Origin of the sequence: Novipirellula aureliae, assembly GCF_007860185.1 — a bacterium.
Lineage (GTDB): Bacteria > Planctomycetota > Planctomycetia > Pirellulales > Pirellulaceae > Novipirellula_A > Novipirellula_A aureliae.
On record NZ_SJPY01000002.1, the window covers coordinates 288,357 to 346,027 of the forward strand.

Sequence of the window (57,671 nt, forward strand, 5' to 3'; positions counted from 1 at the left end):
GCTAATACCCAAACCCAGGTTGCGGAAGCCGCAATAATCAATTCGACATAGATGCCAGCCAACATGACTGCCGCACGCCGCACCGGGTTCGCAATTCGCCAAACATCGGTCACGTCGCAATAGGGGCATGGAACGCCGCAAAACAGATAGACACCTACCGATTTACTCTCCGCACCCATCCGTCGACACATGACCGCATGCGCCAATTCGTGGAGGACTTTTGTGATCAAAAAAGTGATGCCGATCCCAAACGCATTTGCACTGCGAAGGTACACAGGCAACAAGCGAAGAGACGCGACCCACGCTTCCGATCGACTTACCAGTACCGCTATCGAAGCGACAATGATTGACATCCAAAATAGAATCGCGACCGGTGAGAAAAGGAATCCGCTAACCGGAGCGAGTCGTCTTGCGATGCCGTCAATACTGCCTAGCGGAATCTGAATCGCTAAAAAGTTAAACGGCTTGGATGGATTGGATGGAGACTCGAGTCGCTCGCAGGTCCAATCCGCCACTTTGGCTTGAGTCGACAAGGACGGGTCGACGCGGTCACCGTGAAGTTGTTGCCATGCGTGCTCGCTTATCCTGGAAAATTTCCCGCTAACGTCATCGATTACCATTCGATAAGCTCGGGCGTAGCCTTGAACGGATACGCTACGCAGATCCCTTCGAATGAGAACGGAGGGAACGGAGCGAATCTCGTTTGGTAAAATCGAATCGGCCATCGTTTATCGCCAATCGGTCATTCGAATTTTCGCCGACTTGATCGCCGCATCACTGGCGTCAATCCTCATACGAACACTTGTTCCTGGCACCAACATCCATTGTGTCATCGGCGAATCGGCGTTCCCATCGATTTGATTGATGACCTCCGCGTGTAATCGATACCGGCCACCCGGTAACCGCTGTGGATCGGAAGACAGAACGTTGCCCCGGAGCACTTTTTCGTTTCCATTGCTTGAATCGGTAAAGTGGACACTGACGGGCAATCCAGCACAATGTTTGGGCGACAATTGGTCTTCGCGAACGAGGGCATGAACATGCAATCGATCCATTTTGGCGACCGTCGCAATCGGCTGCCCCTTTTCGATCCATTCACCACTCGACCGAGCGATTTCGACGACGGTGCCCGCGAGGGGTGAGCTGATTCCAAGATTCTCGATTTGGTCGTCAAGCATGGCCAGATCCGCTTCGCGGAGTTGGACTTCGACAAACAATTCACGTCGACGTTTTTCGGCTTGGGCAACCTCAAGTTCGCCACGTTCGACCGCCAATCGCAAACGGCGAAGGTGGCTCATAGGAACCGCACCATTCACATCGTTATAAATCGAGCGGTTGGAGTCGAGCTCCGCCTTGGCTTCGGCGAGTGCCGTTTCGGCATACTTTTGTTCAACGTCGTCACCGGCAGCTTGGCGAGCATGCTCGAGACGCAATGACGAAGCACGGCGACGAATTTTAAGTGTTCGATCGTCAAGTCGTGCAAGTGTCTCATTTTCATTGACTCGCTGGTTAAGTTTCACTGCGATTTCGGCAATGCGACCCGACTCCAAACTCGGCACTTCAACCTCATCCGCAAAACGCACCACACAATCGGTTACTTCGACGATGCTGCTTTGGGCGCAGAGGATCGTTGGTGATGCGGCGAGCACGAGCGAAACGATCAAGCGAACTCGCAGAGCTTGTCTTGTTAGCAGCAGTCTGTTCATATTTGGATTTCTGGTTCAATTTGATCGTAGCTTAGGTTTCCAGCCTGGACTCCAATTTTTCCCAGGCTGGAAGCCTAGGCTACGTGAATCGGTTAATGCCTGAACGCCAATTTCCCCCAGGCTGGAAGCCTAGGCTACGTGAATCGGTTAATGCCTGGACTCCAATTTTCCCAGGCTGGAAGCCTAGGCTACGTGAATCGGTTATTGCCTGGACTCTAACGGTCTAAAAATACATCTTCAAGTTTGCTCGAATCATTTCGATGGCATCGTAAAACACCACGTTAACCAGTGGCAGATCCTCACATTGGAACATGACCCGAATTGGAGTCCCGTTCACGGAACCACGGTTTTGAAGCGAGCGGCATAGCTCCATCGACTTCTCGGATGATTCGATTTGCAGCACGACTGCTTTTGCATCGGTTCCGTCCTTGGTGTTGCGGATCACCGGACCGATCGATTGCATCGTCAATGGCAACGGTTGGTCTTTTGCATCGTTCATCGTTGCGACTGCGGACAGGACGCCTTTTTGGTTTGCATGATGGACGGGATCGATTCGGGACAGTGGCACACGCGCGTCAACGAACCATCGAGTCTCATTGCCAATAACTTCCAATAAAGCATCTCCGCGATTGACGGGTCGACCTTGTAAACGCTGCTCGATTTGCCACGCATCCACGACACCATCGTTTGTCGCTCGTATGACCAGCGATTGTTTCACTTCTTCGAGATCGGCTAATTGTTGATCAATGGTTTGCAGCTCTTCCGCCAACAAACTTCGCTCACTTTGCAATTGTTCGCTACGGTCGGTTCGGTTGGAAGCCGTATCGACGAGAGCGGTCATGAAAGCTGATTGCTTCTGAATCAGAATCGATCGCCGGCCGATCAACGCGGTCATTTGTTGCTCAAGCGTAGGATCGCTCATCGACAACAGTTTCTGACCGCTTGTAACCGATTCCCCATTTGCGACATGGATCGATTCGATGACGGCCGACCTTGGCGCAAAAACTCGTTGCACGTCTGCTGGCCGAAGTACCGCCGGTGCAGTCACTCGCATCGGAACGGGGTAGAGTGCTGCAACCGCCACAAGAGCCATGAAGAGGATGCCAACGACGGGGTTGAACCACTTCGCACGACGTCGCGAATGGATTTGGTTCGCCAATGCCCCGATCACGCGCCCCATGGGAATCGCTTCGAGCATTCGACGATGCCGAATCGCTAACCCCGTGTGCAATGCGATGCGGCAGAGCGGTTCGCTTAGCAAATCGTCGAGCGGTTCCGAACCGCTGCGGACGAATCCTACCAAGCAAACGGCATCGCATTCTTCTGAACTGGCAACGAAACGAACTTCTAAATCGGAAGATCCTCCCTCTTGTTCGTCCGGAAGCATAATACACGAGGTTGCGGGACAATAGTACTCGTTGGCGACCGCTTCGATCTGTTTCGCTGCACTGCCGTTCCGGTCGATCGTACCAACATGACTCACCGCAACCAATTTGCAATCGTTTGCTTCGACGTAGCACAATGCAACCCGGTCAAGGGGAAAAATCTTGGCGACCGAGTCGACCGCGAGCATTTCGATAGAACGGCTGTTGGTTTGGGCATGAAGCGAAGCAATGATCGCATCGACTTGGTCGTTTACACGTGCTTTGTGATCGAGACAGCGAAGTTGATCGTTGCGCAAAAACTCGCCAGCTAAATCTGCCATTTGAGCGACGAAACGCAGGTAGCCACGCTGGGTCGCGATCCCGCAATCGGGTTCAAGAAAGACTTCGAGGACATACGAAGGATGCGGCGAGATCGGATTGGACTCGATCGGTACGACCGCCGCAGCCACATGGGTTGGATTGGCTGGAAGAGCGGAATCGGTAGCCCCGGGAGTTGCCGGAACAACGACCGGCTGTCCCGAGGCAATCACTTCCGCAATCATTTGCAGGTGAGTGTTTGCCGATTCAGACGGAATCGTTTGGTCTGTCACCTTGCCAATCCGATGAGCAACCGAAAACGTCCATTCATCAGTAGATCCGTCTCTCCGAGACGGACAGCCCGGCACCGTGGTTTCGTCTCTCCGAGACGGACAGCCCGGCACCGTAGGTTCGTCTCTCCGAGACGGACAGCCCGGCACCGTAGGTTCGTCTCTCCGAGACGGACAGCCCGGCACCGTAGGAGCGTCTCTCCGAGACGGACACTCCCTCGTATCAACATTCCAAATCACAACGCCTTCTGCTGCCATAGCCACCAGAATACGGTTGGCTAGCATTCCTAGAAATTGGTGACGCGAGGCATGACTGCGAGCCGCCAGTGCCACTTCGCGAACAATGTCGGCGATTTCACGCCGCGTTTCTTGGACGAGTGGGTTATTTTCGCCCGTCGACCGCTGCGGATGCGGCGCAGCGTTACCACCTGGAGCAGGTCCAGAAGGAGAAAAGACGAACGGTTGGTCGTGAACATCCGCTTGCACGAATTGGTTGGCCTAAGCGAAACAGAAGAGAACAGGAAAACAACTCACGTTTTCCATAGCAAAACGGTCTGCTCACTCGCAACCCTCAAATACGCGGGAATTTAGGGACTCCCGGACGAACGCGACCACGGGGGCGTCTACAGAGAAATTTGCTCGAAGACGAGAAGAATGGTGGGTGAAAGCTGAATGTGCAGCCCTTGTTCGCTCATGAACGCGAATCGGCGGTTTGAGACCGGCTTGCCGCACATGCTCTGGCAATCTTCATTGACTAAGCTGGTAATCTGATGAAGCGTGCCGGTTATGCGGCGTGTTCCATCAAAGCGGGGTGCTAGCAATTCGGGTTTTGCTGATTTTGCTAGGTAGGAATCTCGGCTACGCCGATCATTTTAAGAGTAGCCGATTGGTAGGCACTTACGCTTTAGACACCTAGAATCTCGAAACGAATTTCGAAACCGTGGCAAACGCTCGCGAACGACCGACGCTATTTCGCTGGTTCTTTTTGATCGGTCCAGCGCGGACGAGTGAGTTTTTGGGTGAGCAATTCCTAAGCCGACTTGGCACGATCGTTTCGATCTTGGCAATGCTTTGGGCAACGGTTCGATTGGCGATTCGCCCCGCTTCCTGGACTCCCCCGATCCGCAGTATTTTTGCCCGTCAACTCTTGTTTAGCAGCGTTGACGGGGTCATCGTCGCGGTGCGGTTCGGAGCCGCGGTCGGTGTATTGATTATTGTCCAAGCTGCGCTTTGGGTCGACGCGTTCGGCGTCACGACGGACGCGATTGCCCCGATTCTATGGCGTGCAATCGTTCGCGAATTGGCACCATTACTAGCGTGTCTGGTTGTGATCGGGCGCAGCGGGATCGCGATTTCGACCGAACTGGCCACGATGCTCGTCAACCACGAAGTCGACGTCCTCGACGCACAGGGGATCGATCCGATGACAGCGTTAGTGATGCCGCGGATTCTCAGTATGGTGATCAGTGTCTTTTGTTTGGCAATCATCACTGCCACATCGATGATTGTGACGGGCTATGTGATTGGTTGGTCTGTGGGTGCGATCCATATCCCCTGGACCACCTTTCTCGATGGTATCTTTCGTGAATTCAATTCACTCGACTTGCTATTTTTCGTCTCCAAAACGATCATTGCTGGCGGCTTTGCTGGAGCCATTTGTTGCATCGATGGACTGAGTGTTGGCAGTAGTGTCACCGACGTTCCGCGGGTGTCGAGCCGGAGTGGAATCCGGGCGTTAACGGCCGTCTTTGTTGTCTCTGCCGTGTTGTCCATATTGATTTATGGACGCATCCTCGTATTCAAAGTATTGTAACGAGCCGCACAGCATGACAACCATCCAAACAACGATTCCAAACGAAAAGCCGATCGTACTGAGGTTATCGGATGTTTCTTTTCGTGCAAGTCGCGAAAGCGACATTCATTTCAATCGATTGACGATGACGGTACGTCAAGGCGACTTGGCAATGATCCATCTTGACCGCTCCCAAAAGGTCCGCGAAACGGTTTCCGTTTTAGAGGGATTGATTCAGCCCCATGAAGGCACGGTGCTATTCGAGCAAAACGATTGGCTTGGTGACGATTACGACCGCCATTTTAGAATGAGAAGTCGGATTGGCCGCGTCTTTGAGAATAATGCATGGATCCAAAATCTGAACATTGCCGAAAACGTCACACTGGCGCGGCGTCATCACCAAATGGAGCCGAAATCGATTGATACCGATCTGACCGTTTGGCGAACACGGTTCGACGTGGCAAACGTTCTGAATCAGCGTCCCGCCTTTGTTGAGCCATCGACACTACAAGTCTACCAGTGGATTCGTTCTCTGATATCAAAGCCTCGACTACTCTTGCTCGAACGCCCAATGCAATCGGTTTCACCATCCCGATTGACGGCACTTGTTAACGTATTGAATGAGGTTCGAATGGCGGGAACTGCCGTGGTCTGGTTCACGAGTAATCCGGAGGACGCAAGCGGCAAATTCGCTGATCCGCAGAGTCACTACACGCTAGCGGATGGAAAACTTGTGCAAACCGAAGGAGCATCGAGTCCATGAATGAACCTTTGCGTTTGCGATACACCAACCAAATCGTTGGCGTATTCTTGCTGATCTTGCTGCTATTCGTGATCGGTCTGTCCGTGCTACTGTTGCAGGCGACCGACTATTTCGTAGAGCAGGATTTGTACTGGATTGAAATCGCGCAAGAGGACGTCGACGATCTCTATAAGGGAGCGGATGTGATGATTCTCGGCGAACGAGCTGGTGCGGTCGACAGTATTCGCTACATCGACGGCAGCGACCGAATTCGGGTAAACCTAAGAATCGATCCGACGAAAAGCGCTGATATCTTTACCGATTCGGTCGTCTTGCTACAGCGGAGGTTTGGACTGGGAAACCCGATACTTGTCATCCGCCGCGCTCATCGCGATGGGGCTAGCGAAGCACAATCGCTACCTGCGGGAAGCCGACTAGAAAACTTTCATGGTGAGGACGACCGAATCGACCAAATGGCTCGCGAGGTCGCGACGGTCAGCGATTCGGTTAGAAAAATCCAACAAAAACTCGACCCCACATTGACAGGGATTGAACAGTCAGCGAAGCGTTTCACAAGCTCGCTTGACGATTCCGTGGATCCCGCTCTAGCCAGTACTCGTCGTGCATCCGATTCCGTTCGAGTAACGAGCGAAGCGGTTCGCCCAGAGGTGGTCGACACGATGCAAACGGTCCGCACGGCCACCGAAAATCTAGAATCACGCATCGAAACTCTAACGGGAAAAATTGAACAACTGGTCGAAAAGGATGTACGCCGAACGCTCGCCGATGTTCGTGAATCAACCGACGACATTAGCGAGGCCGCTAAAGGTGTCAACCAGAGCACTGAAACCGTTAGCGAAGATATCGCCGAGACGCTCGCCGCACTGCGAGTTGCCGCCGAACAGGTGCAACAGCTTGCTACCGAGACACGCGAAGTGGTACGAATGGTTCGAAAGGAAGCGAACGATCTACCGGGTACAACACAGCGAGTTAACGATACCGTCAGCGACACACAAGAATTGGTCGGCGAAGTTCGTAGCCACTGGCTGCTACGTCGATACCGAGATCAATCGACTGCGTCAGAGCAATTGTCACCATCGAGTGTGCGCGGAGGTTCCGCCAGATGAATGCAGCTACAAGGGTCCATGCCGTTGCCGTCTCGGTTGTATTGGCCATCTTGCTTGTGCAGTCGGGATGCCGCACCCCCTCGCTCTCACCGATCAAGGAGGTTGACAGCACACTCGTGCGACATTCAAAGTCAGCCAAGGAAGCCTATGCGGAAGGCGATATCGACGCTGCAATTCGCGAATACCGAAAAGCAATCCGGCGAGCCTGGGCGATCGACAATCCCTATGAATCGGGCACCGCTGCATACAATTTGGCCGCTTGCATGACCAGCCTCGACAAGAATGCAGAAGCAAAGGACTGGTTGGTCGATGCCAGGATTGAGTTGTGTCGTGCAGGAAGTTCGACAGGCAACACGTGGCTGCTCGAAGCTAAAATCGCCTTGCAAGAATGCCGCTTTGATGAGGCTCAGCAAATGCTGGATCGCGCTGCGTGTTGCACCCCGCCCTGTAGCCAAAATGGACACGATTCCTGTTGCCGTCCACACGATCCTTGTCAAGGATCTTGCGTGACACAAATTCCTTGCGTGGGGAAAAAGCTCAAACAAAAGAAACAAACCGAACAGTGTGAGGATGATTACCAGGCTCAAATCCATTTGGCACGCGCACGATTGGCTGCCGAGAAGTACGACATTCTCTGCGCCGAACAATCGTTCGAAAGTGCTTGCAAATTGGCGGCCGACGTTTGTAGTGAAGAACTACAAGCCGAACTGCAAAACGTCGCGGCGATGATCCATTTAGCGAAAGGCGAATATTTCCAAGCCGCATGCCATTTCGACAAAGAAGCCGAACATCTACGTTTGGCAGGCAATTTCCGAGAAGTACCGATCGCACTTGAATTTGCATCGGCGGCCTACGAACAGTCGGGGCGAATGGATTTGGCCACCACTCGGATGTGCCGGGTTGCCAGAATCTGGTTCGGTCGCGGAGAGACGAAGAAGTCATGGGACTACGTCCAAACCGCTTCCGAGTTGGCCGAGTTCTGCGAGTCGCAAACCGCCCGCATCCGACTGGCACTTTTAGTCAACGAAATTGAACGAGCACTCGCTGATGGAGAGGTGGTGGCTACTCGCTAATGCTTCGGCACAATTGGATGTTCGACTTGGCAATAGAGTGGCTGGGGCCTCTTGCCCCAGCAAGCTGCGTTTGGAAGCCACAGCGACGAAAGAAACTTACCCTCATTCCTCGTTGTGACAACGCACTAGAATCCGATTGTTTGGAACAATCGTTAAAGTCCTGTTTCGAGTCGTGAGCGGACTCGTAGGAGACGATAGATCGTTAGGAAGAGACGTTGGGGAGCCGAACTCTCTGCGCGTCGTGCTGCGCTGTCGCGACGATCCGTGATTTGATCACTTTCATTGACGCGAAAACCGTGTCCGAATTCCTCGGTTTTGAAGGCCATACGGCATGAACTTTCCTCTACTATCCGTCTTTGCGGTTGTGACGGTAGTGTGCCTGTTCGGTTTCCCGAAAGCAGGTGTGTATTTGGGTGACATCCCGATCACGTTCGGCTACCTTCTGCTCGGCGTGACGGGTGGAATCCAACTGATTCGTTTGGCGGCGAACTCAAAGCGGCGAATACGCCCCGAGTACGCTGCGTTGGGTCTGCTATTTTTCCTGCTCTCTACCGTCGAGTTGGCTGGTTTTTCCCAGTACGGCTACGCATCCAAAGGCGCATTGATTTCGATCGTTGTCAGTACCATTATCGTGCCGGTTTTGTCATTGCTAAGCATCCACTACTTCATCGACATTCTCGGCACACCACGATTCTTGAAGCTGCTACGAATTTCATTGCTGATCGTCTTCGGCTTTGGGGTACTGTCATTCGTTGTTTACAATACAACTCACATCGTCATCGGCATACCGTTTCTAACGACGACGGGCGCAGACATCCATTTGGTAGCCGAGCGTCACAATCTTCGCGGCAGCATGATTAAGATGTTTTCCACGTACAACAATGGAAACATTCTAGGAGTCAACTTACTGATTTGGGGGCCGATCGCAGCGATTGGCGCAGCGGGAGCCCGATTTCAGTTTCGTTCCATTTGCATACTCACTCTTTCGAGAAGCGTTTGGATAGGCTTTGCCGCCTATGAATTTGTTAACGCGGTCGTCCAGAGAAAGATTGCCAGGATTTTCTACGCGGGCGCCTTTGTCCTTGTACTGTTCGCCATTTTTGTCGGGGCTTCTTACGTAATGGGCCGCGAGCCGTTCGCATTTCTCCTCGACTCAAACCTCGGAGGCCGCGTCTCGAACTTTCGAGATGAGCTGCATGGAATGGGCACGCAAAAGCTGGCCTGGACAAGTGAAAGTCTATACCTAGCCGCCTACTTAACATTCGGCTGGATGGGCGTCGCGCTCATCACCCTGATCTGGCTGCTCCCAATCGTCTTTGGCGGTCGCAGCCCGATCGAAATCCAAAGTCGGATCGTTCTGGCAATCTATTTGTTTATTGCCAGTTCTGAAGCTGCTTTTAACCTGATTCCCACGCAGGCGGTTTATTGGATGGTTGCTGGATTGGCGCTTGGTGCGGCTGGGACAAAGCCGGATGAAATTGACGACGAATGGACTAATCTGCCAAACATTCCGCATAGAGACCCAAGTGCTGATCGACCACACGTTTTCGAGTAAACTCGGACGCAACTCGCTCTTTGCCGCTTTCGATCATTTGCTGAGTCTTACTTGGCTCCGCAACAACCGCCCTTAGTGCCGCTACAAAAGCAGCTCGATTCTCGCTTGGTGCAACACGCCCATCCACTTGATCACGGACCACTTCGGTGCATCCGTTCACGTCACTGATGACAACGGCCAATCCCATCGCCATCGCTTCGACCGGTGCGATCGGTAGCCCTTCCCACAAGCTCGCCATCAAAAAGGTGCCACACTCAGACATTCGAAAAAGTCCATCGCGACGTGATTGGTCACCATGAAAGATCACGTTGTGAATCTGCTGCGTTTGCGCTCTTGATCGAATTTCGGCCTCCATGTCGCCACCGCCTATGAAGTGAAACACAAAACCTTCGTTGGCCAAATCGGCGGCGATATCGAGAACGAGATGCGGGTTTTTCTGAATGGTCAGTCGCCCGAGAACAGCAACATTTAACCGGCGAGCTTCGTCATCGGCGCTTGATCGATTTGGAGATGGGATGTCCGCCAAACGAATGCCGTTGCGAATAACGACGCTGTCGTGATTGTCGACAACAAAGCGGCGGTCAATTGCAACCTGTTGATCACTTTGGCTGACATGAACCGTTCGGAAAATGGATTGGCTAATTTTCCGTTCGACTCGTTCAGCCAAAAAACGCATCAAAAACGTCTTTCGCCAAAAATGGTAACCCCGTACGGTATAAAGCATCTTTTGCAACTGTGGTGGCGTAGCCCCGCGAACCATCGCAAACGCAGCCCGCCCGCCATGCGCATGCACGATGTCTGCAGATGCCTCTTTAACGGCTGCACGTAGCTCATTTACGATCCGCGTATCAATTCGACTGCGGAAAAAGTGAAGTCCATCATATACTTCGGCACCAAGTTTCCGAGCTTCCTCGGTCGCATACGAATGCCCTTCACTGCAAAAGACAACCTCGACACCTTGATCGATTAAGTCTTCCGTCAAAGCCAATACATTGGTGGTTCCGCCGCCTGGGCTTCCGTCGGCAACAATTTGCATTACTCTCATGATCGTGGCTTCACACCTCTCTCGATGCAATCGATTGATCTTGGCAAGGCTCAACCATCCGATCAATGAATCGTTGCCATGTGAATTGCCTTCCATGTTGGCGAATACGATCGCTATCAAAGATCCGTCGATGGTTGAGAATTTCTTCAATGGTATTGGTCAATGGACCGATATCCGCATTATTTAGTAAAACACCAGAAACACCGTCTGCGATCGCCTCCCCGACGCCGCCATTGTCAACACCGATGCTGGCAACACCTCTCGTCGCGGCTTCGGCAAATGAAATACCAAATCCTTCGACGGTATTGTTTTTTAATAGCCGATTGGGCATCACATATAGATTCAACAGGTCGTAGTGACAGACATGTTCACTCTCCGAAACACGACCAGCGAATACAACGTGATCGGAGACACCGAGTTCCTTGACTCTATTTTCCAAGAAAGCACGTTGCGGTCCCGTGCCACCGATCAAGTACTTAAGATTCGGATACTTGGTTGCTAGTGCTGCAACCGCGTCGATGACGAGATCGTTTCCTTTACGCTCATCAAGTCGGCTGATCGTTCCAATAACAAAATCATTGGCATCAAAACCGTAGCGACTTCGGAGCTCGCGTTGTTTTTCAGGATCTGCGTGATTTTGAATGAAGTTGTCGCCAACACCGCAGGAGGTTCGAATACTATCGTGACCGTACTTTGACTTTAGTTGAGATTCAACAAAACGCGTCGTACTAAAAATACGTTTGGCGTTTCCGAGCGCCAAACGCATGAGACGGTCCGTCGTTGCGTTGCGTGAATAGCGAATCAATTCCGAGCCATGAAGCAAAACCTCGTACTCGATCGCTCCCATCTTTGTCATGATTGGAAATGGAAGGGCATTCGATGCATCGATGACAAGTATTCGGTCAAATCGCTGTCGACGAATCCAGCGCCCGTTCACCATTGGCCAGAGAGAGCATAGATATACTTTTCCTAATGCCGCATTCCGAGGCCGATGATAGTATTCCATTTTGGCTTTTTCATCGCCAAAATCGTTGATCGCTTTTCGTGATCCGTTGGTCAAAACCGTCACATCGTGGTTGCGTTCGACTAAGCCATCGGCCAATGCGCAGGCAACACGGGCGATTCCGCCGATCGTGGGTCGATATTCGTCGCTAATCAGCAAATATTTCATGGGCTGAACGTTTCGGGTTCCGGATTCACTTTCGTTGCTTCCTTGCGGATCAAGAAGTCAGGAGAGAACGAAAGGTAAACGCAAACAATTGCAAACAGTATGGCTAGCAACGCTTCGCACGCTAAACTCGTCCAGATCGCTCCATACCATGAATAGAGTGGAATAAACACAATCCCTGCGATAACATAGGTTACAAGGACAACAATTTGAAGAAAAGTGCGGATCCATTGATAGCCAGTAGCCGTTAAAAAATTACCACATGTGTAGTGGATCGCTTGGATAACCGGTAACAGAAATCCAATGCGAAGGATTGCGATGGAGCCTTCGAACTCGGCTCCGAACAAGTAGATTGCATACGGAGCGAGGACATAGAGCGTCAAGGCTATCAGACCGCCTAACACGACATTCACTAACAACACGGCACCCGAAAACCGAACGCAGGCAGATCGATCTTTATCAGCCAATTCGACCGTGCGTGGAAAGGTCGCTTCTAAAATGGCCCGCATCGGCATGAACGACAAGGCTAGAATTTTGTAGCCTGCCGAATAGGTTCCGACAATCGCAGCGTTGGACCATCGTGTCAAGAACAGCTTGTCAAGATCGGTGTACACCACCTTGCACATGACGCTCAAACCAAATGAAATTGACAGCCGAAAATTCTCCCTTAGTTCAAACCATGATACTCGGGAGATTCGAACGAGACGAGCAAACGAGGAAAGAAAGAGGAACAGCGTAATCGACAGACCGAGATTCAAGAACAAGACCAGAAGCAGAATCGAGCGATAACCGGCCATGAACAAGATAAACGCAACCAATGCCTTTGTCGCAGCGACAAGCGTATTGATGGCCGCCGTTCGCGTGATGTCACGTCGAGCTTGATGAATGCGTCCAATCGCCAAACAGCATCGCACCAGAACCAACTCACTGATCGCCAAGCCAAATATCAAATGCCAAGGCAGCCAGCGGTCCGTACCGATGGCTGCAGAAGCGAGCGCTAAGAGAACCGCGAAAACACCCCCCATGGCGAATGTTGTCGCCATCGTGTTGGCGACCCAAATCCCCGTTGTTTTTCGATCGCTGCTGACTCGCAATAAGGCGACTTCGGCGTAGCCAATTCCGGATAACGGTGCAAGCATTGCAATGGCAGCCAAGGCAGCAGCGAATTGACCAAACCGTTCAACGCCCAACATCCGTGTCAACAGAACAAAGTAGCCCATTTGAAAAGCGAGTTGAGCGACATATCCGATCCCCAACGTGGCAGATGCCGTCAGATGGGTCCGTGCATGACGAACCTTTTCAACCGAAAAAGCCACGCTACGAATAAGCAACGATGCTAGACTAGGAGCTGTTCCTCGATGCTTGCTCACACTATCGCTTTTTCATGGCGGGTCACTTGGTTGCTTCGATTCGCATATCTCGTCCCGGATAATGCGTTTCGGTGCGATGGGTAATTCTCACCTTCGAAAACCCGATGGAACGCAACTCTCGCTTGATCTCTCGTGCGGACCAAACGTAGCGATGCGTTTCGAATTCAATGCGGTCCCATTGGTTTCCATAAAACTGGTTTTTCGCGACTTGGCGTCGCCTTGCAAGCGGATGAAACAACCACAACACACAACGAGTGAAGTCAGCCACTTCGATTACTAATCGCCCGCCGTTTCGAAGCATGCGATGCCAATCGGTAAACATGTCGAGCCCAGCCCATCGAGTGAAATGATCAATGGTGTGATAGGTTTGAATCTCGTCGACGGTGCAATCGTCGAGCCCCAACTTAGTCATGTCCGCAAACACATCCGCATCACATCCATCACGCGAGGAATCTTGGATCTCAGGATCATGGGGATGCAGATCCACATTGAGAAACCCTTCAAGACGGACACCGCCGCAACCAAGATGCAAGCGGATCGGTTGCCCTGAAAGCTGCGCAATGCGTGTCTTCAGATCGGACGATTCAGAGGATTGCGTGGGGGTTTGCATGGGATAATCTGGTCGAAAGCAAGGTTCCGCGTCAACTCAGCAGCAGACGGACAAAAGACAACGGACTGATGGTTACCGTCATGACCATACGATAGATTACTCATTCTCGGAAAGTGCAATTTCACGACTCCTGCGACCTGCGACCTGGGGTGCATGCCTGAATTTGCAGTGATCCCCCACCGCTGCCGTGAATGGACACTGCCCCACGACCATCATTAGAGGTCCTGCAAGCAACGCAACTCTTTTCTTAAACCACCTTTTCTGATTTCGTGCAAAAATGAAGATTAATCGTTTTCCAGCGACGATTAGGACTAGCTGAAATTGGCCAGGTATCGTAAGAACGTCTACGCGAAGTCGAAATCGCCTCTCCTCGAAATCGCTCGCCTTCGCTGGTACAAATCCGAAACAATTGTTGCCTCCGATCGTTTTGTCCGCCAAGCTGCCAAGGCAAAACTCGGTCTCTGGCCCATCCCTAAGAAATGTCCAAAGCCATGAATCGTCAATCCAAATTCGCAAGCATTTACGACGAACACGAATGGGGAAGCACGTCTCGCAGCGGCCCTGGATCGGAGCTTTTCCGATTGAAAGAATACGTTGACTGCTTAGAAAAAGTGATTGCACGCGATGACATCCAATCGGTTGTCGACATTGGCTGCGGCGACTGGAGTTTTTCAAAAAACCTGGATTGGTCTCAAGTGGACTACACCGGCGTCGACATCGTTCCGTCGCTATCGGAGCAACTCAATCGCGAACACGGAAGCGAAAACATGAGATTCGCTTGTGCGGATCTGACCAGCGATGAACTGCCAACCGCTGATCTGTGCATCTGCAAAGACGTGCTACAGCACCTCTCGAACCACTCTGTGCAAAAGTTTTTGTCCGGCAATCTGAAACGTTATCGTTATGCCTTACTAACCAATGATTGGCGGAAGACGAAACGAAACCGTTTTAGCATTTTTGGAAAGATGCGAGAATTTCAAGTGCCAAACTCAGAGACAGTTGACGGCGGGTCCAGACCAATCCGACTGACCGAGCCACCGTTCAATTTACCAGCAGAACAGTTGGCCCTTTTTGATATGCGAATTGGACGAACTCTATTCACGAAAGAAACGCTGCTTTGGACGCGTACTTGATACCAACCATCGATTTGCCGAAAAAACATTAGCGTGGCTGAATCCCCCAGGCTTACCCAACCTGTCACTTCGTTGTGTCGACGACTTCCTCTTCGGCTGGCTGCTCTTCTTCCGCTGGCAATCGCCCGCCGTTTTCTCGTGCTTGGATGATGTCAGCATCAATCTCGCGTAGTCTTGCGGGACTGATATGCTTCGACAACAATCGCCTTGTCATCGTGAACATTTCATCGATCTTTTTCCGCTGACGTAAATTTTGGGGGCCAGCCAATGCTTTTAAAAACGCCGCTTGCTTTCGCCCCATGTCATCGCTAAGTCGCTCACTGGTTGGTTGTTTCGAAAGTGCATTGAACAGTTCTTCCGCTCGGTCCAACTCACCACTTTGAAGATGATTTTTAATACGCGCGGCGAACAATTCGCGAATGGCAACGAGATCAACAATCGCATTTTGGACGCCGCGAATATAGGCCTCCGCTTGTAGCCGCATATCGTCACCACTTAAGTCGGCTACCTCTCGCTCGGTTAACCCAGGCACCATCGGCAAACGGGCTAGAATAGCACCGCCGTTCTTGACATACATCAATCGCAGTGGACTTCGATCGATGCGGCCAACTTCCAAACGCCCGTTCCAATCCGTTCGTCCGACAAACGTCATGTCGCCGGTCTCGAGATTTTTATCGTGAATTTCGTAGCCAATGAGCGGAAAGTCCTTGTCGCCTTGGGCGTGCAACCGCAGCATCGTCGATTCGTTGACGGGCCGAACCCGAAGTGCCATGCGGAAGGTGCGATTGTTTTTGCGGCCCTGTAACCCACCCGCTCGGCCAGCGTGGTAGTCCATTTCGACCTTAGAGCCGTCCTTTTCTTTTACGACCAAGAATGCCCACTCCAGTGGCCCAATCGTGGTGGGATTCCCGTTGCGATCATTCTTGCGAATCATCGGTTCAAGCACGTCGCCAACGTTGATCATCGCTGGTGATTTTGGGTCCAAGGCCAAACCACCGGCGCGGATAAGCGCTTTCGCACTGCGGACGCCTGACTCTTCGATTCGGACCATTGGAGCAAACGAATCGGTGACTGCCAAACCTATCGTACTGGGAATCTCGGACAAATTCAGGCAGGATTCCTCCGCAACGGTTCCAAAATGTCGCATCAAAGAATCGAGTTCGATGGAACTAACATGCGTCAGCAACGAACGGCGATCGACGCGAACAATAAAAATCTTGTCGTAATTTCTGGCTGCATCAATGATCAATCCGTTTTGTGGGACGGTAATGATTTTGGCAGCCGGCTCAAGCGTATCCGCCATGCCCCGAGCAACCAAAATCGCCTCGGTATCCTTTTTCTTCCAGTGCTCAAGCAGCGATAACGTATCACCTTCAATCGCTTTGAGCTTCGGTTTGACACCATCGATTGTTTCGTTATCGATTTCGGCGGCGGCTTGCTCGACTTGCTCGATCAATGCAGTTGTTCCATAAACGGTCGAAACGTATTGACCGACATTCTCGGCAACTCGAAGTCGAACGGAATCGGGATGATCCCGCTTGACGGCTACCACCGGGTCAGTCGATGCGATTTCTTCAAAACTGATATCGGCCAGATGACGCTGAGCTGCCGTCGCAACCGCAGGCGGTGCATCGGCGATGTCGACTTTCCAAAGTGCGGCAAAATCGCGGTCCAAATAAGTTCTCAACTCATCTTCGACGTCGGCGGCATCTACCAATGGATCGTTCGACGCGATCCAAATCAGCACACGGTAAGGTGCGAAATCCCAAGGCTGGTCAATTTGCAATGGGTCTTCGACCGATGCCCACGTTGAAGCTTTCTCGGAACCAGACTCGGAATCTTGAGCCGCCGAAAAGCGGGTGAAACAAACGCACAATACGAGCAGCAAAGATCCTACAAGCGATTGATATGTCATGGAACGATTCACTATTGCCACCGCCATTTGTCTGCGTCCTGATAAAGCGAAACGATATCGCGACCGACTCCGCGAAGACTACGCCGGTATGCATAGGAATCGACCATCTGCCATAGCGGGATGACCGGTAGTTCATGGTGCGTGATACCGTGCAGAACCAATAACTGATCGCGAACTTCGCGCCAATTCCGAGCCTCTTCCAACCGCCGCAGGCCCAGCCCGACGAGTTGATCGGTACTGCCCGCCAATCCGCTCGGGCCAAGCAAGCGGCGGGCATCAATGATCGGTTCCCAAATCGCGGCTGCTACATAAACGAGATCGGCGGTGTCAGCGTCGGGGAAGGTACGACCGACGGGAAGTTCGACCAGTTCAACTTCCAATCCAACGAGTTTCCACTGAGTCGAAATTGCTTCACATGCGACTCGTGACAAGTTATCCGATGGAAACGCCAACCGAATCGGTTTCATCTCAGGCACCTCGTCCTTCTTGCGTTCCGCTTCCGACTTCATTTGATTTTCGTTCATCGTCATCAAAAGCTGGGACAACCTCGGTTCGTAACCACGGGCTAAAATCTCTTGATCGTAGGCGTAGCCGAGTGGATCGTTTGGGTCCATCCCAGCTGGAAATGGTCCCGATACGACTTGGCAGCCCGGGAACTCCATCCCTTGAAGCAACTCACCCTGCAAAATATCTTGCCGGTTGATTGCATACAGCAGTGCTCGCCGGAACGTACTTTCGGCCACAAAGGGATGATCCGAACAAGGGATCAACATATGCACCGTCGGCAAGGGATACTTTTCGACTCGGATATCGTCGCTACGACTAAGTTGGATCGCATCGGCTGGGAACAATTGATCGAGCATATCAAGTTCACCCTTTAGCAACATGGTCACCCCATCGCTAGCCGATTCCGTTCGCACCTCGACAATTTCCTTGATCTGTTGGGGGCTGTCGGGCTCGCGGGCCAACACATAGCGAACGGTATCATCGGTGACGACGTCGCGCCGATAGGTCCCCGTCGGCTCGCCAGGTTTTCCACCGAACCATTCTCCGTCGATCGGTACTTGCAATAGGCAAGTCGGCAACACGTGCGGACGCCGCAGTAGACATTCGATCCGCTGAGGACCACTCAGTCCGATCGCATCCACGGCTGCAGCCCAGGCAGGAAAATAGGTTGGCGATGTACGTTGAGCACGCGCCGCCAAGACATCCGCCAGGTAAAAGCCACGAACTTGATCGAGCGGAGGCGGCAATTTCTCGGGTTGTAGATCGAGATCCAATTGCATGCGATCCGGAGTCATCTCGGTATCGCCGAAGACGAAGTCGTACTCGCCACCTTCGGGACCCGCTCCCTTCATTTCGAACAGTGTTCGGTAGACCAACCGTCCCGATCGACGTGACGCCCAATTATCGATACGTGTCGGATCAAGCACCGTTGCCGTTTGCAGAACACCAACACGCACGAGTGGATAGATGGTATCGATTTCGCGAACAAGTAGCTGGCCCCCCTCAATTCCCGGGCTCAACTCCACGCTCTCACGAGCGAGCAAACGGGCGGCCCGATAATCCTCTCGATCTTTGGCTGCCAACGCCTCTTTGCGTTTTTCCATCGCCATTGCCAAAAAGCTGTCGTTCCATTTCGTGATCGATGTTAATTGCCGTGCACCATATTCCTTTTCCAACCGCGCCAACATTTGCTGAGCTAACGTGAATTGTTCATCGTCCACCAACTTTTTCATCAACCGATCCGTCACGCCACTGAGTGCGCGAAGGACAACGTCCTTCTTGTACTCTGGTGCAAACCGATGCAACTCTTCGAGTGTCGCCAGCGTCGCTTTGAAATCTCCTTGGCGAGCGCGGTACACCGAATCTTGAAGCAAATACTCGGCCCGTAGCTCTTTTATCCCAGGTCGCTCAGGGTAGTCGCGAATCAAGACAGCCAGAAACGGGTAGGCTCCCTTAAAGTCTTGTTTCGCAATCAGATCGGCCGTTTCACGCTCAAGTCGCTTTTCCCAAAAATCGATTCGTTCGATGTCTTCCCATTTCGCGGTGAGTTTTTGGGTTTCAATCCCCAGCACCTCAAAGAGAAGTCCACCCTCGGGGTTCGACGGCATCCGTCGGCCGGGCAGATCGAGTAGCGGCGTTTTGACCCAACCACCGCCTGACTCTTCGGTAAAGAAGATCAAGTCGTGCGGCTCTTCTTGCAAAAGCTCTAAACCAACCGGATCCGGCACACCCGAATCGGCGTAGTTGACGATTTGAGCCTGAAGCGGCGTCGTAAAAAGGGCCAGACAAAAGAGCGACCATGCATTCGCGGCGATCCACTTCTTCCTGGTGGGCAAACCAGAAACGCGGATCGGTCGAGCATCGAAAATTAACTGCATAAGTAAAACCATGATTATGCCCAAGGGGCGTCGATTGTATTTTTTGGAGGCAGCGGAAGTCGTCAAGACTTTCGTTTTCCAGCATGGACGAAAGTTTTAACGATTTCCGCTACGACCAAAGGCGACTCTGTTTCAAGCCGCTAACGGGTTGCCGGAACGTCGGTGATGTAAATCAAACCTTCAGCGCCGGGGACAAGCAAACGATTACCAACCGCAACCGGGGCGGCTGACAACGGCTGACCGATATCGGATTGCCCTATCAATTCACCACTTGCCGGGTCGTAAGCGATGATCCATCCCGGTTTGCCGGCCAACACCATCACGTCACCTACCCGAACCGGAGCCGCAACGGGATCGCCCGCGGGAGCGTCAAGTTCAAAGCGTTGTTTACCCTTGGAATCGTAGGCACGAAGTTTGCCATCACTTGTGCGGAGCAAACATTCATCGCCCGCCTGGACAGGCCCCCAAACGGCTCGGCCATCCAACAGGATTCGGAACGCTTCGTTTAGACTACTCAGATCATAACCGACCAAAAAGTCAGCCGCTGGGCCGCTCGTCGTCCCGACGTACACGCCACCGACAACAGCGGCAGGCCCCAGTAACGGCGTTTGTATGTCTTTACTGGCCAATTCGTTGACCTGTTCGCCAGCCCGTAACCGATAAATCTTTTTGCGGCTATCGGCAATCACGACCTGGTCCGGATCATTTGGCAATGTCACCGGAACGGACCATACCACGGTCGATTCGGGGGCTGCGGCTGGTTGGAACGGACTGCCTAACATGATGCCGGTTTCATAATCCATCAACACAACGCGGCCGGTACTCAGTGGAACGAGTAATCCGCCCCCTGATATGATGGCGCCACCACCGACATCCTTCCCGCCGGGATCACTTCCGCCTACGTGTGCGGTCGGTTTGCCGGCACCGAGCCCGAGTTGCAAACGTCTTAGCTTCTCTCTTCTACGGTCAGGATCGTAGACAATGATCTCGCCCGAACCGTTCTGATTCAGCATCACGTAGACGTTCTCGTCAACCTTGATCGGGTTTTCAAATCGCATTGCAACGCCCGAACCGCCTGGATTTTCGATCGGCCCCTTGGTCGAACCGGTTTGCAACGATTCACGATTGATTTCGAACAATGTCGCTTGAGTCGTGATCGCATGATAACTCTGGTTCGCCGGATAAGGCGTAATCATCGCAACCGGGACACCGACATCGGTTTGCCAAATCTCTTTTCCCGTTTTCGCATCAGCGGCGGTCATACGGATTGCCGACGTTCCACGAAGCACACGAGCGTGTACGAGCGTATCATCGCTAGCGAACGGTTCGCCGATAAAGTTATCGGCTTCATGCTTGAACCAATCTTGCACAACGCGCCCTGTATTGATCTGCAGCTCATAGCGTCCGATGCGAGTTCCGGTCACCCACATTTGACTCTTGCTGACGGCCATTTGAGTATTTGTCGGACGATCATACGTGGCAACCTGTTCCGCCACGATACTGACCTTTTCACGTTCAGCCGTGGGCTCGACTTCGATGACGACCACCTGACCAAGGTCGGTCAAGACGATCACACGGCGACCTTGAACGAGTGGTTTGATTTTCACATTTCCGGTCAAACGAATGGGTGCCTGTGCCGGCTTGAGCGATTCGCCACTTTCGTCCAGCGCAAGGATATGCACGCGAGCGAAGTCGGTCCCCGCGTTTTCAAAGACAAACAGATGCTCCATCAGTGGCACGGGTGCAACCGCAATCGCGCCTTCGGCATGTCCCACGTAGTAGCTTTCCAAGCAAGAACCATCACGTGTGTTGAGCACATACAAGTTGCTGTGGTTCCCCGGTTGGTAAGCGCGTGCGGTTCGAGGATCGACACCAGGGCCTGCGTCGAGCGGTTGTGGGATCATGGTCGCCCAATTGGTTTCACCCGAATCGGCATCAAGAACCGCCAACCGCCCCGAAACGCTGGCAACATAGACATCATCACGAACCGCATTGGGTTCACTGAATGGCTCACCGATTCTCGTACGCCACCGGAGAACGCCATCTTCGCCATTAAAACGTTGGACTTCGAGTTTCTTTGATTCGCTAAGCAGCACTCCTGATCCGCCTTCAACACGCACCGGTAAATGACCTTGACCATAGCCAACGAATTTCCGCCACTTCAAATTGCCGGTTTCGCCATCGAACGCTAACACGGCACCGCCTGCGTCGAGATACAGAATCTGATCGGACAAGTCGAGTGCTTTGCCCCCAGTGACGGTCGTCAGCACGATCGACTCGGTCGAATCATCGACCTCCGACGCATCGACGACTTGCGGCAAATCGGTTGCTGGCTTGACCAAGGTTTTCTGGATTTGGCTCGCCGATTGAATCAATTGACTGAGCCGCTTGTCATCACCGAGTTCGGGGAATTCGCGTAGCAGTTCAAACCGGACATCGTAGGCTTCCTTGGTGTTCTTGGCATCGAGAGCGGATTGCATCGCAGCGACCGATTCGTCGAGCCGGACGTTGCGGTTGATGTCACGGCGAACACGGTCGCGAGTTTCTTCGACCGTCTGAATCCTCGCTGCCAAGCTCGTTCTCAAACTGCCGGTAATGTAGTTCGGGTTGTCCATCAACTCCATCTGCTCCGCCAATCGTCCGAGCAATTGTTCCTTCTCGGGGGTATCCTCTGCTTCGCTTGCAGCGTTCGCGATATTCTCGGCAATGTCGACAAGCAATGCGGCCAAGTTAGCTCGCTCGTCGTTCAAGCCAAGTTCATTCTCAATCGTTGGCAATTTTTCTTTTGCCAAATCAAGTGCCACGGTCGGATCCGTCATCGTCTCAGCACGATACAGTTCGATCATTACCAAGCGGGTTTTCGCAATCGATGAAAATTGGTGCGTATCGCCATAGGCTTCCAAGAATCCGTTGTAACGCTCTTGTGCAGGCACGAAGTTCTGTTGATCGTACAACGTGTTCGCTTCGCCGATGTATTCGTCGGCACTTTGACGCGTCAGTAGCGAATACAGACCATAGCCGGAAAGCAGCAAAAGAATGATGATGCCGGCAAAACCGTAGATTTTAAACGAGTCCCAAACCGATTTGTGTTCGGGTGGCTTTGGCCGCGAACGAACCGGACGCGAACCGCCCGATCCAACGCCGTCACCAACCGCTTCGACCGGGACCGCTTCGACCGGCTCCGCGTCGACGGCAACCGCTTCGACCGGAACCGCTTCGGCAAACGGCTCAGCCTCGACCGCTTCGGCTTCGGCAAACACATCGTCACCACTACCGTCAGAGGCGATCGCTAGATCGTCCATACCACCTGCAACGGCCACCGCCCCGTCCGCTTCCTCGTATTCACCTTCGCGAATTTCGCTGATCAGTTTCGTAGCTTGAAAACGTGTCAATTGACCATTGTCGACCAACAACTTGGCAACCGCCTCGGGGGTCACGCGAGTTCCTTGGTCCAACTGCTCTCGAAGAGCTTCGATAATTTCCTGATCGAGCAACCCACGGCGTTCGAGCCGATCGATCAATTCGTTAGCAAGCATGTTTTGTATTAGTTAGTATTGGATGAAAAGGTGTAGTAGGCGAGTCTCTCCGAGACTCGTAATGTATCGTAGTAGGCGAGTCTCTCCGAGACTCGCAATTTCAGCGTCTCAATTTCAGCGTCTCAGTTTCAGCGTCTCAATTTCAGCGTCTCAATTTCAGCGTCTCAATTTCAGCGTCTCGGAGAGACGCTGCTACTGTTCAGCGTCTCGATTTCAGCGTCTCGGAGAGACGCTGCTACTGTTCAGCGTCTTGGAGGGACGCTGCGACGGATTGGCTAATCAAAACCGTCGACTTGGGTGACGGAGATGTCGACAAACCCGGCGATCGTGCCCGCGTCCATCGCGTCCACGAGGAATTGCAGCTTGGCCATTTCGTGAACCTTAATGGCCAACTTCATGCCCTCCGAGCCATTGGTCATCGCCTGTTTCAGGGCAATCGTCAAATTCTGTTTTCCTGGTGTCTCCCTTTCCCAATCATTTGCCATAACCAAGAAGGAACCTCGTTCATCGATTTGCACATCGACCTTGTCAAGATCTTCGTCTTCATTGGAAACGTTAAAGCTTGCCTCATCACTTTGTTGACGCGGCACTTCGATCGACTTTTGCAAACTAAAACTGGCCGTCACCATAAAGAAGATCAATAACAAGAACGTCACGTCGACCATCGGTGTCATGTCGAGTTCATCGTCATCGCGAGGCTTCCGCTTGGGAATCGCATCGCTATCGTCGTCTTCCCAGACCGCTGGGGAGATGGGTTCTGGCATGATCTCGGCTTTTCCCGATGCCGAGCCCGATGAGGACATTGAAGCTTGCTCAAGCGGAACGGCTTCGACTGCGATTGCTTCGGCGGGCATGACATCGACAGGCAAAGCTTCAAAGTACTCCGTTTCGATCATATCGTCACTCGAGTCGACTTCGATGACGGCATCGTCCGCTTCGGGGACGTGGATCGCTGTTTCACAATTCGAGCATCGGACACGCCGACCAGCCAAGCGGGCATTGACACGAAGTAGGCTTCCGCACTGAATACATTTGACTTCGATCGCCGACATCGTTATTGCTCCTTGACTGCCACGTAGGTGGATTCAATATCTTCAAAGGAATCGCCGATTATTTTCTGCACTCGTGTTACCTGGCCAACTTTCACATCTTTGTCTCCCATAATCATCACATGGTTTTTATTACGTCCTTGAGACTTCTCGAGTTCACTGGTGACGTATTCGACGATCTCGGACGCTTGCGTTGCTTCGTCGCGACTGAATTCGGTCCCATCGAGCCGTTCGACAATCGCGTCCTCACCCGCCCCTGGCTTGATGAAGATTACGGCCGAGTCTTTTGCTGAAATGGCCAATGCGTTATCCGCTTCAGGAATCGAGCCAATTTGTGTGGGGTCCATTTTCGAGGCGACGACAAAGAAGATGAGCAGCAAGAATGTGATGTCGATCATCGGCGTGATGTCCATTTCCTCGTCATCACGCTTCTTGCGAGGCAGCATCACCTCCTCTTCTTCTTCTACGTCCACATCGACTGCGTCATTGTTGGTCGGATTTGCGGTACTCATGTCAGGCTCCCTTATCGTTGGGGCGATTGCATTGCTGACGCCATTTGCGGGTCGGTCGCCGCAGCAGCAGGCCGAGCGGACACCGCTTGACCACCGACCGCACCGCCAGCCAAAGCTTCACGATAAATCGACATAAACCGACCAAGCCCCGAGCCGACCAAGTCTTCCATCTTGGCGATTTTGATATTCACATTGGCGGTCAAAATCATCAATGGAATCGCGATCGCCAAACCGCAGGCGGTCGTTCGAAGAGCGATATTAATGTCACCAGCCAAGTCGGATGGGTTGACGGACGCCGAAGACGCCAACGTGTTGAACGCCCCCATCATCCCAAACACCGTCCCGAACAGCCCGATCATCGGTGCCGCCTTGATGACCGTACTGACCCAGCTCAACCGATACTCGAGATCGCTCATCACGTCACGCTGGAAGCGGTCCATGACAAATTGGCGAGCCCGCTTGTAGCCGAGGTCGCGATGGTGCATCGACATTTCGACAATTTGTGGGATCGCCCGCGCGTCGCCTTCACAGTACTCCGCAACCCCCTCAAAATCGCGGTCGGTGACCATTTGTTCAACGTCATCCATGAAGACATCCTGCTCGTCCTCACTCTTGAACCGTTTCTGACTCACGCGAGTCCAGACGACAACAATACAGTAAAGTCCCCACAACGCAGCCCCGGCCAACGCACCGTAGGTGGCTTGTGAGATGATATCGAAAACAGAAATTTCAGCGAACAGCATCGGTTACTCGTGTGGATTAGGTCCGTAAGAATGGTCATGGTGGAGGTAGTGTAGTATCTTTCTACCTAGAATCACCAAAAGCGGGCATGATTTCCAGCACTATCCTAACCGATTACGAATATTTATGGGGTGAGGGTGCGACAAGATTTCACGCCGTATCGAAAAAAAGGTTTAGCCTAGTAGCGGCGTCTCTCCGAGACGCCGAACACAGGCCAGCCCAGTAGCGGCGCCTCTCCGAGACGCCGAACACAGGTCAGCCCAGTAGCGGCGTCTCGCCGAGACGCCGAACACAGGTCAGCCCAGTAGCGGCGTCTCGCCGAGACGCCGAACAAAAGGTCAACCCAGTAGCGGCGCCTCTCCGAGACGCCGAACACAGGCCAACCCAGTAGCGGCGTCTCGCCGAGACGCCGAACAAAAGGCCAACCCAGTAGCGGCGTCTCGCCGAGACGCCGAACACAGGTCAGCCCAGTAGCGGCGTCTCGCCGAGACGCCGAACAAAAGGTCAGCCCAGTAGCGGCGCCTCGCCGAGACGCCGAACACAGGTCAGCCCAGTAGCGGCGTCTCGCCGAGACGCCGAACACAGGCCAACCCAGTAGCGGCGTCTCGCCGAGACGCCGAACAAAAGGTGCAATAGGCCCCCCGTCTGTCGTACCTAAACCGACAGGCTCGAAGCCTATCCCACACTCTTATCCTACGCTCTTATCCTACGTTGAGGTTCATTTAGCAAAACCCCATCCTGGCTTGGGCCTTCATCAGACCCAACGGACGATTGCAAAATGCAAAAGGGGAATTTGCAAAATGCGAAAGGGAAGACGCGAGGTCTGGAGAGCATTGTTCAAATTGCAATGTTCAAATTGCCATTTGCAATCCTCTATCCTTAGCGTCTTGGTTTTCGGTAGCGTTGGCTGGTGACCACGAATTTAAAACCGCTTCCATCCGGCTCGCTTTCAAAGATGGTCTTGGCGATTTCTTTTACCGTATCGTGTCCATTGGCCTTGGCGTATTGCATTTCGGTCTGCTCGAGCAATCCTTCCAAGTTCTCAGGGATAAACTTCAGGATTTGCCGGCCAGGCAGAGGGATCCCCGCTTTTTGTAGCAATTGGCGGTCATATTGCAATAGCGGTCCTGGCGTGGTCCACATGAAATAGAGACGCTTCTCATTCTCGGTATCGACAATACGGTACTTCTGAGGGCTTCCCGCCAAATTTTTTGCCGTATCAACGCCCTGGATCGATCCGCCGAGCGCTCCGAGTTCAATCTTGTAAAAATCAAGCTGGGTTGCATACCCATTGATATTCTTGGCACTAAACTTCAGTTGCCAGCGTTCGGCACGCGGAATGATGTCCTCACCCTCTCCCAACGGTCCCGGAGGTCGACTATCCCCTTTTCCGTCCGTTGCCGAAAAGTTGGTAGCACTGACCGTCGCCGCCACGCTACTGACCGCATTGGTGACCGCCATAATGTTTTCTTCGAGTGTCGGTTCCAGCAATTCCTCGACCTCTTCGGCGGCAGGCGGATCGAAGTCTCGCTCGGTTCCCTCGGCATTCGGGCCTCGGCCCGCCGCATTCTCGATCGACGGTTTGATCGGCTTAGGCGGGAATTCAAAACGCGTAAACAACCAAACCAGGAACAACATCAAAACGAAGGTCCCGATGAACAAAATCAACGACAGGAACAGACTGGTGACAATATCAAAACGGCTTGTACGCAGTTTTTGACGCTCTTGGAGCCGCTCAAGCCGCCGCTGTTCGAGTTCAGCGGGTGTGGCTGAATCGGCTGGGACCGTATCAGACGATGATTTATCAGCGACCGACGACATGGGGGAAGAACCTTCCGAACGAGAGACAATCCTATTAGCAAATGATGATTCTGTTCAATTGTAACGTATCGCAGAGGCCAACGCCAAGACTTTCGCAAGCAAAGGACGGTAAAAACCGTATCCTAGTGCTTGGTCACCGCTTAATTTCAGGCTTGGCAAAAGAGTGGCTGGGGCTGGAAACCAAATCATCGAATAACAGCTTCTCTCAATCAACGGCTTGGTTTTCGATAGCGTTGATCAACGACTTCGAATTGATAACCGCCACCGTCGGGCTGGCTTTCAAAAACCGTCTTAGCAATCTCTTCAACGCTCGATCGCCCATTGGCTTTGGCATACTCCATCTCGGTCTGTGCCAACTGGGCCTCCAAGTTTTCTGGAACGAACTTTAGGATCATGCGTCCTGGCAGCGGAATGCCCGCTTTTTGTAGCAATTGTTTGTCGTACTGTAGAAGCGGCCCAGGAGTGGTCCACATGAAATACAAACGTTTTTCGTTTTCCGTATCAACGATTCGAGCTTTCTGCGGGCTTCCCGCCAGGCTCTTGACCGTATCGACGCCCTGGATCGAGCCTCCGATTGCCCCCAGTTCGATTTGAAAAAAATCGAGCTGGGAGGTATACCCGTCAATATTGTTGGCATTGAACTTCAGTTGCCATCGTTCAAAGCGAGGGACAATATCGTTCCACTCGCCCACGGGTCCGGACGGTCCGCTGTCGGTGTAGCCATCGATGGGTGAATCGTTTACCGCACCGACGGTCGCCTTGGTACTGCTAACGGAGTTGGTGACGGCGATAATTTCGTCTTCGAGCGTCGGTTCAAGGAGATCCTCTATTTCTTTCCCTGTTGGCAGGTCAAAATCCGGTTGGGTCCCATTAAGATTCGGGCCCTCGCCCTGTCTGATCGGTTGAACCAGCGACATGGTTGGAAATTCAAAACGGGCTAAAAGCCAAACCAAGGACAACATCAAAACCAACGTTCCGATGAACAAAATCACCGCAAAAAACAGGCTAGATACGCGATCAAAGCGGCTCGTACGCAGTTTTTCGCGTTCTTGAATCCGTTCAAGCCGCCTCGGTTCAAATGAGTCGGATGTTGGCATATCGGACGCGATTGCATCGGATACGGCTGTATCCGACAGTAATTGATCAGTGGCCGACGACATAAGTGAACCTTCCGAGCAAGAGACCTGCGCTAGCTACAAATAGATCCGAAGCGCCGATTGTAACGTATCGAAGGGCGTGACACCAAGACATTTGCAGACGATCGCAGTAGGTTTGTTTACATCCCTCGGTCCGGATCGTTCTAAAAAACACATGCAAGGACCGGCCCAAATTGGGCCTTGCCAGCCCTATCCCCGATGATTAAACTCTGCCCAAGCAACGGCAACGTGGTTTTTCTATTTATCGCGTGCGTTGTCGGTCAGATAGCTCAGTTGGTAGAGCACGGCCCTGAAAAGGCCGGTGTCGGCGGTTCGAGCCCGCCTCTGACCACTTCTTTTCGTCGCCTACCCTCCTAGAACGGAATTCAAGGCGTCGCCCTCTTCAAAGCGGATTCGCCGGGAACGCGGATTCGGCGGGAACAATGTTCGCAGAGGCGATTCGGCTCCACAGGCTATTCCTGCAGCGATGGCATCGGGCCCGAAAAATCAAGTTGCCCATCAAGGACATCGGATGAGGACGGCGGATGAACTTCAAACGGACTACCTTCCAATAGCGGAGCCAGTTGCGAAGATGAGCCCTTTGGGGTCTTGTTTATTTTCCCAGGTGCGTCGATCGTTTCACTGGAAACCGACGGTACACCTGGCATGAACCGTGCGGCGGGCGAACCGGCATTCTGCTCAATCATGGGACTCGCGTTCGCCAGTCCCAACATCCCAGGTGTAACGGGAACCATTGTTGTGACCGATTGTGGATAAGCACTCGGACTTTGACATTTGCAACAACGTTCACACGTTTCCGTCGCCTTCCAAAACATTAACTCTTCCAAACACGAACGTGTGGAGACAAAGATCCGGTCACCGGGTTGGAGTTGATAATTGGTCGTCGTGTCACCAAGTTGAGTGATTTCGCGGTAACAAATCGGCAGCGTGACGCGGCATGAACACGGCGTCGTCGGACGAGCTAACAACATTTTGCACATGGATGCATCGCTCGTTAAACCGCCCGCTGCCAAAATACCATCGAGCACCGTTTCGTATCCTGTCAGCGGATAACTGCCAGGCGAATTGACGGCGCCAAGGACGTAAAAACGGTGAACCGGTTCAAGCAGCCGAATATTGATCACGATCTTCTTTGGAACACCGTCTTGCTTGGCATCATTTCCTTGCTCGGATACTTCGATTTGATTTTCGATTGTTTGTTCGACCAATTTTTCTGCGTCTTCGACTGTCAAACCAGCGACCACGGCACGTCCAAATCGCCCCAAGTCTAAACTGCCGTCCGCCATCACGCGTTGATCGGCTGGCAAGCGGATGGCTGAATCAAAATCGGCTGGCTCAATGAGAAGTTCGTCGCCTGGTTCCAGATAATGCACCGGCAGTACGGTGCGATGGAGTTCACGAGGCAGATCCGCAGAACTTGGCGAGCATGCTAAAACCTCTTCCGCCTGATCCGTCAGGAAACTACCGCTCGGAAACAACGAAAGTCCAAGGGTGCTGCAACCACAAACAGGCAACAGCAACAGGACGATGAATAAACTTCGGTGCATAGCGGTTTACTTGTGATGGAAGTGGTTTTCACCCCGAGCGACACATACTCCACTTGATTTGTCGCAATCTGGGCCCGGTTGCCGTTTCTACCGCAGCGAAAGTCGCCGAGACTTTCGGCTTTCGGACGCTCTTGACCGTTGCCGAAACCCCTGGCGAGTTTCGCTACCAAAACTCGCAGCCTCTGCGGCCTAGCCCGGATGATTCATGGGCTTGCAAATTGTTTTGCTAACGTCTACGCCTTCAAGCGTTTACGTTCATTGCTCGAAAAATAGTCTGCGTATTAGCCGTTTTGGCGTTAGCGGGCTGTCGATTTAATCGGTTTGACTCGACTTATCGTTTAACGCCAAGCCGTAGGCGACCGCTTACGGAAAAGCTGACGCCTTCGGCTTGGCGTTAAACGATTAAATCGACAGGCCGTTAGCCACGGTTCACACGACAAATCACGCAGCCGTGGCTATCGCCAAAACGGCTAATGAATCATCCGGGCTAGGTTTGTTGCTAATACTATCGTCACCACCCGCTCATCCGCGTGCCTACGATCACAATTGCTGGCACCATTTAAGTGACCGTTAAGGTTTGACACTCGGCATGTCGTCCGAGTCGCTGAACAGAATTCCGCTGCAATTCAGACCGAAGACTTCGCCCAACAGATACCGAACGGCTTCGTCACGCAGCGTCGAAAGAGGCTTCAGTCGCAAACTTGGATCGGACAAGGTGCCGACCACATCGACGTAGATGGTACGGTTGCTAAGCAATTGGTTGATTCGAATCAACAACGAAATCGGACTGACGTAATCGAGTGCAATCGCCTGCAAATAGGCGTCCGCTAGCTGGTTCGATTCGAAATTGCCAGTTGAGATAACCGCCGCAATTTCCATGCGTTGATTGGCGAGTTGCACCGAACCGTCCGCGATCACTTTCAACGGAGAGCTGGAAAGGACAAGTTCCTGGATGCTTGCTCGCCCGCCAGCAATGGTGCCGTTCATGCGACCATCGTCAATGCGAATTCCAGCCAATGGAACCACCCCCAGGAATCGTTGAGCTTCGGACAATCCAGGGATCGCACTCGCTTGACTACCGTCCAGTTCGGTTTCGAAAGAACCTTTTAGATCGTTGAGTCCCTTGATGCCTTCGCCAGCGAGAACGAGAGAGCCACGAATTTGTCCGTGGTTGGTCGAGGACCGCGAACCGCTCGCCTGGGCAATCAGCTGACCAAAATCGACACGATCGAAGGACCACTGACTCTGCAAGTCGAAACCACTCGCGCGGGAGGTCGAATGGAACCTGGCCGCTCCTTTTAATCGTCCGCCCGCGGTCGCGCCGACCAAGCTGGGAAGCTCAAAGTCCCATCGCCCACTTTGAACCGAATAGGCCGCCAGGATGCCACTATGGACGTCACGAACGGCGATATTGGTAACCATTGTGTCACTCGCTTGCACCGAACCGCGAACTCGCAATGGTTCACCACCGGAAACAGACAGATTTCCTGACATCGTTCCCTCGACATAACTCGCGATCGTTTCGGAAACCCAGAGCATCGACTGAGAGGCATCGACCGCCTCAAAGCGAACGTCCAAGTTGCCTTCCCCCAGCGGCCCTGCCCCCGCTTGAAGGTCCCAACGACCAACGACATCAATACGACCATCCGCAAAATTCCCAGTCAATCGATCGATTCGCATGACGCGATCACTCAATCGGACGACGGCGTCGATTTGCCGACTAAGAACGACGGGCCCCAACCCGAGCCGATCCAACCTCAGCTTTGCACTGACCTCGCTCGGCGTTTCGACGGTCCCGTCAAGAGACAATCGGCCTCGCAATTCACGATACCTTAACGACGGCAGGTAGCGATCGGGAACGAACGTAACCAAGCGATTCAGTTCGATCGATGCCGCTGAAAAGTCGATCGCTGTCGGCTTGCCGAACAAATCTTGCCATGACATTTTGGTGTCAGCGGGCGCCACCGTTCTGACTGAAACCTTACCGCCAAACAGCATGCCTTGGCCGCCGAGTTCCATGCTGCTTCCATCGCTTGAAACCAAGGCCGTTAGATTACCGATCGACTCCTCACCAAGTTTGATCGAATCGATCTCGATCGTTGCCTCTCCAATCTGTTTCGCTGGGAAACGCCACTGTCCTGCTGGAACTTTCCAATCGACTTGACCGGAGGTTCTCAGGGACAACAACACGTCGAATGGAAACAGCGCATCGGAATGAAAAATGGGCGAAACATCCTTCCAAGCGAGGTTGATTTGGTTCGTTTCCGCAGGATCATCAACGACGGCCCCTTTTAAGATCGTTGCACTTCCGGTGACCTGACCTTGAAAGAGATCGGCGACCAAGTTGGAAAGCTCGAAACGATCATTGGCAACGTTATATTCTGCGAGAACGCGTTTTAGGATGACTCCGTTCTCCGGTGCATCCATCGGCAAGCCTGCCTCGCCTTGGCTGATCGGATGAATTTCAATATGAGTTTCGTCCAACGTGAAGGCGTGTTCGATGAGCCCGAGGTCGACGCCAGCGATTCGCAGGTTGGGTGAGGCTAGCCGTCCGCTCGACGCCCATTGCGAACGAGCCAATTTGCCGTCGGCGCGAAGGTCGAGATCAAGCTCCCCTTCGATCGTCGAGTTTGCTGAGAACCCTACCAAATCGGCCACCACACCGAGCGGCAAATCGTTCGATCGAGCAGCAATGCGAAATGCTTGGTCGCCAACCATCTCGACTCGAGCCGATGCGACGGCTGATAATCCAGCGGCTTGAGGAGACTCAACCTCGAGCCGCTCGGCGGCCAGCACGCCGCCAGAGATCGAGACCACACCGGTGCGGATATTGAGGGGCAGCGAACCGGCTCGGCTAAGTCGGTTGACTTGCAAGTTGGCAGTCGCATTCCAACTGGCGATCTCGCCCACGTTTTCGACAGGCCCCGCGAATTGAATTTTGCCCGAAGCGATTCCGGAGAGCGGCTCGGACTTCTTGTCCTGCGAAAAAACAATCAGCAAATCATAGAGAGGCTGAACGGGAATCGACTCGACGTCCAAGTTGATTTGCAAATCTTTAAGCGGAGAAAGCTCGATTGCCGCATCGCCAACGACAGAGCCAGGTCGGGACGATCCCGATGCCCCCCCGCTCGATTGGGATGGGACGCTTGCATCGATCAAATTCCCCGAAAAACGATCGATCCTCATCACCCCTTCGTCGAGCTCGACCGTCGCTTGGAAATCGCTCAGCAATAATTTTTCAAACCGAAGTCGATTCGCCGAGACCAGACCATCAATTCGATACTTTTTCGCATCGGTGAGTGCATTGAGGGGAACGGAAACCTCAAAACGAACCGTCACATTGCCATTGAGGTCGATCGGGACCCCAAGCCCAATTCGATCGAGTCGGTGGTTGAGTTTTTTGACATCAATCTCGTCAAAATTCCACTGCGACGTCCAATAGCGGATCTTTTTCGCTTCGCCGTTAGCCGGGGGGGCTGCTTTCACAAGGCTTTCGGCTTGCTCTTGTGCATTGGCGATTCGGGCACCCCCGAGCGTACCAATTCCAAATGTACCGAGAAGAAAAAGCCAAATACCTAGCCCCCAAATGGTCCTGACGCGGTATACTGCGGTCTTGAGAGTCGATTGTATCGTCATGACAGCTTTAAAACGCATCGAAAAAGTGAAGGAATGTGTTTCTATCGTCATCGGGTGATTTGATCTGGGAACTGTTTTTTTCCAAAACGGAGCTGAATGTTTCCCCTTTTTGCTCAAATGCCCAACTTAATCGATTTTTCGGGCTCGTTCGCCCTAGAAATGGCTCGTTCGGGCTTGGGCAATAAATGCCTCCAAGTTATACATAAGGCGAGTTTGTCCACCGAAGACAACTGTGCAATTTACAATCCAATTCAACGCTAAGTTTTACCCATTTCACCTGCGATACGTCGTTCCAAGAGCCACTGCGCGGCAAATCAAAGCCTGCTGCAACCTTCGGATGACGGACTAGCAACACACCAAATCAAAAGATGGTTCACCCATTATGAGATCAGACCACTGGAATTTCCTAGCCAATTTGCTGGGATCTCCCGGCAGCTCGAGTCCTGCCGAGGAAGCCGCTCCCTCCGAATCCGCAGCCAAAGACAAGCTAGACGAAAAAGAACAAGAATCGCCGAAACAAGAGGAGAAAGCAGCTCCGGCTGAAGCCGAGCCTGCGGATTTCGTCGAAGATTCGGACGACGAACCACCACAGAGTGTGGAGGACGTCATCGAAGCACTCCGTTCGGTAAAGCCGCCGCAAGTCATTCCCGGTTTCGGGCCGCCAAAGAAATTCGGGCCGCCAAAGAAATCGGAGCAAAAGACAAAACCCTCCTCCTTGCCCGCTCAAGACAAACCCAAACCATCCGTCGAAGCTCGCTCCCCGCTTCCACCGAGCTCCGAGCCGGTTACGGTTTGCGAATTGGAAACGCAAGACGACGATTCGGGAGATCTCGACGAAGTATGGGGCAGCTTGGCCAGCCAGCTCGGTGTCGCAAAAGACGACGCGTCCCCTTCGCCACGGCCAAATAAAAGTGCCGAGAGCGAGCCAGCGAAAAAACGTGGTCCTACCGCTACGCAACAAACCTCCGAACCAACAGAGCCAAAGCGAGCGAAAACGAGCGGGTTTGGCAGCGGACTTGGCCTGGATCTTGGTGAGGAACCGGAGGAACTTGAACCCGAACGAGAAGCGGAATCCGAACCGGTTGCCGAAGAAACGCCACGGGTTCATGCTCGTGGTCGTGATTCTCAACCAAACGAACCGCAGCGTGGCCGAAGTCGTCGTCCCGTCGATGAACCGATCGCAAAAGCAGACGAAATTCTATCCAGGCCCCGAGCGTTCGATTTTGACGACGAAGAAGACGAAGAAGAACAAGAGATCGTCAGTGAATCCAGTTTGCCACAAACCGAACAGAAAAGCGGCCGTTCAAACAACGCGAAGGAACCAACCCGAGACGGGACCGGAAGCCAACGATCGAGTCGCCGTGATTCGCGAAGTGATGAATCTGGCGACGATGGCGAGCGACCACGCCGCCGTGGGCGTCGCCGCGGTGCACGCCAACGTGTTAGCGAAGAAGAACTGGAGCAACCTGAACGAAAAGCCTCGAGGCGTTCGAAAGACGACATCGATGACGATGACGTCGAATTGGTTGAAACCGTTGAAGTCAAAAAAAATGACTCCAGCGATGATGACGACGCACCAAAATCTCGTTCACGGCGCCGCGGACGACGTGGCGGACGACGTGGCCGAAACCGCGACGCAGATCGCGAACAAACCAGCGAATCCCAAATTAGCGATCGCGACGACGATTTGATCGACGATGTGCTAAGCAAAAAATCCGCATTTGATGACGACCACGAAGACGACGAAGAAGTCGAAGTGATCCGTCGCGGCCGACGACCCTCACGCTCCGGACGCGATTCGCAAAACGAAGCGACGGACAGTAAAACGGCCGAGTCCGACGCGGAACCACGCCGGCGTAGCCGCGGTCGTGGACGTGGTAGTCGCAGCGAAGGTGATGGAAAAAACACTGGCAGTGAGTCGAAGGAATCTCGCTCAAGAGAACCACGACCGAAAGTACCAACCTGGCTCGAAACCGTCTCGGTACTCGTCGATTCGAATGTCGAAAACCACAAGAAGACGCCTGCCAGGAACAACGGTGGCGGACGTAATCGCGGCCGCCGCAAGTAGAAGAGGCGTACCTTCCATGACAAACTCGTCACAAGACTCCTACCTTGTGACGGATTGCTTCGCAGGACCCCGCCTGCTTCGCGCCAACGCAGGAAGCGGTATCGTTCCGATGTAGCCGTTCACGGCCTTTGGCCATGAACGAGCATTCTTAATCCTAACCCTACTCATAATCTTAATCCATTCATTGGCAAGATTCGGATATTTGTTTGCATTGGACGCAAGAATGGATCGTGATTCCGCTCAGTGAAATTTGCATGGAGTTGGTTCGCAATCCGCCGGCAACGAAACCGCCTGTCGATTTAATCGTTTAACGCTTAGCCGAAGGCGTCAGCTTTCCCATAGTCGGTCGCCTATGGCTTGGCGTTAAACAACAAGTCGAGTCAAACCGATTCAATCGACAGGCAGCCTATTGCCCCGGCGAACGGGCCTCAATATGCTTTTGCAAAGATCGCTTTTTGAGTCGTTTTTTCGCCTGTCAGAAAACATGTTCCGGTCTGCTCGTCGGCATCCCTCGGGATACAGCGAATCGTCACTTTGAGTTCCTTAAGCAGCGAATCGAGTTGTTCTTCACTTGAGAAGAAACAGTTCGCGAAGCCGCCGTGAACCTCTGGTTGATCTTCATTCTTTGGTGTAAAGAAATCTCGAAAATCCTTTTCATTTGTGATTTCGACTGTATTCTTCTCGCGAAGCTCTAACGCTCGGTCGAATAGGCTTTGCTGCATTTCGGTAAGAATTTTGTCGATCGATGTAACAAATTCGCTGCGTGAGATCCCAAAGCTTTTCGCTTGATCACGCCGTCCAACAAAAACCGCGTTTTTCTCGATATCCTTTGGCCCAACTTCGACGCGAATCGGAACGCCCCGTTTAACGTGGTACCATTTCTTTTCGCCACCACGCATATCGCGGTCGTCGATTTCGATGCGAACCGAACTGCCCGCATACGTTTGCTCGCTCAATTCTTTGCGCAGGGATTCGACGTACTCGATCACCTCGGCTCGCTGTGATTGATCTCGGTAGATCGGCAAGATGACAATTTGCGTTGGTGCCAACCGTGGCGGAAGGACAAAACCATCGTCATCACTATGCGTCATGATCAGGGCTCCGACCAATCGAGTTGAAACCCCCCAGCTCGTCGTCCAAGCGAATTCACGTTCACCATTTTCCGCTTGGAAGACGATCTCTTGAGCCTTGGAAAAGTTTTGACCAAGAAAGTGGCTGGTCCCCGCTTGCAATGCCTTGCGGTCTTGCATCATCGCCTCGATCGACAACGTTTCGATAGCCCCCGGAAAACGCTCGGCCGGCGTCTTGCTGCCGATAATCACTGGCATCGCCATCCAATTTTCGGCAAAGTCTGCATAGACGTTAACCATCCGCTCGGTTTCTTCGATCGCCTCTTGGCTCGTCGCATGAACGGTATGACCTTCTTGCCATAAAAATTCCGCCGTACGCAAAAACATCCGCGTACGCATCTCCCAACGCATCACGTTGGCCCACTGATTGATCAAAATCGGCAAGTCGCGATAACTCTGCACCCACTTTGCATAAGTCGCTCCAATGATCGTTTCACTTGTCGGGCGAATAATAAGCGGCTCTTCGAGTTTACCCGCAGGCCGTAAACCGCCGTTGGGGTCAGGCTCCAAACGATGATGGGTGACGACTGCACATTCTTTGGCAAATCCCTCGACATGCTCGGCTTCTTTTTCCAAATAACTCATTGGAATCAGCAGCGGAAAGTAGGCGTTACTGTGCCCGGTCGCTTTGAACATGTCATCAAGCGCCCGCTGCATGTTCTCCCACAAACTATAACCCCACGGCTTGATCACCATACAACCGCGAACGGGTGAGTTTTCTGCGAGGTCAGCGGCTTTGATCACCTGCTGGTACCACTCGGGGTAATCTTCACTGCGAGTAGGTTTGATCGCGGTTTGGGCTGCTTTTGCCATGAGCTCATTTTCGAAGAGGATAAAGGAAATAAGTAAGAATCATTGCATCCGTAGATTGTCCGATTTCAATCGATTTTGCATAGTCCCTAGGCAGATGTTCTTTATGAAGAGCCCAGCAATCGTATCGCAGGCGAGTTAATGGAGTTCCGAATTGAGGAATCCTCCTGACCAGCCCTGCCACATTCCTGACGCGTTCTAGCACGAGTGAGCGCGCACGAAAAAACCCGCTTCGGCTGGCGACAGTCCGAAGCGGGTCATTCGTTGATGTTTGGTGATGAATGGCAGCACCCGAAGGTGATACGATATGTTGAGTGTAGTGCGAGAGTCGCTTCCACGGATCCGGCAAGTTTGTCACCAAACTTACCCTATTCTAAGAATCCTTAGAAAGGAGGTGATCCAGCCGCAGGTTCCCCTACGGCTACCTTGTTACGACTTAGTCCCAATTGTCGAGCTGACCTTAGGCACCTGCCTCCCCGAGGGGTTAGCTTGGTGACTTCGGGCCCTCCCAACTTTCGTGGCTTGACGGGCGGTGTGTACAAGGCTCAGGAACACATTCACCGTAGTATGCTGACCTACGATTACTAGCGATTCCGGCTTCATGCAGGCGAGTTGCAGCCTGCAATCCGAACTAGGGCACGGTTTCTAGGATTTGCTCCATCTCGCGATATTGCTTCCGTTTGTCCGTACCATTGTAGGACGTGTGCAGCCCTGGTCATAAAGGCCATGAGGACTTGACGTCATCCCCACCTTCCTCCGGTTTGACACCGGCAGTCTCTCTAGAGTCCCCGGCATTACCCGCTGGCAACTAAAGATAAGGGTTTCGCTCGTTAAGGGACTTAACCCGACATCTCACGACACGAGCTGACGACAGCCATGCAGCACCTGTGCAAGAGCTCCCCGAAGGGCACTCTCTATTTTCATAGGGATTCTCAAGCATGTCAAGACCAGGATAAGGTTCTTCGCGTAGCCTCGAATTAAGCCACATCCTCCACCGCTTGTGTGAGCCCCCGTCAATTCCTTTGAGTTTCAGCCTTGCGACCATACTCCCCAGGCGGAACACTTAACGCTTTCGCTACGGCCGAGAGAATGTGGAAGTTCCCTCAACCCAGTGTTCATCGTTTACGGCTAGGACTACCGGGGTATCTAATCCCGTTCGCTACCCTAGCTTTCGTTCCTCAGCGTCAGAAAAGACCCAGTGATGCGCCTTCGCCACCGGTGTTCCCTATGATATCAACGCATTTCACCGCTCCACCATAAGTTCCCATCACCCCTGTCTTCCTCGAGCCTAGTGGTTTGAAACGCAGTTCCACAGTTGGGCTGTGGGCTTTCACATCTCACCTTCTAGGCCGCCTACGAACGCTTTAAGCCCAGTGATACCGAATAACGTTTGGACGGTTCGTCTTACCGCGGCTGCTGGCACGAACTTAGCCCGTCCTTCCTCTGAAGATCGGTCAAATACAGGGGAGGACCCCCATACATTTCCTAACTTCTGACAGCGGTTTACAACCCGAGGGCCTTCATCCCGCACGCGGCGTCGCTCGGTCAGGCTTTCGCCCATTGCCGAAGATTCTCGACTGCAGCCACCCGTAGGTGTCTGGGCAGTGTCTCAGTCCCAGTGAGCCGGGCCATGCTCTCACACCCGGTAACCATCATTGCCTTGGTGGGCCATTACCCCGCCAACAAGCTAATAGTACGCGGTCCAATCCTCGAGCGGAATCACACCTTTGATCCAAAGATATTATTCGGTATTACTAGCAGTTTCCCGCTACTATCCCGAACTCGAGGGCATGTAACCACGCTTTACTCTCCCTTCCGCCACTGTCCCTCCTCTTAGCAAGCTAATTGGAGTTCTCGTGCGACTTGCATGCCTAATCCACGCCGCCAACGTTCATTCTGAGCCAGGATCAAACCCTTCAATTTTGTATTGTTTCACCAGACCCGCCGAAGCGAGACCGGGTAAAGTCAAATTAAACCGAAAGCTGATACTAGCGTGGGAGCCTCGGTAAAGACTCCCAGCGATTCGCCATTTGTTTTTTGATGCCCGATCCCGCTGGCCTAAACCAGAAAAACCGAACTCAAACAGCAACCTCGCACTGCTGAACTCAACAGATACTCATTCATCACCAAATTGTCAAAGATCGATATTGCCTTGCTAGAAGGCCTCTGTTCTCGGCAGCTTTGTAGTCGATTCGACCACAGGCTGTCAAGCCCAGTTTTGTTTTGATTTCGCAAAACATTGAACTTAGCGTTACGCTGCCGAAGCAGGTTGCCGTCGTTCAAGGTTCGAGATCTTACAGTCTCGCGTCGGCTAGTCAACCGCTGTTTGAAAGAAAGTTAATAAAAACTTCATTCGACTTTCACTGCTGAGTTAGAGAGTGGAACCTTGCGGTTCGGTCCTCTGCGACTCGCGGTGAAGCGTGTCACTCATCAAGTGAGGCGGAAAGATACGGGGCAGACTCGAAGTTGGCAAGTGCCTTTCGGCAGTTTTCTGGAAATTCTTTTCAGCTTCACGCCAATGTTGTCTTTTTACTAGGGTTTTTGCGAAGTTTAGACACTGATTGATCGTGAATTTTCGATCAAAGAATGGTTCGTTTTCCTAGCGAGCGCCGTGTTCTCCCTTCCGACTCGAGCAATTATCGGCGGTTTGCCTGCATGAACTTTGCTTCAATTGGTGGCAAATGCTGGATTTGTTTGCTGAGTCGAGGGCCGCAGGGGCTGGTTGGAGCGTTTACCCAGCCCGTTGCGCCGGCAGACAAACCGATGGGCCTTTGCCCCGCTAACCCGGATTATTCATGGGTTCGCATAATGTTTCGATAACTCCCATGCAGCAAAGCGTTTACATTCATTGGTCGAAAAACAGTCTGCGCATTAGCCGTTTTGGCGCTAGCGGCCTGCTGATTTAATCGTTTAACGCTTAGCCGAAGGCGTCAGCTTTTTCATAAGCGGTCGCCTACGGCTTGGCGTTAAACGATAAGTCGAGTCAAACCGATTAAATCGACAGCTTACTAGCGCCAAAACGCCTAATGAATAATCCGGGCTAACGCTTTCGGATCAATCTCGTGAGAACAATCGCTCGCAAATCCGTGCAGATACCTACAGCCTGCAGGCTCGAGGTGCGTCAAGATCTCGTTTTCGAGCAGTGGACGAGGTAACGAGCCCTTTTGGCCCCCCCGTGCAGTAAGGGATGTGCAGTAAGGGATGTGCAGTAAGGGATGTGCAGTAAGGGATGTGCAGTAAGGGATGTGCAGTGAGGGACTCGTCGCCTCGTCCACTACGACCAACCCTAATTTTCAACTTGGACCGCAGCATTCGACCCATTCTACGCCTTTTCCTGCTCGTCCCCTTCGCGGTGTCGTTTGTGCAAATACAGTTTGATCGGCACTTCTCCATAGGGTAAATGATCTCGAAGCACGTTCAGTAGATACCGTTTGTAATCATTCCCAAACGCCTTCGGCTCCGTACACATCAGCACAACCGTGGGCGGCTCGGTTGCGACTTGCGTGGCAAAAAAGATCTTCGGTCGGCGATTTTGATACATCGGCGCGGGGTGACTATCGACCGCTGCACGAATGACTCGGTTTAAAACGCCCGTCGAAACACGCTCGCGTGATTGTTTGAACAGCATTGCGGCGTGATTGAGCAGTGTTTTGCAGTTTTTCCCGGTTTGCCCCGTAATAAACGCGATCGGCGCATAGGCTAATGACGGAAATTGAGCTCGGATGTAATGGACCCAGCGGTCGGTGGGGACTTTTCCATGATATTGATCCCACTTATTGATCACAAAGATCACAGGTTTGTGGTGCTCCATCACATAACCGATTAACTGCTTGTCGACTTTACTGACCGTTTCTGCCGCGTCAAAGAACACCAGTACCACGTCGGCGCGGCGAATCGAACGTTGGGCACGGTGCATCCCGTAGTACTCCAGGTCCGTCCGTTGGCTCTTCCGCTTCCTCAAACCTGGCGTATCGATCGCCATGAACTTTTGGTCATCCATCTCAAAGAGCACGTCGACGCTGTCCCGGGTCGTTCCCGGGATTTCGCTGACGATCATGCGGTCATCCTCGCTCAGCGTATTCACAAACGTGCTTTTTCCAACGTTTCGGCGGCCCACGATCGCGATCTTCATTTCGGGAGCCGATGTGTCTTCATCGTCGGTTGGCTCGGGTAAGCGGTCGACGATTAGTTCCAACAACTCGTCACGGTTGCGATTTTGAGTTGTACTAACGCACACCAATCGTCCGCGACCAAGCCGCTGGAAGTCGGCGGCTAAGTTGTCTTGATGCCCTTGATCGGCCTTGTTTGCAACCAAAATCACCGGTTTTTCGATCGTCCTGAGCCGCTCGGACACCTCCTCGTCAAGCGGCATCACGCCCGCTTGAACGTCGACGACGAGCACGATCACATCGGCAACATTGAGCGCCATCTCAATTTGGTGGCGGACATCGGCTGTCAAATTGTCCGCATCTTCAACGCCCATGCCGCCCGTATCGATCAGTTCGAAAAAACGGTCATCGGTTTCGATAAGCGTCATCATTCGATCGCGGGTAACCCCCTCGTAATCATCGACAATGGCCAGTCGACGACGGGCGATCCAGTTGAAAAGACTACTTTTTCCGACATTGGGGCGACCGACAATAGCAACGCGAGGAACCGGCATGGAAATGAACTTGTAAAGGAAAATAAGTAAAAACAGACGTGTGAGTATGATCGTATTCAGCACAACCTAAAACAAATAGCCCCAAACACGACGGATCGGAACAACTTGTCCGCCTCGGAGAGACGCGCCGACGGGTGCGATGGTTTCGAAGGTGGATTCGATCCACTACGATTCTAACGCTTCTATCTCACATTCGCATTGGCTTTATCATGGCTGACCCTGCTTCTTCCGATCCACAACGAACGGGCGATCTTGATCGCGACAACACCTTGCTGCAAGCTGCTGCGTTTGCGGAACATTTGCAGCGATCGGGCGTTGCCTTTCTTCCCAGAGCCAACCCGGACCGGGTCGCAGAATTCAAGCAGCGGTTTGCTCCGTCAATTCCGATCGCTCCTGCGACGGAGAAGAAGGCCGCCGTCGAACAGGTTGCCGAAGAGAAGATCCTCCCAAAACCGCCTGAATCCCGGCCTGAATCCCGGCCTGAATCCCGGCCTGAATCCCGGCCTGAATTCCAGTCCACGTCGATCCGTGGCGAAGCCGCGAAGCGATACCCTTGCGAAGCACGGCCCGTTTCCCAAAGAACGGCGGAGCTCGATACGCTCGCCAGCACCGTTGCCGCATGTACCAAGTGTCCAGAACTCGTTCACTGTCGAACGCAGACGGTTTTCGGCGAAGGAGATCCGCAAGCCCGATTCGTGTTTTTCGGCGAAGGCCCAGGCGCCGACGAAGACAGGACAGGACGCCCGTTTGTTGGAAAAGCAGGTCAATTGCTAGACAAGATGATCGTCGCATGCAAGCTGACTCGGGACGAAGTCTATATTTTGAATACCGTCAAATGTCGCCCCCCCGGCAATCGCAATCCTGAACCCGAAGAAATCGAGAATTGCCGCCCCTTTTTCGAAAGCCAGCTAGAAATCATTCGCCCTCAGTACATCGTTTGCCTCGGTGCCGTGGGCACGCAAGCTCTGCTGAGGTCGAAATTACCGATCGGAAAACTAAGAGGAAAATTTCATCGCTATTTCGATTCGAAAGTCGTGGCGACCTACCATCCAGCTTACTTGCTAAGAAATCCTGCCGCCAAAAAGGCCGCCTGGGCCGATCTCCAAATGATGCTCAAAGATGCCGGGATCTCACTTCGCTAGGCAGGGGCAAGCGGGCGCTATGCGAACCCAATCCGCTCCGAGAACCGAGCATCACTCGACTTTGCTAGCATTAAGGGCGTGAATTTTTCCCCTTGACCTCTTCGGCTTAATGGTGACAATTCGAATTCACCGGTCGAGCATTAGGATTTTGCTCGTCGCCGTCGGCAAAGGATTTGCCGAAAATGATTTCGAAATCGCGATGTGCAGGGAGGCCATCACCATGCGTCATACCGTAAACGCTTCTTCCGCTCGTTTCAGCACCTCTTCCCTATCCAGTGCTCCCGAATCGGGTGACCGATCGAACGAATCGGCCAACAAGGGTGCCCCCCCCCAGCCCACCTTCCGATCGCTACGCAGCCTACTCGCTCACGCTCGTTTTTTCTCTGGCGACGATGTTTCCTTCCACTCGATCGCCGAAAGTGCCGCTTCGGCGGAACCGGGCCAGTTGGTGGTTTATCGAATCGGAGAGATTTGCCCGAGCCAACTCATCGCCGATGCCCTTGCTCGTGGTGCAGCAGGCATTCTGACGGAACAAATATTGCCCTGTCCGATTCCCCAGTGCATTGTTGGCGATGTCGATTTGACGTTGGCCGATTTGCAATCTCGCCTACTCGATCGCCCGGACCGTAAACTGCTGACCGTTGGCGTCTACGGTTCAGCGGGCAAAACGACGACTTCGCTACTCGTTGCCCAGTTGCTGCGTAGTATCGGGCTGCGAACTTCCTATCAAACCGATCTTGGCTCGAGTGATGGGATTGTGCAAACGACCTCACCCGAGCGTGTTCCGGCGGCGGGAGCCCTTGTCGAGTGGCTGGGCGAATCGTATGACGCAGGTGCCAAGACAGCCGTGATCGAATTGTCAGACGACGCCGCCAAACATGGCCGATACGACTGCATCGAGTTCGACTTGTTGATCGTAACAGGTTCCACGGTAACCGAGAACGACTTCGGCCCATCGGGTTTAACTTGCGTGCTCGAGCGAGTTGCCTCGCAAGGCGTGGTCATTGCGTCGGCGGACCAGCCAGGTGTGCTAAGGACGATCAAAAATCACGGTTCAAATGTGATGACGTACGGTGTTCGTTCGGACGCGGATGTCACCGCAAAAGTGATCGATCAAGAAGGCGGCATGTCAACACTGATGATGACTCACGAAACGTTGTCCGTCGTGATGGAAACCCCGCTTTGTGGAGCCGCGATGGCACTCAATCACGCTGCGGCCGCGGTTGTGGGGATCCTACTCAACCAACCGCTATCGGAGGTCGTCGAGCATCTGGGTGGGCTGCGGAGTGTTCCAGGCCGGATGCAGACATTATCCGCATTCGGTCAAGCGGACGTGATCGTTGACGCTGCCCGTACCCCCGAGCAAATTTCTTCCACCCTCCGAGCCGCTCGGCTGATGAAGCAGCCTGGCGGCCGATTGTGGTGTGTGATGGCGATTGATCCTGGTGCGGCCCCCGCCCACTTGGCGTTGATTGGCAGTCATGCGGAAAGGTTTTCGGACCGTCCGATTTTGAGCTGTGTGATGGAAGCCAAAGAGAGTTTCTTGCAAGCGTCTCATGCCGTTTTGGATGGCGTGAAAAAGTGTGCGATGATGCGATTGGTCGCTGATCACCGCCGTGCGGTCGAGTGGGCAATGCAAGAAGCATCCCCAAACGATACGATCATTTGCATCGGAGGAATCGGCAATGCGTCCGCAGACGCCCAGCGTTCCAAAATCGAGCAAATCACTAACTGGATCGAATCCTCACGTTCCTCCACCCAAGAAGAGGCCGAGCCAAAGATTTTGTCGATGTTCGCAAAGTAGACCGGGCCGACCAACGGGAAGTCCCGGCATCCACCGCATACCGAAACCTCAAAACGGCACACCGACGTCGATTTCGCCGCTTTGGATCGCTTCGACGAATTGTGGTAGGCTCGGTAGCATGTTGCGTTGCATTTTGATTTGCCCGCTGGTCATCCAATGAACCTCAGCGACTTCCTCGGGGTTTGCTACAGGTAGAACATCGGGATCGAGTTCGGATAGCCACCATGACAGCAGTGTTCCCCAGGGCGTGATACTACGCCAACAGAGACGCACCGGCGTAACATCGATCGCCAATTCTTCTTGCATTTCGCGAACCAACGCGAACTCTTCGGTTTCCCCCTTTTCAATCGTGCCGCCTGGCAAGCATAGTTTTCCCGGGGCGGGGACGGTCAAGGAGCGGCGAATGATGAGGAGCCGTTCATCGCGAAAAATAACGCCGACGACACCTCGTTTTTTGCCGATTTTCTGAAATGGCTTGGTCATACTACGCTTTTAGAAAGGAGGTCACTCGTGCACAATTGTGAGAGTGAAATGGATGCTTCAAACAAGATAAACGCATTGAAATCAATTACCACCCCATACGAATTTCCCGATCAATCGCTCAAGTCGGCTCAAGCTATCGAAGCTCTCGTGGTTGTGAAACGATTAAGCGAGGCAGGCTTCACCGCCTATTTTGCTGGCGGATGTGTTCGCGATGCCCTACTTGGTAAAGCTCCCAAAGACTTTGACGTCGCGACCGATGCCGTTCCCGCGGCGATCCAGGAACTGTTTGGCAAGCGTAAAACACTGGCCTTTGGAGCGAGCTTTGGTGTGATCGGCGTATTACCATCCGCTTCCGATCGCCGAAAGTCGATCGTTCCAATCACACCAACCGAGGTCGCAACCTTTCGTAGTGACGGTCTCTATAGCGACGGACGGCGGCCTGATAGCGTCCATTTCGGCAACGCGGAAGCGGATGCCCAGCGGCGCGACTTTACGATCAACGGCCTATTCTACGATCCAATCAAACGCAGAATCGTCGATTACGTTGGCGGTGTCGAGGATATCGAACGCCAACTTCTCCGAACGATTGGAAACCCTCACGAGCGGTTTTCCGAAGACAAACTGCGAATGCTTCGTGCGGTTCGCTTCACCACCACACTCGGCTTCTCGATCGCCGAACCGACAGCCGATGCGGTTCGCGGACACGCGGCTTCGATCGGATCGGTGAGTGGTGAGCGCATTGGCGTGGAAATGCGACGAACGATGAGCTCGAATCACGCGCTCGATGGACTCGGGCATCTACAAGCCTTGGGGCTGTCTCGCTATGTACTTCCAGAACTCGAAAAAGCCGACCGTCGCTTGCTCGATCGGTTACTGACCGAGGATCGTACCCAAGATTTCTCGACCTCGCTAGCTTGTATCCTGCTCGCCATTGATGAGCCAATGAACGCACTGCGTTCGATCACCGAGCGTTGGAAGTTGTCCAATGAGGAAGTTCGAGTTGTGACGTCGGCGATTCACCATAGTCCCACCCTGATTCGTGCAAACACACTTCCTTGGGCGGAGGTACAACCCATTTTGGTCGACCGTGACGCCGAGGCAATCGTGGAAGTCAGCGCCGCATTGGCTCGAGCCACCGACGCCCCCTCTTCGGGAATTCACTTAGCTTTGGAAGCCTTGAAGTGGCCTCGCGAACGGCTTGATCCCAACCCGCTCATTGGTGGTGATGACTTGAAAGATCTCGGCGTCCCAACGGGGCCTGTTTACGCAAAGCTATTGAGGCAGGTTCGACAGCGGCAGTTGAACGGAGAGTTTGAAACGAAAGCTCAAGCGGTTGCCTTTGTGAAGGGGCAGGTGTGAGCTAGGCTGGTTTTAAACAGGGCTCGACAAGGGCAAGCCTGGGCCGCCAAATCTTTGGGATGGACTCAACCACGAGCCTTGCGCGAGTTTTCGTCCCGCTAGATCTCTGTCCCACAAAAATTCCCCGCGCACATCATTCGTCGTTAAGCCTTAAAAATTACACCACACGCACTCGATTTTCTTTTCCTTCGTCGGCCCCGCAGCGGCCTTGTTGTCGATCAGGAATTCATGCCGATTCCAATTTTGCTTGTGTTCCCATTTTGCATACAGTTCGCTGGGGTAACCGCTCAACATAAACTTGCCCTGGATGGCCGATAGCGTCTCGAGTAGCTTCACATGTTCGGCCTCGGTCATTTCATGCGTGTACTCTTTGGTTGTCGAACGCGTGTCGTGAACATAGGGCGGATCGCAGTAGAACAGGGTTTTAAAGCCATCTTGTTTGCGAATGACTTTATTGGCGTCCTGATTCAGGATAACGACACCTTGCAATCGCTGATGCACATCGTGCAATCCTTCGACGACGTTAAGCCAGGCGGATGCCTGTTCGTTCATCCGGCTTCGCGTGCGATTTCGAGACAGTGTCGCAAAGTCTCTCATGAGTCCTTGGCGGGACTGTCTGGCTAGAATAAAGAACTGAACCGCTCGCTCGATCGGCGTTGCATCCTGATTGAAATTCTCCGTATGCGAGAGCTCATAAGCTCGATTGAACTCGGCTTCGCTAAACGGCGTCATCTCCATTCTTCGTCGAAAGGCATCGAAGTGCTCAGGATCTTGCAAAACCCTCCAAAAGTTGATCAGTTCACCGTGCAAATCGTTAGCGACTTCACTACTGCCCCTCTCCGCCGCGGTTAGTTTTTCATCGCCAACCGCCATCCAATCGCGATTCGGATCGCGGGCCAGCAGAATTCCGCCACCACCGAAAAAGGGCTCCACGTAGTGCAGATGCGGCGGCATCAAATCGAGGATCCATTTGCGCAGATAATACTTACCGCCGTGCCACTTCAAAGGCTGAGTCAATGTCGCCATAAATCCATTGCGTCTGGGAAGGCATTTTAAGAAACGAGGAAGCTGTGGTTGGTGACTGAAAAGATACTGTCTCGTCGGTGTTTGTTCCAGACGTTAAGAAAAGCCTCTCCGTGAATGCTGGAATCCAGACCTTAGCCGATTTGGACACCGAGAGCCAAAACCAATCATTGACAATAATCGTCAGACAAAGTTAGTTTACACAGCGTCACCTTTGCGAGACGAAAGGTGTCTATCGAAAAACGCTCCATCGAGAACACCCCATGCGAATATGCCGGTTCCTGGATTCCGAGAATCAAGCTCAGTATGCGATCTACGAATCGGATCGAATCTGTCCCATCAGCTCATTTGCCGAACCGCCCGCAAGCAGCAAAGACATTTTCGAGCGAGGTTCATCGTGGCTCGCAAGTTTGCCCAAACCACAGCCCGAACAGTGGCAGACCGCTCCCGAGCGATGGTTGCCTCCTGTTGCCGACCCAGGAAAGATTCTTTGCATCGGCCTGAACTACCGCGACCATGCAATCGAAACCGGTTCGGAAATCCCGACGGAGCCGGTTGTGTTTTGCAAGTTCAATACAGCATTGATTGGTCATGGTGCAACGATTCGCCTTCCGAACATCTCAAGCAAAGTCGATTACGAAGCCGAGTTGGTTGTCGTCATTGGAAAAATGGCCAAGCACGTATCGGTTGAGCAAGCGGCCGATCATGTGTTCGGTTACACGTGCGGCCATGACGTCTCGGCTCGCGATTGGCAAAAAGGACGTCCGGGTGGCCAATGGTTGCTCGGCAAAACATTTGACACCTTTGCACCACTGGGGCCTTGCATCGTTACCGCCGACGAAATTTCAGACGCGACAAATCTGCGAGTTCGCATGCATCTTAATGGCGATACGGTTCAAGACAGCACGACGGCGCAATTGATTTTTCCAATCGCCGAGTTGATCTCTCACCTATCGCAGATCATGACCTTGTTGCCAGGCGACCTGATCTTTACTGGCACACCGCCTGGTGTCGGTGCAGCCCGCAAGCCACCGGTATTTTTGAAGCCTGGCGATGAATGCACCGTCGAGATCGAAGGGATTGGAAAATTAACGAACCGTTGTGAAGCGGAATAACAAACCGCTAAACGTTCTCGTTTGGGGGCATTCCAATTTCCAAATCATAGTCAAGGATCTTCATCCGCTGAGTTTCATCGAGATCTAAAATTTCGACACCGTTTTCGCTATCGTCATCGATTGCTTCTTCGGTCAGTTCGATTCGCAACGTCAACCTGCCAATTTGAACCTCAGTACCAGGGCGGACAACCGCTCTATCGACCCGTTGTTCATCAACGTAAATTCCATTTTTGGACCCCAGATCGCGGACGACAAGTGAGCCATAGGGATCGATAAAGAATTGGCAATGCCGTCGGCTGATCGATATGTCATCGATCGTAATATCCGCCGAGTTACAACGCCCGACAACAACCGGAGCCATTAGAACCCACTCCCCATCGATCTCGCTATTGGAGTTGTCAATCAAAACGAATTTGTAATTCATGATAAGTCTGCCTCGAAAAGCGTTTAGCACATCCATCTGGAAAGGCACGAAAGCGAATTCGATTTTACTACAGATTCATAGCCGCTGCTTGCTATCAATGAAAAATCATGAAGAATTGCAAAGAAACCGTTGCTCCTGCCCTAATAACATTCTAACCGCGTGAGTTGCCTTCCGCACGCGTTACAATGCTTGGCGCGCGGCCTGATGGTCACGCCGTTTAACGAGCAAGCGACGACCGCAAAGTCGCCTGATTGATTCGGGCGAACTGTCTGGCACTAGGACTGACGATGGTAATCGGCCACCACCTCGATAATGGCATCGAGATTTTTGGAGGGTTGGTAACCGATGGTCTCTCGGATTCTGGTGAGATCAGGCACTCGGCGGCGAATATCTTCGAACGATTCATCGTATGCCGCCGCGTAGCTTTGAAACTCGATTTTGGATTTCGAACCTAGCTGGGCGATCACTTTTTCGGCAAGTTGCAGGATCGAAATCGGCTCATCGCTACCGATATTGTAAACTCGCCCTGCTGCCTCTGGCTTGTCGACCAAATCGATGACAGCACCGACGATATCATCAACGTGTGCGAAGCAGCGGACTTGGTGGCCGTCATCGTGGACCACCAACGGATCTCCCCGCAAAGCCGCTTCCACGAAGCGGGGCAATACCATCCCGTAGGCTCCCGTTTGGCGGGGGCCGACGACGTTAAAGAACCGGCCAACGACGGCAGGCAATTGTTTCTCTTTATAAAACGCTAACGCCAAAAACTCATCAATCGCTTTCGACACTCCGTAGCTCCAGCGAGGTTTCGTCGTCGCTCCGAAAACCAGGTCGTCCTCTTCACTGTAAAGCTCTTTGGGATTCTTCCCATAAACCTCACTGGTACTGGCGATGAAACAGGGAATTCGCTGCCCACGACTGGCCCGCTCACCCAATCGATTCAAGATAAGCTGGGTAGGATAGATATTTCGTTCGATCGTTTGAATCGGCTGTTTAGCAATCAAAGCGACCCCCACGGCTGCGGCCAAGTGGTAGACCCGGTCGGCTCGGTCGACCACATCATGGACGACCGTTTTGTCTTCAACGGAGTCCTCGATATACTCCAGTGATGGATGATCGAGTAAATGGGCCAAGTGGTCTTTCGACCCGGTAGACAAATCATCAACGACGATGACATCATGACCACGATGGAGCAAACGCTCGGTCAGATGCGAACCGATAAACCCGGCTCCGCCGGTTACAAGACACTTTAGTTTTTCCACCACTCCGACCGTTTCAAAAAGAGAATGCAAGTTTGATTTTACGTGTTTTATCTAAGCCTGTACGGGCGAACGTCGCGACAGGTTGACTGGTTTGTTAGCAAAAAGCATAGGAAACACCCATTTATTTTGCAGATCCCTGGTCATTGGTTTTGACGGTGTCACTCCTTAAACGATCGCCCAGGCCTCCTTAAACTATCGGCTAAGATCGTTCGCCGCTAGAATTGAGTAGAAATGTTTATGAATTACTGCCTCGTTTTGTTGTTCGGAGTCTCTCTCGTGTTTTCACTCAGGTTTTTGGTAGCGAAACCCGTCAAGAGTTTCGATCCCCACGTGATTCGCCGAAAACCTTGGCGACTTTTGCTAGGGGCCAATCCAAAAACGAAGCTGTTGGCGGCTGTGCTGATTAGCGTCGTTACCGCGACGACGCAAGTATCGGGAGCGGAAGAGTCGAGTGAAGCCGCAATCGCTGTCTATGCCGATGCTGCCAATTTCCAAACCAATGGAGCGATCGAGCTGGCGATAGAGAGTTGGAAGAAGTTCTTAGCCGACTATCCGAACGATCCGATGGCGTCAAAAGCGGCCCACTACTTGGGGGTCTGCTACATGCAGCAGGAAGAACCCGACTACGCTGCCGCAGCGGCTTCCTTCGGCAAAGCACTGGCAGATTCGGATTATGATCTCCGTGAAGAGAGTTTGGCGAACCAAGGTTGGTGTCTGTACTCGGCCGCTGGGGAAGCTCCGAGCCGCGACGCAGCGAAGCTGAAAGAGACGATAGAGTCGTTCTCTCAATTGCGATCGGAGTTCCCGAAGAGCCAGTTTCTTGACCGATCGTTGTTCTACAGTGGCGAGGCCGCCTACGGGCTCGGTAATCCGAAACAAGCGATCGAGCTTTACAACGAGCTATTGGCACTTCCCGACGCCAAAGAATCTCCGCTGCGATGTGATGCGCTGTACGCACGCGGTGTCGCCTATGAAGAACTCGACCAATTCGACCATGCGGTTTCTTCTTTTCTTCAGCTGCTTAGCACCTGTGATAGGAACGAGCTGATTACCGACGTTCGCTTGCGTCTCGGTGACACAGCGATCATGCGCAAGGATTACGATGAGGCGATCACACAATTCGATCAAGCCTTTACAGTCGCCGAGAACGATGACGACAAATCGTACGCGCTTTTTCGACAAGCCTACGCTTTAGTGCAAGCCGATCGATCCGGTGAAGCCGCTGAAAAGTATGAGCAACTCTTGAAAGAGTATCCCAATTCTGCCAACGCCGCGGCGGCAACGTTGGCGTCCGCCCAAAGCACCTATCGAAGTGGTGATGCGGATGAAGCAGCAAAGCGTTTCGAGCGGGTCTTGGAATTAAATCTTCCCGAAGCGTCGACCGAGGCCGCCCATTGGTTGTCAAGAATCTACTTGAGCAAGAACGATCCTGAGACGGCGCAACAGATTGTCCGTCGCCAACTCGCGCAGCTGAAGCAACAGGCACCGGGAGCGGGAGGCCCGTTCGAATTGGAACTGAAACTCGATTTGGCCGAAGCCTTGTCGATGAACCCCGACACGATCGAACAATCGTTCGCCGAATTTCATGCGGTTTACAAGGCGTCGCCCGATGGCCCCACCGCCCCGCGAGCCCTTTACAACTCGGCATTCTCATCACTGCAATTGAACAGGCCCGAGCAAGCGATCGAAATGGCAGCGGAATTCATTGACCGATTCCCCGACGATATGTTGGCACCCGACGTCCGGTTCATTCAGGCGGAAGGCTTGTTTTTCACGCAAAAATACGACCAAGCGGCCGCGATCTACCAAGCACTTTTGATCGCGAAGGATCTCGGTGACGAGTTCCAACGACCACTGTGGGTGCTGCGAGCGGCAGCGGCTCTCAACGCCGATGGCGAACTCGATCAATCGATCGAACTGCTTCGAAAGGAAACGCCAAAATTGCCTCAGCCGGACCAACGGGCAGAAGCGCAAATGATGCTCGGCCAAGCCTTGATGGCGTCCGAAAAGTACGTCGAGGCTGGCGCTGCGTTCAAGGCCTGCCACACGGCAGCTCCTGATTGGCCCCGTGCCGATGAGGCGTTACTGCTAGCGGGACAGTCGTTTTTTCTGGCCGGACAAAAGCAACAGGCACAAACGATTTGGCGACAAATCATCGACGCTCAGCCCGATGGACGGATGGCTGACCAAAGCCGCTACAAGTTGGCTCAGATCGCTGCGAATCAGGGCGATCCCCAAACGGCGATCGAGCTTTACGACAAAATCATCGCCTCCAAAGCAGACCCTGGCTTGATGCCCTACGCATTCTATTCCCGTGCCCTTTTACAGATGGACGAGGCCGAATACCAACAAGCGATCGATTCTCTCGACACCCTGCTCAGCCAATATGAACAGCATCCAATTCGGGGCGAAGCGCTGCTGGCACGCGGCATGAGCTATCGGAACCTCAATCAATTGGATCCAGCACGTAGCGACCTAGAGGACTATTTGGCGCTGCAGCCAACGGGAGTTGATTTGGGGCACGGCTTGTACGAATTAGCTCTCGTCGACCAAAAACAAAACAAACCTCTGCAAGCGGCCGAACGGCTCAATCGAATCGTTGAGCAAGTCCCCGACTATCCGTCAATTGACAAGGTGCTCTATGAGCTCGGTTGGTCTTACCGGGAATCCGAACAGAACGAAGCCGCCGTAGACATTTTCACCCGGTTGGTCGACCAATCGTCAGACAATTCGTTGACCAGTGAAGCGGCTTACTATCTCGGACAAAGCTATTACGAGTCAAAGGATTGGCAACAAGCGGCGAAATATTTTGCCTCGGCAGCCGAGAAATCGGAGGAAGCAGAGCTTTCCGAGAAATCGCTCTATCGGCTTGGTTGGTCTTGGTTCAAAGCCAACGACTTGGCGGCTGCGGAATCGGCGTTTGCAAAACAAGCAGCAAAACATCCCGACGGCGCCCTGACGCTCGATGCCCTGATGATGGTCGGCGAAAGCCGGTTCAACCGAAACGATTACCAAGCCGCCCTCGAAGCCTATCGGGTAGCTCGAGAACGTATCGATTCGAATGATGAAACGTCGAAAACGATCCGCGATGCGAATGATCGCCAAGTTCGTGAGTTGATTCTGCTGCACGGAGGACAAAGCGCTGCTCAATTACAAGAGTGGCAGCAAGCGATCGAGTGGTACGATGAACTTCGATTTCGTTTCCCTTCCACCGCTTACCTGGCACAAGTCTTTTACGAAACCGGCTTCGCCTACCAACAATTTCAAGACGATGAAAAAGCTCTGCAAATGTACGGTGAGGTTGCCAACAACTATCGAAATGTGGTTGCCGCGCGAGCTCGTTTTATGATGGGGCAGATCCAATTTGCCAACAAACGCTTCGATTTGGCAATTCCTGAGTTTCAACGTGTGATCTATGGTTTTGGAGCGGAAAAATCCGCGGAGCCTATCAAGGATTGGCAAGCCAAGAGCGGTTTCGAAGCGGCCCGCTGCTCGGAGATTTTAGCGCAACAGGCGAGAACCCCCTCAGCGAAGCAGAAGGCGTTAGGGTTTGCGACGAAGTTTTACGAGTATGTGGTCAGCAAACATCCGAATCATGAGTTGGCCGAAAAGTCACAATCCCGGTTAGAAGCACTTCAAAATAAGTAATGGATAAGATGATTGAAAATCGGGAACGAAATACAGGACTGACAAGAACAGGGCTGACAGCGCTAGACGCAGGTTCCCAGAACGCTCGTGAGTACCAGGCAATCGCAATGCCCGAAGCTAGCGTCTCCGGCTCACCAAAACGGACGCTTTCATCAAATCCGGGAAAAACGGCCCTGATGATGGGTGTGATACTAGCTGCGTGTCTTGCGCTAAGCCCTAGAGCCAGTGCACAACCAAATTCAGAGATCCCGTTTAACGAAGCCGATATTCAGGATGTCATGAATGACGGGTCCGAGGAAGGATCCACGAGTCCGCCGGCTGCGGACGATTCGATGCACATCGATCTGTTGTCCCTGGTCGGCCGCGGTGGTGGCTTCATGATTCCGATCGGGATCATGAGTTTATTGGTCGTCGCACTGGCTGTGGAACGAGTGATCTCGCTGACTCGGCGAAAGATCGTACCCAAGAAATTCGTTCGCGAGATCGAAGACATGATGGAAACGCCTGCTGCATTTCAGCCCTGCGAGGCCTTTCGCATTTGTGACGATTACCCCTCTCCAGCGTCAAGTGTTGTTCGCGGGATGCTGCTGCGCACGGGCCAACCGATCGGTGAGATTGAGAATGCTGCTACCGAGATGATCCAACGTGAAGCGGATCGAAATTCCGCTCCGATCCGCTGGTTGCATCTGGCCGCAGCCGCAACTCCGCTAATGGGACTACTCGGAACCGTTTGGGGAATGATCGTCGCCTTTCACGAATCAACAACGCTAACGGCCGATCGAAGCCGTAGCGAGCAACTTTCTGAAGGGATTTATACGGCGTTAGTGACAACGCTGGCCGGATTGATCGTCGCAATCCCAGCTGCGATCTTAGCCCAGTATCTAGAAAATCGCTTGGCAAAATTGTTTCATCGAGTTGAGGATCTGGCGTTCGAGTTGGCTCCACACATGGCTCGCTTTGTGGGACGCGAACAACTTGATTCAGAAGGAAATCGTCGCAAAATGCCCCCTCATTCCGCGCCGGCTGATGCGGGCCATGATGGGCGAGGAGGCAACGCAACACCACCTCCGATCGCCGCTGGCAAATCGCCCTCCAAAGAAAAGTCGAGACCAAACCGTAGTGCGACAAAGGGGGCTTCGTAATGGCTGTCGAAATAAAACGATCGGCGGTCGCCGGCACACTCAGTCTGACGCCGCTCATCGACGTTGTGTTTCTGTTGCTCATCTTCTTTCTCGTCACCAGCGAGTTTGAAGAACAAGAGCGGCGTTTGGATATTGTCCTACCCACCGCGACAAGTGCCGTGCCGATGACCAGTAAACCTCGCGAAGTGGTTGTCGATATCGATTCGGAAGGGACCTTGTATCTAGGTGGCGAAGTCACATCGATCGCGAAGCTAAAAACGTTGCTCGACGCCGCAGTGGCCAGCAACCCAACCAATCAAACCGTTGTCATTCGTGCGGATCAAGCGAGTTCATTTCAGCCCGTCGTTAGCGTCATGGATGTTTGCAATCGAACAGGAGTCAGTGATTATTCAGTAACCACAACCGAAGGCCCCGCAGACGCTGACGCGTCCGCCAACCGATAAGTGGTAGCCAAGCTTTTGCCGATTCCCGTCGCCGACCGGAATCGCCAAAAGGCTGGACTCCAATCACTCCTAAAGGAAAAATCTGAATTTGAATCGTCGAAAAGCCAAATCGAATCCTCGTTTGAACCGAGAGGGAATACGAATCACCGAGAGGAGTGCGCGTGGCCCGAGGTCAGGCTCGGATCGGTCGGCATGGTTGCTCGATGCATGGTTGGCGGGCTTGTCGGCGCTCGTGTTGTATCTGATCGTGACCCGCCTTCGCTTCGATGATCCTCGGTGGCTCTACAATGGCTGGACCTATGCGGTTGCGGTCCCGGTTGTGGCATTGGCATTGGCGGTTGCATTTCACGGTTGGGCGTCTCAATACGTCCAAAAATCGATTCAAATCGGTTTTATGTTCAGTGTCTTTATTCATCTGCTACTGCTGTTGTTGGCGGTCAATGTGGTCGTGTTTAACCAGTTTTTCCCAGAAGCTTTTACGGGAGTAAAACCGGAGCGATCACCGATTCGAAAAACGGTCCCCGAGTATCTTTTTCAAACTCCTGAAGAAACCGCGACGACACCCGACTGGTCTCGTCCGGTCGAGGTGGAAACGACGTCACGTGCGATTCCGAAGGAGATTCGTCAATTACCTCCGGTTGAAAACTCGGCACCAAAACTGGAGATGCCTCGACCGCCCGAGCCTGACGATCGTCCGATGCAAAAATTTTTGATGAAACGGAAAGAGGTCCAAGAGGCGCAGCCGAAACCAGCCGATTCGCCAGCGAAACTGGCTCGCCGTAAACGTTCCGAAGAAAGAATGACGTCGCCACAAACAGAGCAACTAAGAAGTCCTTCAATCGAGGTTCCGAAGCTTGAGGTCGAAGCGGTCGAAATGGCGACTAGCCGAACTGCCGAACGTCGGTTGACCAATGAGACCAAGCGGCAAATGCAAGCCTCGTCGATTTTGCCATCGCGCGCCAATCGGTCGGCTGAGTTCACTCCCACATCGCCAGTACCGATCGTAGCGAATGTGCGGGCAACTTCGGAAGCTCTTCCCAAACTTGGCGAAATGGGTCTGACACCACGCCAGCGAGCTCGCATGGAAAGTCGGTCGGTAAAACCGGCTGGCGCAAGTCCGTCGGCTCAAACGGTTGCCATCGCTCGAATCGATGAGGCCGCCGACCAAATGCTCTCGCCGGTGGACGTGGCGATGCCGCGTCGTGGGGAGACACAGGGGGCTCAGCTGAGGCCTGCTGAGTCCAATGAAGGAGTCAGTGCTCCGTCGTTGGAATTATCCCCGGCATCCCCAGGTGACATTCGCCGGCGAGACTTGTCTGCGTTGGCAGGTGTTCCGGATGTACGACCCGATGCATCTGAGCAGGCAAGGCCATCGCGACATCCGCGCAACCCGCGTAATGAGCTAATGCCCGCCGGAACTCCCTCCTTGTCCGAGAGGGTTGCAACGTCGGCGGCAAAACAAAACGCACCTCCAATCGACGAGGTTGCCGAACGCAGCGAGTTCGGCCCCGAGCGGCGTCGATCGGAGTCGAATATTCCAATGCACCAAGTTGCTCCGGACATC

Annotated in this window: 39 protein-coding genes, 1 tRNA gene and 1 rRNA gene (2 of these 41 cut by a window edge); 16 read left to right on the plus strand and 25 right to left on the minus strand. The window is 53.0% G+C overall.

All coding sequences use genetic code 11. The features are described 5' to 3' along the window. From Q31b_RS06955 to Q31b_RS06965, 3 genes are all read right to left on the minus strand, one after another. Positions 1–725 carry the 5' end (the start) of a site-2 protease family protein gene (locus tag Q31b_RS06955; protein WP_146598968.1) on the minus strand. It extends 1,309 nt beyond the left edge of the window, so 725 of the gene's 2,034 nt are visible here — the first part of the coding sequence; it begins with the start codon at positions 723–725; its stop codon lies beyond the left edge, outside the window. Between the two features lie 3 nt (positions 726–728). Continuing rightward, entirely contained in the window at positions 729–1,706 is a 978-nt protein-coding gene (locus Q31b_RS06960; protein ID WP_146598969.1) for an HlyD family secretion protein, read from the minus strand. 223 nt (positions 1,707–1,929) lie between these two features. Continuing rightward, on the minus strand, positions 1,930–4,164 hold the full coding sequence (locus Q31b_RS06965) for an HlyD family efflux transporter periplasmic adaptor subunit (RefSeq protein WP_146598970.1): 2,235 nt from the start codon (positions 4,162–4,164) through the stop codon (positions 1,930–1,932). A 454-nt stretch (positions 4,165–4,618) separates the two neighbouring features. On the opposite strand from Q31b_RS06965, the gene Q31b_RS06970 reads away from it, so the two are divergent. From Q31b_RS06970 to Q31b_RS06990, 5 genes are all read left to right on the plus strand, one after another. Beyond that, positions 4,619–5,491, plus strand: coding sequence for an ABC transporter permease (locus tag Q31b_RS06970; RefSeq protein WP_146598971.1), 873 nt, complete (start codon positions 4,619–4,621; stop codon positions 5,489–5,491). Positions 5,492–5,504: 13 nt separating this feature from the next. Beyond that, entirely contained in the window at positions 5,505–6,233 is a 729-nt protein-coding gene (locus Q31b_RS06975) for a hypothetical protein (protein ID WP_146598972.1), read from the plus strand. Then, the gene (locus Q31b_RS06980; RefSeq protein WP_146598973.1) at positions 6,230–7,339 is read left to right on the plus strand and encodes an MlaD family protein; all 1,110 of its coding nucleotides are present in this window, start codon (positions 6,230–6,232) and stop codon (positions 7,337–7,339) included. The genes Q31b_RS06975 and Q31b_RS06980 overlap by 4 nt, the downstream gene beginning before the upstream one ends. After that, on the plus strand, positions 7,336–8,412 hold the full coding sequence (locus tag Q31b_RS06985) for a tetratricopeptide repeat protein (protein WP_146598974.1): 1,077 nt from the start codon (positions 7,336–7,338) through the stop codon (positions 8,410–8,412). The genes Q31b_RS06980 and Q31b_RS06985 overlap by 4 nt, the downstream gene beginning before the upstream one ends. Positions 8,413–8,743: 331 nt before the next feature. Next, positions 8,744–9,967, plus strand: a complete 1,224-nt coding sequence (locus tag Q31b_RS06990) for a hypothetical protein (RefSeq protein ID WP_146598975.1) — start codon at positions 8,744–8,746, stop codon at positions 9,965–9,967. On the opposite strand, the gene Q31b_RS06995 is transcribed toward Q31b_RS06990, so the two are convergent. The 4 genes from Q31b_RS06995 to Q31b_RS07010 are packed head-to-tail and all read right to left on the minus strand — an operon-like array spanning position 9,906 to position 14,160. After that, on the minus strand, positions 9,906–11,012 hold the full coding sequence (locus tag Q31b_RS06995) for a glycosyltransferase family 4 protein (protein WP_197171090.1): 1,107 nt from the start codon (positions 11,010–11,012) through the stop codon (positions 9,906–9,908). The genes Q31b_RS06990 and Q31b_RS06995 overlap by 62 nt on opposite strands. A gap of 10 nt (positions 11,013–11,022) precedes the next feature. Further along, positions 11,023–12,183 (minus strand): glycosyltransferase family 4 protein, encoded by a 1,161-nt coding sequence (locus Q31b_RS07000; RefSeq protein WP_146598977.1) that lies wholly within the window; start codon positions 12,181–12,183, stop codon positions 11,023–11,025. Beyond that, positions 12,180–13,550 carry a lipopolysaccharide biosynthesis protein gene (locus tag Q31b_RS07005; protein WP_146598978.1) on the minus strand — a complete coding sequence of 457 codons (1,371 nt, stop codon included), beginning with the start codon at positions 13,548–13,550 and terminating at the stop codon, positions 12,180–12,182. Before Q31b_RS07005 ends, Q31b_RS07000 begins: the two co-directional genes overlap by 4 nt. A 22-nt stretch (positions 13,551–13,572) precedes the next feature. Then, positions 13,573–14,160, minus strand: a complete 588-nt coding sequence (locus Q31b_RS07010) for a class I SAM-dependent methyltransferase (RefSeq protein WP_146598979.1) — start codon at positions 14,158–14,160, stop codon at positions 13,573–13,575. 491 nt (positions 14,161–14,651) lie between these two features. Between Q31b_RS07010 and Q31b_RS07015 the strand changes: the two genes are divergently transcribed. Beyond that, complete coding sequence (locus Q31b_RS07015; protein WP_197171092.1) at positions 14,652–15,293, plus strand: class I SAM-dependent methyltransferase; 642 nt, start codon at positions 14,652–14,654, stop codon at positions 15,291–15,293. 64 nt (positions 15,294–15,357) lie between these two features. On the opposite strand, the gene Q31b_RS07020 is transcribed toward Q31b_RS07015, so the two are convergent. From Q31b_RS07020 to Q31b_RS07060, 9 genes are all read right to left on the minus strand, one after another. Next, positions 15,358–17,208, minus strand: coding sequence for a hypothetical protein (locus Q31b_RS07020; RefSeq protein WP_146598981.1), 1,851 nt, complete (start codon positions 17,206–17,208; stop codon positions 15,358–15,360). A gap of 11 nt (positions 17,209–17,219) precedes the next feature. Continuing rightward, the gene (locus Q31b_RS07025; protein WP_146598982.1) at positions 17,220–19,592 is read right to left on the minus strand and encodes an ABC transporter substrate-binding protein; all 2,373 of its coding nucleotides are present in this window, start codon (positions 19,590–19,592) and stop codon (positions 17,220–17,222) included. Between the two features lie 140 nt (positions 19,593–19,732). Continuing rightward, entirely contained in the window at positions 19,733–23,128 is a 3,396-nt protein-coding gene (locus Q31b_RS07030; RefSeq protein WP_146598983.1) for an outer membrane protein assembly factor BamB family protein, read from the minus strand. Between the two features lie 275 nt (positions 23,129–23,403). Next, the gene (locus tag Q31b_RS07035) at positions 23,404–24,180 is read right to left on the minus strand and encodes an ExbD/TolR family protein (protein ID WP_146598984.1); all 777 of its coding nucleotides are present in this window, start codon (positions 24,178–24,180) and stop codon (positions 23,404–23,406) included. A gap of 2 nt (positions 24,181–24,182) precedes the next feature. Then, a complete protein-coding gene (locus Q31b_RS07040) occupies positions 24,183–24,623 on the minus strand; it encodes an ExbD/TolR family protein (RefSeq protein ID WP_390622313.1) in 441 nt (146 codons plus the stop codon). Between the two features lie 77 nt (positions 24,624–24,700). Next, positions 24,701–25,432, minus strand: coding sequence for a MotA/TolQ/ExbB proton channel family protein (locus Q31b_RS07045; protein ID WP_146598986.1), 732 nt, complete (start codon positions 25,430–25,432; stop codon positions 24,701–24,703). Positions 25,433–25,608: 176 nt separating this feature from the next. Continuing rightward, on the minus strand, positions 25,609–26,013 hold the full coding sequence (locus tag Q31b_RS07050; RefSeq protein ID WP_146598987.1) for a hypothetical protein: 405 nt from the start codon (positions 26,011–26,013) through the stop codon (positions 25,609–25,611). A 296-nt stretch (positions 26,014–26,309) separates the two neighbouring features. Beyond that, positions 26,310–27,251, minus strand: coding sequence for a hypothetical protein (locus Q31b_RS07055; protein ID WP_146598988.1), 942 nt, complete (start codon positions 27,249–27,251; stop codon positions 26,310–26,312). A gap of 209 nt (positions 27,252–27,460) precedes the next feature. Beyond that, positions 27,461–28,411, minus strand: a complete 951-nt coding sequence (locus Q31b_RS07060; RefSeq protein ID WP_231617368.1) for a hypothetical protein — start codon at positions 28,409–28,411, stop codon at positions 27,461–27,463. A 255-nt stretch (positions 28,412–28,666) separates the two neighbouring features. Here Q31b_RS07060 and Q31b_RS07065 point away from each other — a divergent pair. Further along, a tRNA-Phe gene (locus Q31b_RS07065) sits at positions 28,667–28,739 on the plus strand. Positions 28,740–28,860: 121 nt separating this feature from the next. On the opposite strand, the gene Q31b_RS07070 is transcribed toward Q31b_RS07065, so the two are convergent. Beyond that, complete coding sequence (locus Q31b_RS07070) at positions 28,861–29,955, minus strand: polysaccharide biosynthesis/export family protein (RefSeq protein ID WP_146598989.1); 1,095 nt, start codon at positions 29,953–29,955, stop codon at positions 28,861–28,863. A gap of 570 nt (positions 29,956–30,525) precedes the next feature. Next, positions 30,526–33,642 carry an AsmA-like C-terminal region-containing protein gene (locus tag Q31b_RS07075; protein ID WP_146598990.1) on the minus strand — a complete coding sequence of 1,039 codons (3,117 nt, stop codon included), beginning with the start codon at positions 33,640–33,642 and terminating at the stop codon, positions 30,526–30,528. Between the two features lie 331 nt (positions 33,643–33,973). Here Q31b_RS07075 and Q31b_RS07080 point away from each other — a divergent pair, with 331 nt between their 5' ends. Next, entirely contained in the window at positions 33,974–35,659 is a 1,686-nt protein-coding gene (locus Q31b_RS07080; protein ID WP_146598991.1) for a hypothetical protein, read from the plus strand. A 428-nt stretch (positions 35,660–36,087) separates the two neighbouring features. On the opposite strand, the gene proS is transcribed toward Q31b_RS07080, so the two are convergent. The 3 genes from proS to der form a co-directional block, all read right to left on the minus strand. Then, positions 36,088–37,602 (minus strand): proline--tRNA ligase, encoded by a 1,515-nt coding sequence (proS, locus tag Q31b_RS07085; RefSeq protein ID WP_146598992.1) that lies wholly within the window; start codon positions 37,600–37,602, stop codon positions 36,088–36,090. Positions 37,603–37,986: 384 nt separating this feature from the next. Continuing rightward, positions 37,987–39,522 (minus strand): 16S ribosomal RNA (locus Q31b_RS07090). A 1,399-nt stretch (positions 39,523–40,921) separates the two neighbouring features. Then, a complete protein-coding gene (der, locus tag Q31b_RS07095; RefSeq protein WP_146598993.1) occupies positions 40,922–42,262 on the minus strand; it encodes a ribosome biogenesis GTPase Der in 1,341 nt (446 codons plus the stop codon). Positions 42,263–42,471: 209 nt separating this feature from the next. Here der and Q31b_RS07100 point away from each other — a divergent pair, with 209 nt between their 5' ends. Continuing rightward, positions 42,472–43,404: a uracil-DNA glycosylase gene (locus tag Q31b_RS07100; RefSeq protein ID WP_146598994.1), complete on the plus strand. Its 933-nt coding sequence runs from the start codon at positions 42,472–42,474 to the stop codon at positions 43,402–43,404. Between the two features lie 220 nt (positions 43,405–43,624). Next, positions 43,625–45,208: a Mur ligase family protein gene (locus Q31b_RS07105; protein WP_197171095.1), complete on the plus strand. Its 1,584-nt coding sequence runs from the start codon at positions 43,625–43,627 to the stop codon at positions 45,206–45,208. A 48-nt stretch (positions 45,209–45,256) separates the two neighbouring features. On the opposite strand, the gene Q31b_RS07110 is transcribed toward Q31b_RS07105, so the two are convergent. Beyond that, positions 45,257–45,691: an NUDIX hydrolase gene (locus Q31b_RS07110; RefSeq protein ID WP_146598996.1), complete on the minus strand. Its 435-nt coding sequence runs from the start codon at positions 45,689–45,691 to the stop codon at positions 45,257–45,259. Positions 45,692–45,766: 75 nt separating this feature from the next. On the opposite strand from Q31b_RS07110, the gene Q31b_RS07115 reads away from it, so the two are divergent. Further along, positions 45,767–47,050, plus strand: a complete 1,284-nt coding sequence (locus Q31b_RS07115) for a CCA tRNA nucleotidyltransferase (RefSeq protein WP_231617369.1) — start codon at positions 45,767–45,769, stop codon at positions 47,048–47,050. Positions 47,051–47,200: 150 nt separating this feature from the next. Here Q31b_RS07115 and Q31b_RS07120 read toward each other — a convergent pair whose 3' ends face one another. Further along, positions 47,201–48,076, minus strand: coding sequence for a DNA adenine methylase (locus Q31b_RS07120; protein WP_146598997.1), 876 nt, complete (start codon positions 48,074–48,076; stop codon positions 47,201–47,203). Positions 48,077–48,336: 260 nt separating this feature from the next. Here Q31b_RS07120 and Q31b_RS07125 point away from each other — a divergent pair, with 260 nt between their 5' ends. Then, complete coding sequence (locus Q31b_RS07125) at positions 48,337–49,188, plus strand: fumarylacetoacetate hydrolase family protein (protein WP_146598998.1); 852 nt, start codon at positions 48,337–48,339, stop codon at positions 49,186–49,188. 7 nt (positions 49,189–49,195) lie between these two features. Here Q31b_RS07125 and Q31b_RS07130 read toward each other — a convergent pair whose 3' ends face one another. After that, the gene (locus tag Q31b_RS07130) at positions 49,196–49,612 is read right to left on the minus strand and encodes an FHA domain-containing protein (RefSeq protein WP_197171097.1); all 417 of its coding nucleotides are present in this window, start codon (positions 49,610–49,612) and stop codon (positions 49,196–49,198) included. A 275-nt stretch (positions 49,613–49,887) separates the two neighbouring features. Then, positions 49,888–50,904 (minus strand): NAD-dependent epimerase/dehydratase family protein, encoded by a 1,017-nt coding sequence (locus tag Q31b_RS07135; RefSeq protein WP_197171099.1) that lies wholly within the window; start codon positions 50,902–50,904, stop codon positions 49,888–49,890. Positions 50,905–51,111: 207 nt separating this feature from the next. On the opposite strand from Q31b_RS07135, the gene Q31b_RS07140 reads away from it, so the two are divergent. The 4 genes from Q31b_RS07140 to Q31b_RS07155 form a co-directional block, all read left to right on the plus strand. Beyond that, entirely contained in the window at positions 51,112–54,522 is a 3,411-nt protein-coding gene (locus tag Q31b_RS07140; protein ID WP_146599000.1) for a tetratricopeptide repeat protein, read from the plus strand. Positions 54,523–54,530: 8 nt separating this feature from the next. Beyond that, complete coding sequence (locus tag Q31b_RS07145; RefSeq protein WP_231617370.1) at positions 54,531–55,664, plus strand: MotA/TolQ/ExbB proton channel family protein; 1,134 nt, start codon at positions 54,531–54,533, stop codon at positions 55,662–55,664. Beyond that, the gene (locus Q31b_RS07150; RefSeq protein WP_146599001.1) at positions 55,664–56,107 is read left to right on the plus strand and encodes an ExbD/TolR family protein; all 444 of its coding nucleotides are present in this window, start codon (positions 55,664–55,666) and stop codon (positions 56,105–56,107) included. The genes Q31b_RS07145 and Q31b_RS07150 overlap by 1 nt, the downstream gene beginning before the upstream one ends. A gap of 88 nt (positions 56,108–56,195) precedes the next feature. Further along, positions 56,196–57,671: the 5' portion of a hypothetical protein gene (locus tag Q31b_RS07155; RefSeq protein WP_231617371.1), read on the plus strand. Its footprint extends 1,341 nt past the window's final position; the window shows 1,476 of its 2,817 coding nt (coding positions 1–1,476); it begins with the start codon at positions 56,196–56,198; its stop codon lies off the right edge, out of view.

Coding starts and splice junctions, on each gene's coding strand:
- Q31b_RS06960 (WP_146598969.1), bottom strand. CDS start 1,706: ATGAACAGACTGCTGCTAACAAGACAAGCTCTGCGAGTTCGCTTGATC.
- Q31b_RS06975 (WP_146598972.1), top strand. CDS start 5,505: ATGACAACCATCCAAACAACGATTCCAAACGAAAAGCCGATCGTACTG.
- Q31b_RS06980 (WP_146598973.1), top strand. CDS start 6,230: ATGAATGAACCTTTGCGTTTGCGATACACCAACCAAATCGTTGGCGTA.
- Q31b_RS06985 (WP_146598974.1), top strand. CDS start 7,336: ATGAATGCAGCTACAAGGGTCCATGCCGTTGCCGTCTCGGTTGTATTG.
- Q31b_RS06990 (WP_146598975.1), top strand. CDS start 8,744: ATGAACTTTCCTCTACTATCCGTCTTTGCGGTTGTGACGGTAGTGTGC.
- Q31b_RS06995 (WP_197171090.1), bottom strand. CDS start 11,012: ATGAGAGTAATGCAAATTGTTGCCGACGGAAGCCCAGGCGGCGGAACC.
- Q31b_RS07000 (WP_146598977.1), bottom strand. CDS start 12,183: ATGAAATATTTGCTGATTAGCGACGAATATCGACCCACGATCGGCGGA.
- Q31b_RS07010 (WP_146598979.1), bottom strand. CDS start 14,160: ATGCAAACCCCCACGCAATCCTCTGAATCGTCCGATCTGAAGACACGC.
- Q31b_RS07015 (WP_197171092.1), top strand. CDS start 14,652: ATGAATCGTCAATCCAAATTCGCAAGCATTTACGACGAACACGAATGG.
- Q31b_RS07020 (WP_146598981.1), bottom strand. CDS start 17,208: ATGACATATCAATCGCTTGTAGGATCTTTGCTGCTCGTATTGTGCGTT.
- Q31b_RS07025 (WP_146598982.1), bottom strand. CDS start 19,592: ATGCAGTTAATTTTCGATGCTCGACCGATCCGCGTTTCTGGTTTGCCC.
- Q31b_RS07030 (WP_146598983.1), bottom strand. CDS start 23,128: ATGCTTGCTAACGAATTGATCGATCGGCTCGAACGCCGTGGGTTGCTC.
- Q31b_RS07035 (WP_146598984.1), bottom strand. CDS start 24,180: ATGTCGGCGATCGAAGTCAAATGTATTCAGTGCGGAAGCCTACTTCGT.
- Q31b_RS07040 (WP_390622313.1), bottom strand. CDS start 24,623: ATGCTGCCTCGCAAGAAGCGTGATGACGAGGAAATGGACATCACGCCG.
- Q31b_RS07045 (WP_146598986.1), bottom strand. CDS start 25,432: ATGCTGTTCGCTGAAATTTCTGTTTTCGATATCATCTCACAAGCCACC.
- Q31b_RS07055 (WP_146598988.1), bottom strand. CDS start 27,251: ATGTCGTCGGTCGCTGATAAATCATCGTCTGATACGGTCCCAGCCGAT.
- Q31b_RS07060 (WP_231617368.1), bottom strand. CDS start 28,411: ATGTCGTCGGCCACTGATCAATTACTGTCGGATACAGCCGTATCCGAT.
- Q31b_RS07070 (WP_146598989.1), bottom strand. CDS start 29,955: ATGCACCGAAGTTTATTCATCGTCCTGTTGCTGTTGCCTGTTTGTGGT.
- Q31b_RS07075 (WP_146598990.1), bottom strand. CDS start 33,642: ATGACGATAGAAACACATTCCTTCACTTTTTCGATGCGTTTTAAAGCT.
- Q31b_RS07080 (WP_146598991.1), top strand. CDS start 33,974: ATGAGATCAGACCACTGGAATTTCCTAGCCAATTTGCTGGGATCTCCC.
- proS (WP_146598992.1), bottom strand. CDS start 37,602: ATGGCAAAAGCAGCCCAAACCGCGATCAAACCTACTCGCAGTGAAGAT.
- der (WP_146598993.1), bottom strand. CDS start 42,262: ATGCCGGTTCCTCGCGTTGCTATTGTCGGTCGCCCCAATGTCGGAAAA.
- Q31b_RS07100 (WP_146598994.1), top strand. CDS start 42,472: ATGGCTGACCCTGCTTCTTCCGATCCACAACGAACGGGCGATCTTGAT.
- Q31b_RS07105 (WP_197171095.1), top strand. CDS start 43,625: ATGCGTCATACCGTAAACGCTTCTTCCGCTCGTTTCAGCACCTCTTCC.
- Q31b_RS07110 (WP_146598996.1), bottom strand. CDS start 45,691: ATGACCAAGCCATTTCAGAAAATCGGCAAAAAACGAGGTGTCGTCGGC.
- Q31b_RS07120 (WP_146598997.1), bottom strand. CDS start 48,076: ATGGCGACATTGACTCAGCCTTTGAAGTGGCACGGCGGTAAGTATTAT.
- Q31b_RS07125 (WP_146598998.1), top strand. CDS start 48,337: ATGCGAATATGCCGGTTCCTGGATTCCGAGAATCAAGCTCAGTATGCG.
- Q31b_RS07130 (WP_197171097.1), bottom strand. CDS start 49,612: ATGAATTACAAATTCGTTTTGATTGACAACTCCAATAGCGAGATCGAT.
- Q31b_RS07140 (WP_146599000.1), top strand. CDS start 51,112: ATGAATTACTGCCTCGTTTTGTTGTTCGGAGTCTCTCTCGTGTTTTCA.
- Q31b_RS07145 (WP_231617370.1), top strand. CDS start 54,531: ATGATTGAAAATCGGGAACGAAATACAGGACTGACAAGAACAGGGCTG.
- Q31b_RS07150 (WP_146599001.1), top strand. CDS start 55,664: ATGGCTGTCGAAATAAAACGATCGGCGGTCGCCGGCACACTCAGTCTG.